The 55,217-nt window shown below is 64.4% G+C and carries 55 protein-coding genes (1 of these 55 running past the window's edge); 18 read left to right on the top strand and 37 right to left on the bottom strand.

The genetic code is table 11. From position 1 onward, the window contains the following. The 6 genes from DFR48_RS20915 to chvE all read right to left on the bottom strand — a co-directional run. On the bottom strand, positions 1–835 hold the 5' portion of the coding sequence (locus DFR48_RS20915; RefSeq protein ID WP_114365157.1) for a Gfo/Idh/MocA family protein. It extends 95 nt beyond the left edge of the window; only the first 835 of its 930 coding nucleotides appear in the window; its start codon is at positions 833–835; its stop codon lies off the left edge, out of view. Between the two features lie 10 nt (positions 836–845). Then, positions 846–2,591 (bottom strand): L-arabinonate dehydratase, encoded by a 1,746-nt coding sequence (gene araD / locus DFR48_RS20910; protein WP_114365156.1) that lies wholly within the window; start codon positions 2,589–2,591, stop codon positions 846–848. A gap of 54 nt (positions 2,592–2,645) precedes the next feature. Next, complete coding sequence (araD1, locus tag DFR48_RS20905; RefSeq protein WP_114365155.1) at positions 2,646–3,611, bottom strand: AraD1 family protein; 966 nt, start codon at positions 3,609–3,611, stop codon at positions 2,646–2,648. A 10-nt stretch (positions 3,612–3,621) separates the two neighbouring features. After that, positions 3,622–4,833: a multiple monosaccharide ABC transporter permease gene (mmsB, locus tag DFR48_RS20900; RefSeq protein ID WP_114365154.1), complete on the bottom strand. Its 1,212-nt coding sequence runs from the start codon at positions 4,831–4,833 to the stop codon at positions 3,622–3,624. Next, positions 4,834–6,369: a multiple monosaccharide ABC transporter ATP-binding protein gene (mmsA, locus tag DFR48_RS20895; RefSeq protein WP_114365153.1), complete on the bottom strand. Its 1,536-nt coding sequence runs from the start codon at positions 6,367–6,369 to the stop codon at positions 4,834–4,836. Positions 6,370–6,487: 118 nt separating this feature from the next. Beyond that, on the bottom strand, positions 6,488–7,558 hold the full coding sequence (gene chvE, locus DFR48_RS20890) for a multiple monosaccharide ABC transporter substrate-binding protein (protein ID WP_114365152.1): 1,071 nt from the start codon (positions 7,556–7,558) through the stop codon (positions 6,488–6,490). A 171-nt stretch (positions 7,559–7,729) separates the two neighbouring features. On the opposite strand from chvE, the gene DFR48_RS20885 reads away from it, so the two are divergent. Beyond that, positions 7,730–8,680, top strand: coding sequence for a LysR family transcriptional regulator (locus DFR48_RS20885; RefSeq protein ID WP_114365151.1), 951 nt, complete (start codon positions 7,730–7,732; stop codon positions 8,678–8,680). A gap of 8 nt (positions 8,681–8,688) precedes the next feature. On the opposite strand, the gene DFR48_RS20880 is transcribed toward DFR48_RS20885, so the two are convergent. Both DFR48_RS20880 and DFR48_RS20875 read right to left on the bottom strand, forming a co-directional pair. Further along, positions 8,689–9,864, bottom strand: coding sequence for an aminotransferase (locus DFR48_RS20880; protein ID WP_114365150.1), 1,176 nt, complete (start codon positions 9,862–9,864; stop codon positions 8,689–8,691). A 23-nt stretch (positions 9,865–9,887) separates the two neighbouring features. Beyond that, positions 9,888–10,928 (bottom strand): LysR substrate-binding domain-containing protein, encoded by a 1,041-nt coding sequence (locus DFR48_RS20875; protein ID WP_114365149.1) that lies wholly within the window; start codon positions 10,926–10,928, stop codon positions 9,888–9,890. A 180-nt stretch (positions 10,929–11,108) separates the two neighbouring features. Here DFR48_RS20875 and speB point away from each other — a divergent pair, with 180 nt between their 5' ends. The 5 genes from speB (at position 11,109) to DFR48_RS20850 (ending at position 16,300) form a co-directional block, all read left to right on the top strand. Then, on the top strand, positions 11,109–12,164 hold the full coding sequence (speB, locus tag DFR48_RS20870) for an agmatinase (protein WP_114365148.1): 1,056 nt from the start codon (positions 11,109–11,111) through the stop codon (positions 12,162–12,164). A 94-nt stretch (positions 12,165–12,258) separates the two neighbouring features. Further along, positions 12,259–13,347, top strand: a complete 1,089-nt coding sequence (locus DFR48_RS20865) for an ABC transporter substrate-binding protein (protein WP_114365147.1) — start codon at positions 12,259–12,261, stop codon at positions 13,345–13,347. A 273-nt stretch (positions 13,348–13,620) separates the two neighbouring features. After that, entirely contained in the window at positions 13,621–14,652 is a 1,032-nt protein-coding gene (locus DFR48_RS20860) for an ABC transporter ATP-binding protein (protein ID WP_112691165.1), read from the top strand. After that, positions 14,649–15,503: an ABC transporter permease gene (locus tag DFR48_RS20855; RefSeq protein ID WP_114365146.1), complete on the top strand. Its 855-nt coding sequence runs from the start codon at positions 14,649–14,651 to the stop codon at positions 15,501–15,503. The genes DFR48_RS20860 and DFR48_RS20855 overlap by 4 nt, the downstream gene beginning before the upstream one ends. Next, positions 15,500–16,300, top strand: coding sequence for an ABC transporter permease (locus DFR48_RS20850; RefSeq protein ID WP_114365145.1), 801 nt, complete (start codon positions 15,500–15,502; stop codon positions 16,298–16,300). The genes DFR48_RS20855 and DFR48_RS20850 overlap by 4 nt, the downstream gene beginning before the upstream one ends. A gap of 30 nt (positions 16,301–16,330) precedes the next feature. On the opposite strand, the gene mmsB (DFR48_RS20845) is transcribed toward DFR48_RS20850, so the two are convergent. The 7 genes from mmsB (DFR48_RS20845) to DFR48_RS20815 all read right to left on the bottom strand — a co-directional run bounded on the left by mmsB (DFR48_RS20845) (position 16,331) and on the right by DFR48_RS20815 (position 23,555). Further along, positions 16,331–17,221, bottom strand: coding sequence for a 3-hydroxyisobutyrate dehydrogenase (gene mmsB / locus DFR48_RS20845; RefSeq protein ID WP_280956443.1), 891 nt, complete (start codon positions 17,219–17,221; stop codon positions 16,331–16,333). Positions 17,222–17,234: 13 nt separating this feature from the next. Next, positions 17,235–18,830, bottom strand: a complete 1,596-nt coding sequence (locus DFR48_RS20840; protein WP_114365144.1) for a GMC family oxidoreductase — start codon at positions 18,828–18,830, stop codon at positions 17,235–17,237. A gap of 140 nt (positions 18,831–18,970) precedes the next feature. Next, positions 18,971–19,957, bottom strand: coding sequence for a branched-chain amino acid ABC transporter permease (locus tag DFR48_RS20835; protein ID WP_114365143.1), 987 nt, complete (start codon positions 19,955–19,957; stop codon positions 18,971–18,973). A 1-nt stretch (position 19,958) separates the two neighbouring features. Continuing rightward, complete coding sequence (locus DFR48_RS20830; protein WP_114365142.1) at positions 19,959–20,846, bottom strand: branched-chain amino acid ABC transporter permease; 888 nt, start codon at positions 20,844–20,846, stop codon at positions 19,959–19,961. Positions 20,847–20,849: 3 nt separating this feature from the next. Continuing rightward, positions 20,850–21,551 (bottom strand): ABC transporter ATP-binding protein, encoded by a 702-nt coding sequence (locus tag DFR48_RS20825; RefSeq protein WP_114365141.1) that lies wholly within the window; start codon positions 21,549–21,551, stop codon positions 20,850–20,852. 2 nt (positions 21,552–21,553) lie between these two features. After that, positions 21,554–22,336, bottom strand: a complete 783-nt coding sequence (locus DFR48_RS20820) for an ABC transporter ATP-binding protein (RefSeq protein ID WP_114365184.1) — start codon at positions 22,334–22,336, stop codon at positions 21,554–21,556. 16 nt (positions 22,337–22,352) lie between these two features. Further along, the gene (locus tag DFR48_RS20815; protein WP_114365140.1) at positions 22,353–23,555 is read right to left on the bottom strand and encodes an ABC transporter substrate-binding protein; all 1,203 of its coding nucleotides are present in this window, start codon (positions 23,553–23,555) and stop codon (positions 22,353–22,355) included. A gap of 176 nt (positions 23,556–23,731) precedes the next feature. Between DFR48_RS20815 and DFR48_RS20810 the strand changes: the two genes are divergently transcribed. After that, on the top strand, positions 23,732–24,691 hold the full coding sequence (locus DFR48_RS20810) for a LysR family transcriptional regulator (RefSeq protein ID WP_114365139.1): 960 nt from the start codon (positions 23,732–23,734) through the stop codon (positions 24,689–24,691). Here DFR48_RS20810 and scpA read toward each other — a convergent pair. Then, on the bottom strand, positions 24,677–26,815 hold the full coding sequence (gene scpA, locus DFR48_RS20805) for a methylmalonyl-CoA mutase (RefSeq protein WP_114365138.1): 2,139 nt from the start codon (positions 26,813–26,815) through the stop codon (positions 24,677–24,679). The genes DFR48_RS20810 and scpA overlap by 15 nt on opposite strands. Positions 26,816–26,948: 133 nt before the next feature. Here scpA and DFR48_RS20800 point away from each other — a divergent pair, with 133 nt between their 5' ends. Continuing rightward, complete coding sequence (locus tag DFR48_RS20800) at positions 26,949–27,218, top strand: ribbon-helix-helix domain-containing protein (RefSeq protein WP_114365137.1); 270 nt, start codon at positions 26,949–26,951, stop codon at positions 27,216–27,218. Further along, positions 27,208–27,558 (top strand): type II toxin-antitoxin system RelE/ParE family toxin, encoded by a 351-nt coding sequence (locus DFR48_RS20795; RefSeq protein WP_114365136.1) that lies wholly within the window; start codon positions 27,208–27,210, stop codon positions 27,556–27,558. Before DFR48_RS20800 ends, DFR48_RS20795 begins: the two co-directional genes overlap by 11 nt. Before the next feature lie 173 nt (positions 27,559–27,731). On the opposite strand, the gene DFR48_RS20790 is transcribed toward DFR48_RS20795, so the two are convergent. The 5 genes from DFR48_RS20790 to DFR48_RS20770 form a co-directional block, all read right to left on the bottom strand. Then, on the bottom strand, positions 27,732–29,738 hold the full coding sequence (locus DFR48_RS20790; RefSeq protein ID WP_114365135.1) for an acetyl-CoA carboxylase biotin carboxylase subunit: 2,007 nt from the start codon (positions 29,736–29,738) through the stop codon (positions 27,732–27,734). Further along, a complete protein-coding gene (locus DFR48_RS20785; RefSeq protein ID WP_114365134.1) occupies positions 29,735–30,298 on the bottom strand; it encodes an RNA 2'-phosphotransferase in 564 nt (187 codons plus the stop codon). The genes DFR48_RS20790 and DFR48_RS20785 overlap by 4 nt, the downstream gene beginning before the upstream one ends. A gap of 88 nt (positions 30,299–30,386) precedes the next feature. Next, entirely contained in the window at positions 30,387–30,800 is a 414-nt protein-coding gene (locus DFR48_RS20780; protein WP_114365133.1) for a hypothetical protein, read from the bottom strand. A gap of 4 nt (positions 30,801–30,804) precedes the next feature. Then, positions 30,805–31,182, bottom strand: a complete 378-nt coding sequence (locus tag DFR48_RS20775) for a hypothetical protein (RefSeq protein ID WP_114365132.1) — start codon at positions 31,180–31,182, stop codon at positions 30,805–30,807. Between the two features lie 13 nt (positions 31,183–31,195). Continuing rightward, entirely contained in the window at positions 31,196–32,728 is a 1,533-nt protein-coding gene (locus DFR48_RS20770; RefSeq protein ID WP_114365131.1) for an acyl-CoA carboxylase subunit beta, read from the bottom strand. A gap of 133 nt (positions 32,729–32,861) precedes the next feature. Between DFR48_RS20770 and DFR48_RS20765 the strand changes: the two genes are divergently transcribed. Continuing rightward, a complete protein-coding gene (locus DFR48_RS20765; protein ID WP_114365130.1) occupies positions 32,862–34,271 on the top strand; it encodes a helix-turn-helix domain-containing protein in 1,410 nt (469 codons plus the stop codon). 31 nt (positions 34,272–34,302) lie between these two features. Here DFR48_RS20765 and DFR48_RS20760 read toward each other — a convergent pair whose 3' ends face one another. Both DFR48_RS20760 and DFR48_RS20755 read right to left on the bottom strand, forming a co-directional pair. After that, the gene (locus DFR48_RS20760) at positions 34,303–35,376 is read right to left on the bottom strand and encodes an enoyl-CoA hydratase/isomerase family protein (RefSeq protein WP_114365129.1); all 1,074 of its coding nucleotides are present in this window, start codon (positions 35,374–35,376) and stop codon (positions 34,303–34,305) included. Positions 35,377–35,484: 108 nt separating this feature from the next. Further along, a complete protein-coding gene (locus tag DFR48_RS20755; protein WP_114365128.1) occupies positions 35,485–36,441 on the bottom strand; it encodes a D-2-hydroxyacid dehydrogenase in 957 nt (318 codons plus the stop codon). 249 nt (positions 36,442–36,690) lie between these two features. On the opposite strand from DFR48_RS20755, the gene DFR48_RS20750 reads away from it, so the two are divergent. Both DFR48_RS20750 and DFR48_RS20745 read left to right on the top strand, forming a co-directional pair. Next, positions 36,691–37,050: an ElaB/YgaM/YqjD family protein gene (locus DFR48_RS20750; protein ID WP_114365127.1), complete on the top strand. Its 360-nt coding sequence runs from the start codon at positions 36,691–36,693 to the stop codon at positions 37,048–37,050. Between the two features lie 4 nt (positions 37,051–37,054). Further along, positions 37,055–37,492, top strand: coding sequence for a hypothetical protein (locus DFR48_RS20745; protein ID WP_114365126.1), 438 nt, complete (start codon positions 37,055–37,057; stop codon positions 37,490–37,492). A 51-nt stretch (positions 37,493–37,543) separates the two neighbouring features. Here DFR48_RS20745 and DFR48_RS20740 read toward each other — a convergent pair whose 3' ends face one another. Beyond that, entirely contained in the window at positions 37,544–37,741 is a 198-nt protein-coding gene (locus tag DFR48_RS20740) for a NepR family anti-sigma factor (protein WP_114365125.1), read from the bottom strand. Positions 37,742–37,871: 130 nt separating this feature from the next. On the opposite strand from DFR48_RS20740, the gene DFR48_RS20735 reads away from it, so the two are divergent. Then, the gene (locus DFR48_RS20735; protein ID WP_114365124.1) at positions 37,872–38,210 is read left to right on the top strand and encodes a hypothetical protein; all 339 of its coding nucleotides are present in this window, start codon (positions 37,872–37,874) and stop codon (positions 38,208–38,210) included. Between the two features lie 100 nt (positions 38,211–38,310). Here DFR48_RS20735 and DFR48_RS20730 read toward each other — a convergent pair whose 3' ends face one another. Then, positions 38,311–38,475, bottom strand: a complete 165-nt coding sequence (locus tag DFR48_RS20730; protein ID WP_114365123.1) for a DUF1328 domain-containing protein — start codon at positions 38,473–38,475, stop codon at positions 38,311–38,313. Positions 38,476–38,707: 232 nt separating this feature from the next. Between DFR48_RS20730 and DFR48_RS20720 the strand changes: the two genes are divergently transcribed. Then, complete coding sequence (locus tag DFR48_RS20720; RefSeq protein ID WP_114365121.1) at positions 38,708–39,274, top strand: RNA polymerase sigma factor; 567 nt, start codon at positions 38,708–38,710, stop codon at positions 39,272–39,274. A gap of 112 nt (positions 39,275–39,386) precedes the next feature. On the opposite strand, the gene DFR48_RS20715 is transcribed toward DFR48_RS20720, so the two are convergent. After that, positions 39,387–39,551 carry a DUF1328 domain-containing protein gene (locus DFR48_RS20715; RefSeq protein ID WP_114365120.1) on the bottom strand — a complete coding sequence of 55 codons (165 nt, stop codon included), beginning with the start codon at positions 39,549–39,551 and terminating at the stop codon, positions 39,387–39,389. A gap of 283 nt (positions 39,552–39,834) precedes the next feature. Between DFR48_RS20715 and DFR48_RS20705 the strand changes: the two genes are divergently transcribed. Both DFR48_RS20705 and DFR48_RS20700 read left to right on the top strand, forming a co-directional pair. Then, entirely contained in the window at positions 39,835–41,409 is a 1,575-nt protein-coding gene (locus tag DFR48_RS20705; RefSeq protein ID WP_114365118.1) for a Re/Si-specific NAD(P)(+) transhydrogenase subunit alpha, read from the top strand. A gap of 15 nt (positions 41,410–41,424) precedes the next feature. After that, positions 41,425–42,858: an NAD(P)(+) transhydrogenase (Re/Si-specific) subunit beta gene (locus DFR48_RS20700; RefSeq protein ID WP_114365117.1), complete on the top strand. Its 1,434-nt coding sequence runs from the start codon at positions 41,425–41,427 to the stop codon at positions 42,856–42,858. An 84-nt stretch (positions 42,859–42,942) separates the two neighbouring features. Here DFR48_RS20700 and DFR48_RS20695 read toward each other — a convergent pair whose 3' ends face one another. From DFR48_RS20695 to uxaC, 10 genes are all read right to left on the bottom strand, one after another. Beyond that, positions 42,943–44,475 carry a UxaA family hydrolase gene (locus tag DFR48_RS20695; RefSeq protein ID WP_114365116.1) on the bottom strand — a complete coding sequence of 511 codons (1,533 nt, stop codon included), beginning with the start codon at positions 44,473–44,475 and terminating at the stop codon, positions 42,943–42,945. Further along, on the bottom strand, positions 44,468–45,664 hold the full coding sequence (uxuA, locus tag DFR48_RS20690) for a mannonate dehydratase (protein WP_114365115.1): 1,197 nt from the start codon (positions 45,662–45,664) through the stop codon (positions 44,468–44,470). Before uxuA ends, DFR48_RS20695 begins: the two co-directional genes overlap by 8 nt. Beyond that, positions 45,661–47,139 carry a mannitol dehydrogenase family protein gene (locus tag DFR48_RS20685; protein WP_114365114.1) on the bottom strand — a complete coding sequence of 493 codons (1,479 nt, stop codon included), beginning with the start codon at positions 47,137–47,139 and terminating at the stop codon, positions 45,661–45,663. The genes uxuA and DFR48_RS20685 overlap by 4 nt, the downstream gene beginning before the upstream one ends. Next, positions 47,096–47,845, bottom strand: a complete 750-nt coding sequence (gene kduD / locus DFR48_RS20680) for a 2-dehydro-3-deoxy-D-gluconate 5-dehydrogenase KduD (protein ID WP_114365113.1) — start codon at positions 47,843–47,845, stop codon at positions 47,096–47,098. Before kduD ends, DFR48_RS20685 begins: the two co-directional genes overlap by 44 nt. Then, positions 47,842–48,663 (bottom strand): 5-dehydro-4-deoxy-D-glucuronate isomerase, encoded by an 822-nt coding sequence (gene kduI / locus DFR48_RS20675; protein WP_114365112.1) that lies wholly within the window; start codon positions 48,661–48,663, stop codon positions 47,842–47,844. The genes kduD and kduI overlap by 4 nt, the downstream gene beginning before the upstream one ends. Before the next feature lie 23 nt (positions 48,664–48,686). Beyond that, the gene (locus DFR48_RS20670; protein WP_114365111.1) at positions 48,687–49,010 is read right to left on the bottom strand and encodes a cupin domain-containing protein; all 324 of its coding nucleotides are present in this window, start codon (positions 49,008–49,010) and stop codon (positions 48,687–48,689) included. 7 nt (positions 49,011–49,017) lie between these two features. Further along, positions 49,018–50,298 carry a TRAP transporter large permease gene (locus tag DFR48_RS20665; RefSeq protein WP_114365110.1) on the bottom strand — a complete coding sequence of 427 codons (1,281 nt, stop codon included), beginning with the start codon at positions 50,296–50,298 and terminating at the stop codon, positions 49,018–49,020. Positions 50,299–50,300: 2 nt separating this feature from the next. Further along, entirely contained in the window at positions 50,301–50,822 is a 522-nt protein-coding gene (locus tag DFR48_RS20660) for a TRAP transporter small permease (protein ID WP_170141954.1), read from the bottom strand. Between the two features lie 67 nt (positions 50,823–50,889). Next, positions 50,890–51,879 carry a TRAP transporter substrate-binding protein gene (locus tag DFR48_RS20655; RefSeq protein ID WP_114365108.1) on the bottom strand — a complete coding sequence of 330 codons (990 nt, stop codon included), beginning with the start codon at positions 51,877–51,879 and terminating at the stop codon, positions 50,890–50,892. A 31-nt stretch (positions 51,880–51,910) separates the two neighbouring features. Next, positions 51,911–53,311 (bottom strand): glucuronate isomerase, encoded by a 1,401-nt coding sequence (gene uxaC, locus DFR48_RS20650; RefSeq protein WP_114365107.1) that lies wholly within the window; start codon positions 53,309–53,311, stop codon positions 51,911–51,913. A gap of 104 nt (positions 53,312–53,415) precedes the next feature. Between uxaC and DFR48_RS20645 the strand changes: the two genes are divergently transcribed. Both DFR48_RS20645 and DFR48_RS20640 read left to right on the top strand, forming a co-directional pair. After that, positions 53,416–54,117: a GntR family transcriptional regulator gene (locus DFR48_RS20645; protein WP_114365106.1), complete on the top strand. Its 702-nt coding sequence runs from the start codon at positions 53,416–53,418 to the stop codon at positions 54,115–54,117. Further along, a complete protein-coding gene (locus DFR48_RS20640; RefSeq protein WP_114365105.1) occupies positions 54,114–55,028 on the top strand; it encodes a sugar kinase in 915 nt (304 codons plus the stop codon). The genes DFR48_RS20645 and DFR48_RS20640 overlap by 4 nt, the downstream gene beginning before the upstream one ends. Before the next feature lie 52 nt (positions 55,029–55,080). On the opposite strand, the gene DFR48_RS20635 is transcribed toward DFR48_RS20640, so the two are convergent. Then, positions 55,081–55,217 (bottom strand): fumarylacetoacetate hydrolase family protein (locus DFR48_RS20635; protein ID WP_147273562.1); only part of this gene is annotated, 137 nt, incomplete at its 5' end.

The raw sequence follows: 55,217 nt of genomic DNA, 5'->3' as shown, positions 1-55,217 counted from the left end.
CGCGGACGAGCGCCGCGAAACGATCATAGATGCCGGGATATTCACGGTCCGGGCCGGACGATGCCAGTGCTCCGTCTATATAGAGCTCGGCTCCGCCCTTTGAAAGGCGAAGTTCGCCGCCGTCCGTCTCGACCGTTATGTCCCAGGTCTGCGGGCCTTCCTGGCGCCAGTCGAACTCGACGCTGATCGGGGCGCCGGCCGCGCTCGCCATGGAGAGCGAAGCGGCGATCGGCTGCTGCCGGTTCGAGGGGAAGGAGAGGGCGGCCTGGTGCACGACGATCGCGCCGGGAATGATGGCGGTCAGAATCGAGAGCGCGTTGATGCCCGGGTCGAAGACGCCGAAGCCGCCGGCCTCCCAGATCCATGCCTGGCCGGGGTGCCAGCGACGCACGTCTTCCTTCCAGACGATCGAGGCGGAGCGGATCGTCTTGCCGGCGAGCCACTGCCGTGCCGGCTCGACGCCGAGCGCGAAGCGCGAATGCCAAGTGGCAAAGAGCGTGACACCGGCGGCAGACGCCATCGCGGCCAGCGCTTCCGCTTCGCCGAGCGTGGTCGCAGGTGGCTTTTCGAGGAGCACGTCGCGGCCCGCCTCGATCGCCTTGCGGGCCATGTCGAAGCGGACTTCCGGCGGCGTGCAGAGCGAGACCGCCTGTACATCCGGGCGGGCCTTCAGGAAGGCGTCGAAGTCCTCGAAGTTCTCGACACCGTCGATCTTGCCGTGACGGCTGACGGCCGCGGCGAGTTCGAAATCCTCGCCGCCGGCAATCGACGGAATGTGCTGGTCCCGGGCGATCTTGCCGATACCGACAAGCGCCAGCGAAATACGCTTGGACATGTCTTTCTCCTCAGTGCGAGTCGCGGCCGACGGGCGCGCCGCGGCAACCCTTCAGGAAATCGAAGTCGGCGCCGGTGTCCGCGCCTTCCACGTGGTCGTGGTAGAGGCGGGCATAACCGCTTGCGGGCGGCTCGACCGACGGACGCCAGTCGGCGAGACGGCGCTGCATTTCCTCGTCCGAGATGTCGAGGTGCACGCGGCGGGCCTCGACGTCGATCTCGATGAAGTCGCCGTTCCTGACAATCGCGAGCGGTCCGCCGCGGGCGGCCTCCGGAGAGGTATGCAGGAGCACCGTGCCGTAGGCGGTGCCGGACATGCGGGCGTCGGAGATGCGCACCATGTCGGTGATGCCCTTGCGCAGCACCTTCGGCGGCAGGCCCATGTTGCCGACCTCGGCCATGCCGGGATAGCCGCGTGGACCGCAGTTCTTCATGACCATGACGCAGGTTTCGTCGATGTCGAGGCTCTCGTCGTTGATCTTGGCCTTGTAGTCGTCGATGTCCTCGAAGACCACGGCGCGGCCGCGATGCTTCATGAGGTGCGGCGAGGCCGCCGACGGCTTCAGGACACAGCCCTTCGGTGCGAGGTTGCCGCGCAGAACGACGATGCCGCCCTGCTGGGTGAGCGCACGCTCGACCGGACGGATGACGTCGTCATTCCAGTTCCGGACGTCCTTCACCTCGTCCCAGATCGGGCCGCCCGAGACGGTCAGCGCGTCCTTGTGCAGCTTGCCCGCTTCGCCGAGCATCTTGATGACGACCGGCAGGCCGCCGGCGTAGAAGAACTCTTCCATCAGGTATTCGCCAGACGGCATCAGGTTGACGACGGTCGGGATGTCGCGGCCGAGGCGATCCCAATCGTCGAGCGAGAGGTCGACGCCGACGCGGCCGGCCATGGCCAGCAGGTGGACGACGGCGTTGGTGGAACCGCCGATCGCGCCGTTGACGCGGATGGCGTTCTCGAAGGCCTTCTTCGTCATGATGTCGGAGGGCTTCAGGTCGTCCTTCACCATTTGCACGATGCGGCGGCCGGAGAGCTGGGCCATGACCTTGCGGCGGCTGTCGACGGCCGGGATCGCGGCATTGCCCGAGAGTGCCATGCCGAGAGCCTCGACCATGGAGGCCATGGTGGACGCCGTACCCATGGTGTTGCAGGTGCCGGAGCTGCGCGACATCGAGGCTTCCGCTTCGAGGAACTCTTCCTGGGTCATCTCGCCGGCCTTCACGGCTTCCGAAAACTTCCAGAGATGCGTGCCGGAGCCGACGCGCTCGCCGCGGAAATAGCCGTTCAGCATCGGACCGCCGGTGACGACGATCGACGGCAGGTCGGTCGAGGCGGCGGCCATGACCAGCGAAGGCGTGGTCTTGTCGCAGCCGACGAGCAGTACGGCGCCGTCGATCGGCTGGCCGCGCATCGCTTCCTCGACCGCGAGTGCTGCGAGGTTGCGGAACATCATCGCGGTCGGACGGAAGGTGTTTTCCGAGGCCGAGAAGACCGGAATTTCGACTGGGAAGCCGCCGGCTTCCCAGACGCCCGCCTTCACCTTTTCCGCGAGTTCGCGCAGATGGCCGTTGCAGGGGGTCAGGTCCGACCAGGTGTTGAGGATGCCGATGACCGGGCGTCCGTCGAAGAGGTCATGCGGGTGTCCCTGGTTCTTCAGCCAGCCGCGGTGATAGATCGTATCGCGGCTGGTGCCGCCGAACCAGTGTTGGGATCGCAGTTTGCGGGGCCAGGCCGCCGGTTTGAAAGCACTCATGACGTTTTCTCTGTCTCTTTCTGGGGAGCCCGCCGCCCGATCGGCGGAAAACCCTCAGAGCATGTTGACGGTGACGGGTAGCTCCGCTGCACGAACGAGCCGGTTGCGCAGCGGCAGACCGAATTGCGGCGCTTCGATTTCGAAGATGTCGCCTTCCTTCGTCACGAAACCGTCGGCGCAGGAGAGCGTGGCGGTTCCGAACATATGCACGTGAAGGTCCCCCGGCTGGCGGAACAGCGCATACTTGAAATGGTGGTATTCGAGGTTCGCGATCGTGTGGGACATGTTGGCCTCCCCGGAGAGGAAGGGCTTTTCCCAGACGGTCTTGCCGTCGCGCAGGATGCGTGACGTGCCCTCGACATGATCGGGCAGGGCGCCGACCATCAGCTCCGGGCCAAAGGCCGCCGGCCGGAGCTTGGAATGGGCAAGATAAAGATAGTTGATCTTTTCGGTGACGTGATCGGAAAATTCGTTGGCGACCGAGAAACCGATGCGGAAGGGCGTCCCGTCCTCGCCGATGATGTAGTAGCCGGCAAGCTCCGGTTCTTCTCCGCCATCGAGTGCGAAGGAGGGAGAAACGAGGTCTTCGCCGGGCGCCACGGCTTCGACGCCGGTGCCCTTGTAGAACCATTCCGGCTGGACGCCGGTCTCACCCGGCTTCGGCTTGCCGCCTTCGATGCCCATGCGGAACATCTTCATGGAGTCGCTCATGCCCGCGGTATCGGTATGCATGCTGTCGCGCGCCGAGGCGGAGCCGGTGTGGGTGAGGCCCGTGCCGGTGAGATACATATGCGCCGGGTCCGGATGACGGACCGGGCAGTCGAGTTTGCCTTGGGCGGCGAGCGCGGCAAGATCGACCGCATCGCCCGCGCCCTGGCGTTCGATGATCGCAGCAAGCGGAGCCTTGGCGGCGATCGCGGCTTTGGCCAGCTCGTAGGTGTAGGCGAAGCCGGGAACGAGGCACGCGGCATCACCCTGGCGGCAAATCACGCCGCCAGTCTTCAATTGCGAGAGAAACATAAGCCTATCCTCAGACTGCTTTGTTTTTGTTGTAGACGTCGAAGTAGACAGCCGCGAGGAGCACAAGGCCCTTGATCAGCTGCTGGTAGTCGATGCCGATCCCCATGATCGACATGCCGTTGTTCATGACACCCATGATGAAGGCGCCGATGACCGCACCGGTGATCTTGCCCACGCCGCCGGATGCCGAGGCACCGCCGATGAAGCAGGCCGCGATGACATCGAGTTCGAAGCCGACGCCGGCCTTCGGGGTCGCCGAGTTCAGGCGGGCCGCGATGATCATGCCGGCAAGCGCGGCAAGAACGCCCATGTTGACGAAGGCATAGAAGGTCAGCCGCTCGGTATTGATGCCCGAGAGCTTCGCCGCCTTCTCGTTACCGCCGAGCGCATAGATGCGGCGACCGATGGTCGAGCGGTTGGTGACGAAGGAGTAGAGCGCGATCAGCACGCCCATGACGACCAGCACGTTCGGCAGGCCGCGGTAGGTCGCAAGCTGGAAGCCGAGGAAGAGCGCGACCGCACTGATGATCGCCATCTGCACGATGAAGAAGACGAAAGGTTCGTTCTCGGTGCCGTGCTGCTCGTTGAGACGACGGTTCTTCAGGCCGGAATAGATCGCGAGAGCAACAAGCGCGAAGACGACGAGCAGAGCCACGTAATTCTTGATCAGGCTTGTGCCCGGATCGGTGACCGACAGGAAGTCCGGAATGAAGCCGGTCGAAAGAAGCGTGAATTCCTTCGGGAACGGGCCAATCGGGCGCCCCCCGAGGGCCACATAGGTCAGGCCACGGAAGACCAGCATGCCGGCGAGCGTCACGATGAAGGACGGGATCTTCTGGTAGGCGACCCAGTAGCCCTGGGCCGCGCCCATAAGGCCGCCAAGCACCAGACACAGCGGCACCACCAGGGAGAAATGCCATCCCCACTTCACCAGCATGATTGCCGATATGCCGCCGATGAAGGCGACGATGGAGCCGACCGAGAGGTCGATGTGACCCGCCACGATGATCAGCAGCATGCCGAGCGCCATGATGACGATGAAGGAGTTCTGCAGCACCAGGTTGGTGATGTTGACGGGCTTGAACAGAACGCCACCGGTCAGGAACTGGAACAGCAGCATGATGACGACGAGCGCCAGCAGAAGGCCGTATTCACGGATGTTGTGACGCAGGTAGTCGCCCACGGAGACCTTGGGGGTTTCGGTTCTTGTTTCGGTGGTCATTTAGTTTTTCTCCCCAGAGCGCATGATGGCACGCATGATGGACTCTTGGCTTGCTTCTCCCTTCGGAAGTTCGGCGACGATGCGGCCCTCGTTCATGACGTAGACGCGGTCGCAGGTGCCGAGCAACTCGGGCATTTCCGACGAGATCATCAGGATGCCTTTGCCCTCGGCGGCAAGCTGGTTGATGATGGTGTAGATTTCGAATTTCGCCCCCACGTCGATGCCGCGGGTCGGCTCGTCGAGGATGAGGACTTCAGGGTTGGTGAACAGCCATTTCGACAGCACGACCTTCTGCTGGTTGCCGCCCGAAAGATTGACGGCTTCCTGGTAGATCGAGTGCGAGCGGATGCGCAGCTTGTTGCGGTAGCCCGAGGCGACCTGCGCTTCCTTGCGCTCGTCGATGACGCCGCTCTTGGAGACATCGCTGAGATTGGCGAGCGTCGTGTTCTTGACAATGTTGTTCTGCAGCACGAGGCCGAGCTGCTTGCGGTCTTCCGTCACGTAGGCGAGGCCGGCCTCGATCGCCCGCGGGATCGTGCTGACGTCGACCGGCTTGCCACGCATCAATACCTCGCCGGTGATCCTGTGGCCCCAGGAGCGGCCGAAGATACTCATGGCGGTCTCGGTGCGGCCGGCGCCCATGAGGCCGGCGATGCCCACGACTTCGCCCGCACGGACGGTCAGGTTGACGTCATGCAGGAACTGCCGGTCGCGGTGGTTCTGGTGGAAGACGTTCCAGTTTTTCACCTCAAGCAGCACGTCGCCGATCTTCGGCTCGCGTGGCGGGTAGCGGTCTTCCATGTCGCGGCCGACCATGCCCTTGATGATGCGGTCCTCACTGATCTCCTGCGTGTGACAGTCGAGGGTCTCGACGGTGGTGCCGTCGCGCAGGATGGTGATCTGGTCGGCGACCTTGCGGATCTCGTTCAGCTTGTGGGAAATGATGATCGAGGTCATGCCCTGCTTGCGGAATTCCATCAGCAGGGTGAGCAGGGCATCGGAGTCGTTTTCGTTGAGCGAGGCCGTCGGCTCGTCGAGGATGAGCAGGCGGACCTTCTTGGAGAGCGCCTTGGCGATCTCGACGAGCTGCTGCTTGCCGACGCCGATGTCGGTGATGCGCGTGCTCGGAGAATCCTTGAGGCCCACCTTCGCAAGAAGCTCTTTGGTCCTTGCAAAGGTCTGCGGCCAGTTGATCACGCCGTTGACGGCCATCTCGTTGCCGAGAAAGATGTTTTCAGCGATCGACAGCAGCGGCACGAGGGCCAGCTCCTGGTGGATGATGATGATGCCCAGTTCCTCGCTGTCGGAAATGGTGCTGAAGTGACGGACCTCGCCGTCGTAATGGATTTCGCCCTCATAGGTGCCGGCAGGATAGACACCGCTCAGGACCTTCATCAAGGTCGACTTGCCGGCGCCGTTTTCGCCGACCAGGGCGTGGATTTCGCCTTCGCGAACCTTGAGGTTGACGTTGTCCAGGGCTTTGACCCCGGGAAACGTCTTGGTGATGCCACGCATCTCGAGAATGATGTTGTCCATGTGCAGAATTCCAGCGCAGGCGGGCGACCAAGGCACAGCCGGCGGCGCAAGCTCCCTCAACGCGTATGATACAAAAACGGGTCCGCGAAAGGTCGCGGACCCGCCATGATCGCAAGGATTAGTTGTCGATCTGCTCGGCCGTGTAGTAGCCGGCACCGACGAGGACGTCCTTGGCATTGGCCTTGTCGAGTGCGACCGGCTTCAGCAGGTAGGACGGAACGACCTTGACACCGTTGTTGTAGGTCTTCTCGTCGTTGATCTCCGGGGTTTTGCCGCTCATGATGGCATCAACCATCGAAACGGCGACCTTGGCGAGTTCGCGCGTGTCCTTGAAGACGGTCGAATACTGCTCATCGGTGAGCATCGACTTGATCGAAGGCAGTTCTGCGTCCTGACCGGTTACGATCGGCATCTTCAGGTCGCCGGAGCCGTAGCCGACGCCCTTGAGAGCCGACAGGATGCCGATGGACAGGCCGTCGTAGGGCGACAGAGCGCCGTTCAGCTTGTCTTCGGTGTAGGTCGAGGAGAGCAGGTTTTCCATGCGAGCCTGGGCGACGGTGCCGTCCCAACGCAGGGTGCCGACCTGGTCCATGCCCATCTGGCCGGACTTGATGACGATGTCGCCGCTGTCGATCAGGGGCTGCAGAACCGACATTGCGCCGTCATAGAAGAAGAAGGCGTTGTTGTCGTCCGGAGAACCGCCGAAGAGTTCGACGTTCCACGGCTTGGTGTCCGGGAACTTCGCCTTGAGACCGTCAACGAGGCTGGTCGCCTGGAGAACGCCGACCTGGAAGTTGTCGAAGGTGGCGTAGTAGTCGACGTTGCCCGAGTCACGGATCAGACGGTCATACGCGATGACCTTCACGCCGGAATCGGCAGCCTTCTGCAGGATGTCGGAGAGCGTGGTGCCGTCGATCGCAGCAATGACCAGAACCTTGGCACCCTTGGTTACCATGTTCTCAATCTGGGCGAGCTGGTTCGGGATATCGTCGTCGGCAAACTGCAGGTCCGGGTTGTAGCCGGCTTCCTTGAACAGCTTCTCCATGGTTTCGCCGTCCGAGATCCAGCGGGTCGAGGTCTTGGTCGGCATCGAGATACCAACCATGCCCTTGTCTTCGGCAAAGACGTTGGACGTAAAGGATGCGATGCTGATTGCGACAGACGCAATCAGTGCGCCGAGTTTCTTCATGGTAACCTCCCTGGTCATACCGTACGGCGCCAAGCCCCTCCTGGCGCCGCTGAAACAAGAACGGGTGGCTGGCTTCGCAGCCCCCAGCTCCCGAGGCGAGTTTTATCGCCCTCGATATATCGATCAAATGATTATTTTGACTTTCTGCATATCATAGTTGATATACAGTTCATGTCCGAAATCCACTTTCAGCGCCTGCAACCGAAGCATTTCAGCCTGATCCGCGTGATCGCGGAGCGCGGGCAGCTCAGTCTCGCTGCCCAGGCGCTGTCGATCACGCAGCCCGCTGCCTCGCGGATGCTTGGGGACATCGAGCGGCTGATCGATGCGCCGGTGTTCGTTCGCACGCCGAAGGGCATGGAGCCGACGGCGGTGGGGCTCGCGCTCGCGCGGCGGGCGCGGACACTGCTGGAGGAGATGGACGAGGCGATCCGCGAGGTCGATGCGATCAAGCGCGGCCTGCGCGGCACCGTGCGTGCCGGTGCCGTCACCGGTGGGGCTGTGGGCTTCATCGTGCCCGCCATCCAGGCGCTCAAGGCGGAGGCGGCGGCAGCCGACATCCATGTCGACGTCGCCTCCAGCGACGCCCTGATCGGCGACCTCCTGTCGGGCCAGCTCGACTTCGCGCTCGGGCGTATTCCGGCAGGGATCGATGCGCGTCAGTTCGACATTCTCGACGCGCGCGTGGAGGAGGTGAACCTCCTCGTGCACGAGAGCCATCCGCTGGCCTACGCCAATGATCTGTCGCCGGCCGACATCGTGCATTTCGCATGGGTGATGCAGGCGCCGGGCGCGCCGGTGCGGCAGGCGGTGGAAGCGATGTTCATCGAATCCGGCGTGCAGATTCCCTCCAACATCGTCAACACGACCTCGCTGCTGGTGATGATCGCCATGCTTGCGTCCTCGAACGCCATCGCGCCCATGTCGCGGGAGGTGTCCGACCTCCTGTGCGGCAGCACCGGTACCGGCCTCTGCAAGCTCGACATCCGCGTGCCGATCGTGGTGGCGCCCTACCACCTCCTGACGGTCAAGCGGACGCAGATGACGCCGGTGGCGGCGCGGCTGCGCGATCTCGTCATGCAGGAGCTCCACGCCACCCCCCGGTGGTCCGGCAACCGATAGCGGCGGCGTCAGGTGGGAGTGAAGCCGCCGAGCCTGTTCGCTAGCGTCGCGATGGTTGGGGCGTTGGCATTGGCGAAGGCGAAACGCAGGTATGCCCCCTGACGCTCGCCGAAATAGGCGCCCGGCAGGCACAGCACACCGGCCTTCCTGGCGAGCATTTCCGCCACCTCGGCGGATGTCAGATCGCCGAAGGGGTGGCGGATGAAGGCGAAATAGGCGCCGAGCGAGTCCATCTTCCATGCGGGAAGGCCTGCCATGACGGCGCGGAGCGCGTCTGCGCGGGCGAGGATTTCTGCGCGGTTGGCGTCTCTCCATTGCTTCAGTGCCGGAATTGCTCTCGCGACGGCGACCTGCGGCGCGCGTGACGCGCAGATCTGCAAATTGTCCATGACCTTGGCGATCTCGGCGACCGTGCGTTCGCCGGCGGTGACGGCGCCGAGCCGGTGGCCGGGGATGCAGAACGACTTCGAGAAGGAATAGAGAAGGATGAGGTTTTCTTCCCATCCCGCCACCGACAGCAGGTCGTGCGGCCGTTCACCCGCCGGCAGGAAATCTCGATAGGTCTCGTCGAGAATGAGCCAGGCGCCGGCCGCACGGCAGAGTTCGAAGATGTCTTTTAGCAGTGGGCCGGGATAGACGGCGCCGGTCGGGTTGTTCGGGGTGACGAGGGCGATCGCCTTCACGCCCCGGGCGAGGACCTCGCGGACTCGTTCCAGGCGCGGCACGAAGCCGTCGGCGGCGTCGAGCGGCAGCAGTTCACAACCGATGCCGAGCATCGCCAGTGTCGTCTCCTGATTGAAATAGAAGGGGTCGGTCAGCGCCACCCGGTCGCCGGCGCCGGCGATTGCCATCACGGCCGCCATGAAGGCCTGGTTGCAGCCGGAGGTGATATGGATATTCGCGGCGGTGACGGGCGCGCCATAGATTTCAGCCATCTCCGCGGCATAGGCATCGCGCAGCGCATCCTCGCCCTCGATCGGCCCGTAGCCGGCGCAGGCCTTCGAGGCCGCAGCCTCGCCAAGCCAGGCGAGCATGTCGGGATGCGGCGGATAGCCGGGGACGGCCTGCGAGAGGTCGATCAGCGGTCCCGATGCACCGTCATAGGCGCGACCCCAGGCGAAGACCGAGGGAACCGGTGGTGGCGACAGCCGGAATACGAGCGGATTGAAGGAGGCAGAGGGCATGGTTCGTCGTCTTTCCAGTTTGCTTATCGCTTCTCGCTCTTGCGGCGGGGCTTGGTGGCAAGTGCGGCGCGCGGGTGGGACCGCGTTGAAAACGTGCCGAGCGGATCGGATTGCGCGGGCGCGGCACGCGGCGCGCGGCTGCGGATGAGGTGGCGGGCCGAGGTGCTCGGGCGGGAGAGCCGCTCGCTTTCGATGGTCGAGAACATCCAGTCGATGAAGACCTTGGCGATCGGGGCCGAACGCACCTCGTTGCGGCAGGTGACGTAGAAGGCGTCGGAGGCCGGAACCGAGAGGTCGAACGGGATAACGAGTTCGCCCGAGGCGATGAGACTGCTCGCAGTGATATTGTCGCCGAGCGCGATGCCCTGGCCATGACGGGCTGCTTCCGTGGAGAGCCTCGCGTCGCTCATGAAGTGTTCCCTGAGCCGCGGCATGTCGAGCTGATCGGCGGCGGCAAGCCAGGTGTTCCACTCACGTCCGTCGTCGCCGTGCAGCAGGACGTGGTCGCGCAGATCGCGGACTGAGCGCAGAGGCCGGCTGTTGAGAAGGGTCGGGCTCGCAACGGGGAAGAGTTCAAGGCTGCTCCACAGCCGCGCCCAGCAGTCACGCCAGCCGCCCGGCCCGTAGAGGATGGCGACGTCGATCTCCGGCGATTGCACGAGCGCGGCGTCGTTGCTGGAGGTGAGCGTCAGGCTGATCTCCGGATACTGCTCGCTGAATGAGCCCATGCGCGGGATCAGCCAGAGCGAGAGCAGGGCGGGGACGCACGAGACGCGCAGGTTGCCGCTGGTCGAGGGACGGTTGACCAGAGCGGTCGCGGCGGCAATGCCTTCGAAGGCGGAGGAGACGGCCGGCAGCAGCAGCGCGCCCTGCGGCGTCAGCTTGAGCCTGTTGCCGCCGCGTTCGAACAGGCTCGCCTTCAGGCTTTCCTCGAGCGTCCTGATCTGGTGGCTGACCGCGCCGTGGGTCACCTTCAGTTCGCGGGCGGCGGCGGAAATCGAGCCGAGCCTTGCGGCGGCCTCGAAGGCGCGGAGCGGATTGAGCGGTGGCAGGCGCGCGGTCATGGGCTCGATGCTTGTGAATTTTTCTCACATGGATTGCTATTACATCGTCAATTGCATTTCCATCCCTTTTGTAGGGATAATGCTCAACATTGAGGCAGGGCCGAAGAATGCCCTTTTGAAAGTCATATCGTGGCCAGGCCGCGGACCCGCTTTCGAAACGGCGAGGAAAGGAACGACGAGATGGCGTGGGATCCGGCGAAACTCGAGGCGCTCAGGGCGAAATACGGTGGCGACGGAGCCGGCGAGATTTTCGATCCGAAGTTCGCCAAAGTCGGCGCGAAGATCTTTTCGAACGGCACCCGCGCGGCTCCCTATGCCGGCGTGCCGACCTTCCTCAGCGCCCCGCATCGACAGGTCGACCCGCAGGCCCCGGATTTCGGCGACCTGCAGGTGGCGATCGTCGGCGTGCCGATGGATCTCGGCGTCACCAACCGGCCGGGATCGCGGTTCGGGCCCCGGGCCCTGCGCAGCATCGACCGCATCGGTCCCTACAACCACGTGCTCGATTGCGCGCCGGTCTTCGACCTCAAGGTGGCGGACATCGGCGACGTGCCGTTTTCCAGCCGCTACCGGCTGGAGCTCAGCCACGAGGACATCGAACGCTATCTCTCGAAGATCGTCGACGCCGGCGTGCTGCCGCTCTCGGTCGGCGGCGATCATTCGATCACCCAGTCGATCCTGAAGCCCATCGCCCGCAAGCACGGTCCGGTCGGGCTCGTGCACATCGACGCCCATTGCGATACCGGCGGGCCGTTCGACCAGTCGAAGTTCCATCACGGCGGCCCGTTCCGCAACGCGGTTCTCGACGGCACGCTCGATCCGACCCGCACGATCCAGATCGGCATCCGCGGCTCGGCGGAGTATCTCTGGGAGTTCTCCTACGAGTCCGGGATGACCGTGATCCATGCCGAAGAGATCACCGGCCTCGGCATGCCGGCGATCATCGAGAAGACCAGGAAGATCATCGGCGACGGCCCGACCTATCTCTCCTTCGACATCGACAGCCTCGATCCCTCGATCGCCCCGGGAACGGGCACGCCCGAGGTCGGCGGGCTCACCTCGCGCGAGGTGCTCGAACTCATTCGCGGGCTGAAGGGAATGAACCTCGTCGGCGGCGACGTGGTGGAAGTGGCGCCGCAATACGATGCGACCCACAACACCGCCCATGCCGGGGCGCAGGTTCTCTTCGAAATCCTGAGCCTGATGGTCTTCAGCCCGGCCGTCGTGAGGCGCTGAGCCGAAAGCAGGAAACCAGGCGGGCTTGCGCGAAAACGCATCCCGGCTTCAACTGAGTGATGACAACCAAGAGCCACATAAAGGGAACAAAGCCATGACGAAATTTCTGCAGACTTCGATCAGCCGCCGCGGCGTGCTGGCCGGCTCGATCGCCGGTGCGGGCATGCTTGCGATGCCCTCCATCCTCAAGGCCCAGGACAAGTCGCTGAAGGTCGGCGTCTACGGCGGCTACTTCAAGGACTCCTTCGACAAGAACATCTTCCCGGATTTCACCAAGGCGACCGGTATCGCAATCGAATCCGTCGCCGAGCCGACCGGGGAAGCCTGGCTCGTGCAGCTCGAGCAGGCCGCCAAGGCGGGCCAGGCGCCCGCCGACGTCTCGATGATGTCGCAGGTCGCGATGCTGAAAGGTCAGGCGACCGATCTCTGGGCGCCGCTTGATCTCGGCAAGATCAAGAACGTCTCGAACCTCGTCGACCACTTCGTCAACAAGTATCCGGACGGCCGGGTCGCTGGCCTCGGTGCCGTCGCCTGGTACATCACGCAGGTCACCAACACGGACGTCTACAAGGAGGCGCCGACCTCCTGGGCGGCCCTCTGGGATCCGGCGAACGAGGACAAGCTCGGCCTGCTCGCGCTCGTGTCCAACTCCTTCCTGCTGGAGGTGACGGCGAAAACCTATTTCGGCGGCACCAACGCGCTCGACACCGAGGAAGGCATCCTGAAGGTGTTCGACAAGCTCGCCGAGGTGAAGCCGAACGTCCGCCTGTGGTATCGTGACGAGGCGCAGTTCGAGCAGGCGCTGAAGTCGGGCGAGATCCCGATGGGGCAGTACTATCACGACGTGACGGGGCTTGCCGCTTCGGAAGGCCATCCGGTCCGCTCCACCTTCCCGAAGGAAGGCGGCATTCTCGATTCCGGCTGCTGGGCGCTGTCGCGGGCTTCCGAAAAGTCGGATGAGGCCCATGTCTTCATCGACTACATGTGCCAGCCCTCGATCCAGGCGACGCTGTCGCGCAAGGTCGGTACCGCGCCGACGGTCAAGCGCGACCTGCTCGACCTGACGGCGGAGGAATTCGCCGCGGTCTCCTCGGACATCGATCCGGTCATCCCGCGTTATGACCTCTACCAGACCAAGTCGGACTGGCTGAACCAGAAGTGGACCGAACTGATCGTCGGCTGACTTGGCGGGAGCTACGGCTGTCAACAAGACTGCCCCTCACCCTGACCCTCTCCCCGCAAGCGGGGCGAGGGGAGGCTGGAGTGCCGAGTGCCGCTCCTTTCCTTCTCCCCGCCTGCGGGGAGAAGGTGCCCGGCAGGGCGGATGAGGGGCTGTCGCCTCGATCAGAGTCTTCTGCTTGAGCGTGCCACCGGATTGCGACACAATTCGCCAGCGCAATGATATCCCGTGGCGGAAGGGCCATGTGCCCAGACCTTATTTGACTTCGGAGACATGATGTCCGGACTATCTCTCAACGGTGTCACCAAGCAATTCGGCCCCTTCACGGCCGTGGACGATGTGGCGCTCACCGTTCCGCACGGAACATTCGTCTGCATGCTCGGGCCATCCGGCTGCGGCAAGACGACCTTGCTCCGGATGATTGCCGGGCTCGACACGCCGACGAGCGGTGCGATCGTGCTCGACGGCGAGGACATCACTCGCGTTCCCACTCACAAGCGCAATCTTGGCATGGTGTTCCAGTCGCTGGCGCTCTTTCCGCACCTGACCGTCGGCGAGAACATCGCCTATCCGCTCAGGATCCGCGGCGTCGCCCGCGAGGCGCAGGCGAGGCGGGTCGAGGAACTCCTGTCGCTGATCCACCTGCCGGGCTATGCCGACAGGCCGGTGAACAAGCTTTCCGGCGGCCAGCGCCAGCGTGTGGCGATCGCCCGGGCGCTGGCGATCTCGCCAAAACTCTTCCTGCTCGACGAGCCGCTTTCGGCGCTCGATGCCAAGCTGCGCGAGGCGATGCAGGTCGAACTGCGCAAGCTGCAGCAACAGCTCGGCATCACCACCATCGTCGTCACCCACGACCAGCGCGAGGCGATGACCATGGCCGACACCGTGGTGGTGATGAACGGCGGCAAGATCCGCCAGGCCGCGAGCCCGATCGAGATCTACCGGAAGCCGGCGGACCGCTTCGTCGCCGATTTCATCGGCTCGACCAATCTCTTGCCGCTCACGGTCGACGGCGGTCGCACGCTCGTCCTCGGCCAGCCGGTCGAAGGCATTGCCGCGCCGGGCCAGACCGCCTGCAGCCTCTCCGTCCGTCCGGAGGACATCCATTTGTCGGCGCCGGGTGCTGGCCGGCTTTCCGGCCGCGTCACCTTTATCCGCGATCTCGGCGGCACCATCGAGACCTTCGTGGACGTCCGCGGCACCGAACTCATCGCCGTCTCGACGCCACGCGAGCGGCCGGCGGTCAGCGTCGGACAGGAGGTCGGCGTGATCATCGATCCGCAGACGGCCGTGGTGCTTGCCGCATGAGACGCGAACCGCCCCAGAAGGCGCTCGATTACGCGCCGCTCGTCTTTCCGGCGGGGATGCTGATCCTCTTCTTCGTCATCCCGTTCGGGACGATGATCGCGGTCAGCTTCTTCCAGCGCCAGCAGGGCGGCTTCTACGAGCCAGCCTTCGTCTTCGACAACTATGCGCGGTTCCTCTCCGCCTTCTTTGGCGGCGTGCTCGGCTTCTCGCTGCTGCTCGCGATCACGGTTGCCGTGGTCTGCGTCGTGCTCGGGCTGCCCTTCACCTACCTGCTCTCGCGCATGTCGCGGAAGGTGCAGGTGGTCTGGCTGGTGGCGCTCTTGTCGATCCTGTCGCTCTCCGAGGTCATCATCGGCTTCACCTGGTCGACGTTGCTCTCACGGACCGCGGGGATATCGAACCTTCTCGTCATGCTCGGGATCATGGCAAAGCCGATGGCGTTGATGCCGAATTTCGGGGCGGTGCTGACGGGCATGGTCTACCAGGCGCTGCCCTATACTGTGCTCGTTCTCTACCCGGCCCTGGTGCGTCTCGACCCGACGCTGACGGAAGCGGCGCGCACGCTCGGCGCCTCGCCGGTGAGGGCCTTCCTGACCGTTGTCGTGCCGGCGCTTCGCAACACCATCATCGCCACGCTGATCATGGTCTTCATCTTCGCGCTCGGCTGCTATCTGCTGCCGCAGATCCTCGGCCGCCCGCAGCACTGGACGCTTTCCGTGCTCATCACCGACCAGGCGATCTACCAGTCGAACATGCCGTTCGCTGCCGCCATGGCCGTCTTCCTGGTGCTGGTGACGCTTGGCATGGTGGCGCTGACGCTAATCGTCGGACGCAAGGGAGAGGCCGCATGAGCCGCAATCTGACACGTCTCTATTTCGTCCTCGTCGCGATCTTCCTCGCGATGCCGATCGCGGTGGTCGCCGGGGTGTCGGTGAACGAGAAGCAGAGCCTGACCTTCCCGCCGCAGGGATTTTCGCTTTCCTGGTATGGTGCGATCTTCACTGATCCGGGCTGGCGTGCGGCCCTGTTTTCCTCGGTTCTGCTGGCGCTCGCCTCGGCGGCGCTCGCGGTCGCCATCGCCCTGCCGCTCTCCTGGTTCCTGTGGCGACGGATCGCGCCGTGGGCGAATATCTTCCGGGTTCTCGGGATTGCCCCCTTCACGCTGCCGCCGGTGATCACCGCGCTCGGGCTCCTGACCTTCTGGGCGGGGACGGGCTTCTACGGCCAGCCGTGGACGGCGGTCATCGGGCACGCGATCTTCTTCGTGACCCTGCCGCTGGTGACGCTTTCTCTCGGATTTTCGGCGATCGACCGGTCGCTGGTCGAGGCGGCGGCGACCATGGGTGCCGACGACGGGACGGTTTTCCGGACCGTCGTCCTGCCGCTCATCCGGCCGTATCTGGTCTCCGGCTACGCCTTCGCCTTCGTGCTGTCGCTCAACGAGTACATCGTCGCCTACATGACGGTCGGCTTCACCATGGAGACGCTGCCGATCAAGATCTTCAACGCGCTGCGCTACGGTTATACGCCGGTGATGGCCTCCGTCACCGTGCTCTTCGTCGCCGCGGCGGCGCTGATCTTCGGGCTGGTGGCACGTTTCGGCGACCTGCCGAAGTTGCTCGGTGCCATGGCCGCCGACGAACGCTGAGCGTCGACGGCCCGTGTTGCGCCCTCGGTCTCAGGCCTGAAGGCCGCCGCGCAGCATTTCGATGATGGCGGAAAAGTCGCGCCCGCCCTGTCCCTGCTTTTCGAAGAGGCCGTAGATCTGCGCGGCTTCCGCCCCGAGCGGGGTTGCCGCACCGGTCGAAAGTGCGGCGTCCTGGGCGAGCTTCAGGTCTTTCAGCATCAGCGCCGCGGCAAAGCCCGGCCTGTAGTCGTTGTTGGCGGGCGAGGTCGGGACGGGGCCGGGGACCGGACAATAGGTGTTCAGCGACCAGCACTGGCCGGAGGACGTCGAGGCGACATCGAACAGCGCCTGGTGCGAGAGCCCCAGCGCCTCGCCGAGCACGAAGGCTTCGCAGACGCCGATCATGGAAATGCCGAGGATCATGTTGTTGCAGATTTTCGCTGCCTGCCCGGCGCCGTCGCCGCCGCAATGGACGATCTTGCGTCCCATGGCTTCGAGATAGGGCTTTGCGCGCTCGAACGCGTCTCCCGAGCCGCCGGCCATGAAGGTCAGTGTACCGGCGGCAGCACCACCCGTGCCGCCCGAGACGGGCGCGTCGAGCGAGGCGCAGCCCTTTCCGGCGGCAAGCTCATGGGCCTGGCGGGCGCTGCCGACGTCGATGGTCGAGCAGTCGATCAGGAGCGTCGAGGCCGGAACCGCCTTGACGAGCTCCCGCCAGACGGCGAGCACGTGCTCGCCCTTCGGCAGCATGGTAACGACGACGTCCGCACCTTCCGCAGCCTCCGCCAGCGAGGTGGCGGGGATGATGCCGTTTCCCGCCGCGGCCTTCAGGATCTCCGCGGAAAGGTCGAAGCCCCGGACCTCGTGCCCGGCCTTGACGAGGTTGGCGGCCATCGGGCCGCCCATGTTGCCCAGTCCGATGAATGCGATGGGTGCTGCCACGGGGTGTCTCCTTCTATCGGTTGTCGGCAAGGATCATTTCGGCGGCCTTCTCGGCGATCATGATCGTCGGCGAGTTGGTGTTGCCGGAAGTGATGGTCGGCATGATCGAGGCGTCGGCGATCCTGAGCCGTTTCAGCGCCCGCATCCGGAGCCGCGGATCGACGACGCTCTCGGTGTCGGCGCCCATGCGACAGGTGCCGACCGGATGGAAGATCGTCGTGCCGATGTCGCCGGCCGCACGGATCAAGTCCTCGTCCGTCTCGAAGGTGGGGCCGGGCTTGTATTCCTCGGGCTTATAGCGCGCGAAGGAGGGCTGGGCCGCGATCCGGCGGGTCAGGCGGATCGACCGGATCGCCGTCTCCCGGTCACTTGCTGTCGAGAGGTAGTGCGGACTGATCACCGGCTGGACGGCGAAGTCCGGGCTCTGCAAATGGATGGAGCCGCGGCTCTCGGGCCTCAGATTGCAGACGCTCGCCGTAATCGCCGGGAAGGGATGGACCGGATCGCCGAACTTGTCGAGCGAAACGGGCTGGACGTGGTATTCGAGATCGGCGGTGTCCTTGTCCGGGCTCGACCTGGTGAAGATGCCGAGCTGGCTCGGCGCCATCGCCATCGGGCCGGAACGTCGCAAGAGGTATTCGAGCCCGATCGCCGCCTTGCCGAAGAGGCTCGACGCCTTTTCGTTGAGCGTCGGCAGGCCGCTGACCTTATAGACGAGCCGGAGCTGCAGATGGTCCTGCAGGTTCTCGCCGACGCCCTTCACCTGCGTCACCACCTCGACGCCGGCCTTCTGCAGCACGTCGCCGCGCCCGACGCCGGAGAGTTCGAGGATGTGCGGGCTGCCGATGGCGCCGGCGGCGAGCACCGTCTCGCGACGGGCGCGGAAGGTCTTCGTCATGCCGTCGTGCCAGACCTCGACGCCGGCGACCGCGCCGTCCTCGATAATGAGCCGTTTCGCCTGCGCCCTCGTCAGCACGGTGAGGTTGCCGCGCTTGACGGCCGGCCGCAGGAAGGCCTTGGCGGTGTTCCAGCGGATGCCGGCCCGCTGGTTGACGTCGAAATAGCCGGAGCCCTCGTTGTCGCCGCGGTTGAAGTCGTCAGTCGTCGGAATGCCGGCTTCGAGTGCGGCCTTCTGGAAGGCTTCGAGGATCGCCCAGCGGACGCGCGCCTTTTCGACCCGCCATTCGCCGCCGGCGCCGTGCTTGTCGTCGGCGCCCTTGTAGAAATCCTCGGACTTGCGGAAGATCGGCAGTACATCCTCCCAGCCCCAGCCGGTGCAACCCATCTGCCGCCAGAGGTCGTAGTCGCGCGCCTGTCCGCGCATGTAGATCATGCCGTTGATCGACGAGCAGCCGCCGAGCACCTTGCCGCGCGGATAGAGGAGGGCACGGCCGTTCAGCCCCTCTTCCTTCGCGGTGGTGAAGCACCAGTCCGTCCGCGGATTGTTGATGCAGTAGAGATAGCCGACCGGGATGTGGATCCAGTGGTAATTGTCCCTGCCGCCCGCTTCCAGCAGCAGCACGCGCGTTGAGCGGTCTGCGGCGAGGCGGTTGGCCAGAACGCAGCCCGCGCTTCCGGCGCCGACGATGATGTAGTCGTAGTTTTCCATGTCGCTCCGCTAGTCCCTTCTCCCGGCGTGCGGGGATAGGGTGAGGTGAGGGCAGACGCCCTGCCATGCCATGATGCTCTGCCCCTCATCCGGCCTGCCGGCCACCTTCTCCCCGCAGGCGGGGAGAAGGAAACTTGTGGCTAATGTCGATGTTCGAAGCCGAGCATGCGTCCGAGGCGGGACGCATAGAACTCGCCGACGATCCCGCGCCGGAACAGCAGCACGCACACCATGAAGACGATGCCGGTGATGATGGTGACGGGGAATTCCGAGGTCGCGAGATAATTCCCGAGCGCCACCACGAGGCCGGCGCCGATCACCGGCCCGACGAGCGTGCCGATCCCGCCGAGCAGCGTCATCAGGATCACCTCGCCGGACATCTGCCAGGTGACGTCGGTGAGCGTCGCGAACTGGAAGACCAGTGCTTTCAGCCCGCCGGCGAGCCCCGCAAGCGCCGCCGACATCACGAAGGCGCCGAGCTTGTAGCGCGCCACCGAATAGCCGAGCGAGGTTGCACGAACCTCGTTTTCGCGGATCGACTTCAGGATCATGCCGAACGGTGAATTGATGAAGCGCCAGATCACCAGCATGCCGATGAGGAAAACCCCGAGCACGAAGAAGTACATGTTGAGCGGTGTACCGAGATCGATGAAGCCGAGGAGCTTTCCGCGCGGCACGGACTGGATACCGTCCTCGCCGTGGGTGAATTCCGCCTGGAGGCAGAAGAAGTAGAACATCTGCGCGAGCGCCAGCGTGATCATCGCGAAGTAAATGCCCTGCCGGCGGATCGCGAAGATGCCCATGACGAGGCCAAGAACGGCCGCGCCTGCAACCCCGACGAGGAGCCCGAGTTCCGGCGGGAAGCCCCATTCCTTGACCGCATGAGCCGTGAAATAGGCGGCTCCTCCGAAGAACGTCGCGTGCCCGAAGGAAAGAAGCCCGGTATAGCCGAGCAGCAGGTTGAAAGAGCCCGCAAACAAGGCGAAGCACAGGAGCTTCATCACGAAGATCGGGTAGAGGAAGAAGGGGGCGGCGGCGAGAAGGCCGATGCCGCCCGCAAGCAGGATCACCTGCACGAGGGCGGGGCGTCCGCCGCCGATGTCGGAAGTGGTCGTTACCTGTGCCATGTCATGCATCCCGGCCGAAGAGGCCTGCCGGCCTGATGAGAAGAATGATCGCCATGATGACGAAGATCACGATGTTGGATGCCTCCGGATAGAAGACCTTGGTCAGCCCTTCGGCGATCCCCAGCATGTAGCCGGTGACGATCGCCCCCATGATCGAACCCATGCCGCCGACGACCACCACCGCGAAGACGACGATGATGATATTGGACCCCATGAGCGGCGACACCTGGTAGACCGGGGCGGCGAGCACGCCGGCGAAGGCCGCGAGCGCCACGCCGAGACCATAGGTGAGGGTCAGGAGTACCGGCACGTTGACGCCGAAGACCTGCACGAGCGTCGAGTTTTCCGTCGCAGCGCGCAGGTAGGCGCCGAGCTTTGTCCTCTCGATCAAAAGCCAAGTGGCGAGGCAGACCACGAGCGACACCACGACCACCCATCCGCGATAGATGGGCAGGAACATGAAGCCGAGATTGGTGCCACCCGCAAGTGCCGCCGGCGTCGCATAGGGTTGTCCCGACGCGCCGTAGATGTAGCGGAACGTGCCTTCGATCGTCAGTGCTAGGCCGAAGGTGAAGAGGAGCCCGTAGAGCGGGTCGAGCTCGTAGAGACGCCGGAGGAAGAGCCGTTCGATCGCCGCGCCGAAGAGGCCGACGATCAGCGGCGCGAGGATCAGCGCCGGCCAGTAGCCGATGCCCCCGAAAGTCAGCAGCAGATAGGCGACGAAGGCGCCGAGCATGTACTGCGCGCCGTGGGCGAAGTTAATCATCCGCAGGAGGCCGAAGATGATCGCGAGGCCGAGGCTCAGCAGGGCATAGAAGGAGCCGTTGATGAGGCCGATCAGGAGCTGTCCGAGGAGTGCCTGGAGCGGAATGCCGAAGATTGTCGCCATGGTTCAGACCCCCAGGACCTTGTGGAGCATGTCCATGCGCTCTGGCAGCTCCTCCACCTTGAACTCGGAAACCATCTGGCCGTGCTCCATCAGGTAGAAGCGGTCGGCCACGCGGCTTGCGAAACGGAAGTTCTGCTCGACGAGCAACACGGTCATGCCGCGTTCCTTGAGCGTCTTCAGCACTTCGCCAATGCGCTGGACGATGACAGGGGCAAGCCCCTCCGTCGGTTCGTCGAGAATCAGCAGCTTGACGCCGGTCCGCAGGATGCGGGCGATCGCCAGCATCTGCTGCTCGCCGCCGGAAAGGCGGGTGCCGGGGCTGTTGCGCCGCTCCTGGAGGTTCGGGAAGAGCTCGAATATCTCGTCGAGCGACATGCCACCTTCCGCGACCTGCGGCGGCAGCATGAGGTTTTCCATGACCGAAAGGGTCGAGAAGATGCCGCGTTCTTCCGGCACGAAGCCTATGCCGCAGCGGGCGGTGCGGTGCAGGGGCACCTTCATCATGTCGGTGCCGTTGAAAACGATCTCACCCTTGCGGGCGCGCACGATCCCGACCAGCGTGCGCAGCGTCGTCGTCTTGCCGACGCCGTTGCGGCCGAGAATGGTGACCGTCTCGCCTTCGCGAACGGTCATGTCGACGCCGTGCAGGATATGGCTTTCGCCGTACCAGGCGTTGAGGCCGCGGACCTCGAGAAGTGCCGTCATCTTTACGCCTCCTCCGTGCCCATGTAGGCGACGCGCACGCGCGGGTCGCTGCTGACCGTCTCATAGTCGCCCTCGGCGAGGATCTCGCCGCGTTGCAGGACGGTGACGTGGTGGCAGATGTCGGCGACGACCGAGAGATTGTGCTCGACCATCAGCACGGCGCGGGTCTTTGCGACCTCGCGGATGAGGCTGGCGATCACACGCACATCCTCCTGGCCCATGCCGGCGAGCGGCTCGTCGAGGAGCAAGACCTTGGGATCGAGGGCGAGCGTCGTTGCGATCTCCAGCGCGCGCTTGCGGCCATAGGAAAGATCGGCGGCGATCGTGTTGCGCTCCCGGACGAGGCCGACGCTTTCGAGCAGGTTCTCGGCGCGTGGCGTCAGTGCGTCGAGCGCCGAAAGCGGACGCCAGAACTGGTGGGCGAGGCCGTTGGGGCGTTGGAGCGCCACGCGCACATTGTCGAGCACGCTCAGGTGCGGGAACACCGCGGAAATCTGGAAGGAACGCACGAGCCCCATCCGCGCGACCTTGTCGGCCGGTGTGCTGGTGATTTCCTCGCCGAGCAGCGTGATCGTGCCCGCCGTCGGCTGCAGGAATTTCGTGAGCAGGTTGAAGACGGTGGTCTTGCCCGCACCGTTCGGCCCGATCAGGGCGTGCACGCGTGCATGATGGACATCGAGATCGACGTCCCGGACGGCGGTGAAGCCGCCGAAATCGCGGCGGAGGCCGCGCGCGGACAAGACCACGCGCGGCTCCGTAGAAGTTCTTTCGGAAGGAAGGCTCATCATTTACGGCCGAGGCTTACTTCACGAGCTCGCAACCGCTCTTGGTCGGATCGATATAGGCTTCCTTGCCGGGAATGGTCGCGAGAACGTTGAAGTAGTCCCAGGGCTCCTTGCTGTCGCCGGGCTTCTTCACCTCGAGCAGGTACATGTCGTGGAACATGCGGCCATTGGGGCCGACCGTGCCGCCGCGGCCGAAGACGTCATCTACCGGCATTTCGTGCAGGGCCTTGGAGACGGCTTCCGTCTCGTCCGTTCCGGCCTTGTCGATCGCCTTCAGGTACTGCAGGACGGCGGAATAGGTGCCGGCATGGACCATGTTCGGCATCTTGCCGGTGCGCTCGAAAAAGCGCTTGCCGAACTTCTGGCTGTCTTCGTCGCGGTTCCAGTAGAAGCCTTCCGTGAGCGTCAGGCCCTGGGCCGCCTCGAGCCCGAGGCCATGGACTTCGGCGAGCGTGAAGAGGAGAGCTGCGAGACGCTGGCCGCCCTGGGTGATGCCGAACTCGGCCGCCTGCTTGATCGCGTTCTGCGTGTCGGCGCCGGCGTTGGCGAGGCCGACCACCTTGGCGCCCGAGGACTGTGCCTGCAGCAGGAAGGACGAGAAGTCGGTGGTCGCGAGCGGATGGCGCACCGCGCCGACGACGCTACCGCCGTTCGCCTTCACGAAGTCGCTGGTCTGCTGTTCGAGGGAGTAGCCGAAGGCATAGTCGGCGGTCAGGAAGAACCAGCTGTCGCCGCCCTGTTTCACGAGCGCGCCGCCGGTGCCGACTGCGAGCGCATGGGTATCATAGGCCCAGTGGAAACCGTAGGGGCTGCACTGTTTGCCGGTGAGTTCGGTGGTGGCAGCGCCGGTGACGATGTCGATCTTCTTCTTTTCCTTGCCGATCGCCTGGACGGCCAGCGCGACGGAAGAGGTCGTCAGTTCCATGATCGCGTCGACCTGCTCGGTGTCGTACCACTGGCGGGCGATGTTGGAGGCGATGTCCGGCTTGTTCTGGTGGTCGGCATCGACGATCTCGACGGGTACGCCGAGCACCTTGCCGCCGTAATCCTCGATCGCCATCTTGGCGGCTTCGACCGACGACTTGCCGCCGAAGTCGGCGTAGACGCCGGACTGGTCGTTCAGGATGCCGATCTTGACTTTGCCGTCCGATGCGTCGGCCAGAGCAGCGGTGCTGCTCGCCAGCACGATCGCCAGCGACGCGATGAGATTCTTGCGCATATGGTCTCCTCCCAGAGTCTTCCAGACTGCGAATCTGTTCAATTTTGACCAGCCGCGCTCCTCAACGCGGCCAATCGTGGGCGCATGATCCGGGAAAAGATCGATTGACGCAAGTTTTAGCGCCGACTAATTGCAAACAGGTTCTGTTCGTTTTTGAACAGATATCGGGAGCGACGATGCATTTTACCTGGGACGATCTACAGTATTTCCTGGCGGTGGCCCGCACGGGGCAGTTGTCGACCGCGGCAAGGCAGCTTCGGACCAGCCACGCGACCGTCTCGCGGCGGATCGACCGGCTGGAATTCGCCTTGAAGGTCAAGCTCTTCGAGCGCAACCCGCGCGGCTACGTGCTGACCGGCATGGGACAGCGCTTCGTCGAGACGGCCGAGAAGATGGAGCAGGAGACGGAGCGGCTGCAGGCCGATCTGGCCGGTGGCGGCAGCGCGCAGCGCGGCGTGGTCCGCCTCAGCGCGCCGGAAGGCTTTGCCAATTTCTTCTTCACGGGCACGCTTCAGACCTTCGCAGCAGCGTTGCCGAACATCTCGCTCGAGCTCGTGACGATCCAGCAGATCATGGCGCTCTCGCGCAAGGAGGCCGATCTCGCGGTCGTCCTCGATCCGCCGAAGGCGGGCCCGTATTTTTCCGAGAAGCTCTGCGACTACCGGCTGAAGATCTACGGCACGCGGGGGTACCTCGAGAGCCGGGGTGCTCCGCGGAGCCGCGACGACCTGCTGGACCACACCTTCATCGGCTATATCGAAGACATGATCTTCGCGCCCGGCCTCGACTATCTCGGCGACATCCATCCGCGGATAAAGCCGCGTTTCCAGAGTTCGAGCATCTTCGCGCAGCTGACGGCGACGCGGAACGGGCTGGGGCTCTGCGTGCTGCCGATCTTCATCGCGAAGCACTATCCGGAGCTGGAGGTCGTTCTCGAAGACGAGGTCGAACTGCTGCGCCACTACTGGATCACCTGCCACCGCGATCTGCGGCAGGTGGGGCGCGTTAGGAGCGTCATCGAGTTTCTCAGGGCGAGCGTGCGGGAAAGCATGGACGCCTTTCTGGGGACGGCAACGGTGAAACCCGGCGAGAGTAGTCCTGTGGGGGCGGCGGAAGCGCTCTCACGCGTTCCGTAACCGCCCTTCCGCGAGGTCGAGCACCGACTTTGCAGCGTCCATGACGTTGGTGCCGGGGCCGAAGACGGCGGCGACGCCGTGGTCCATGAGGTAGTCGTAGTCCTGGCGCGGGATGACCCCACCGACGACGACGATGACGTCTTCGGCACCCTTCGCCTTCAGCGCCTCGATGAGCTGCGGGGCGAGCGTCTTGTGGCCGGCGGCGAGCGAGGACATGCCGACGACCTGCACCTTCTCGGCGACGGCAAGATCGGCGGCCTCCTCCGGCGTCTGGAAGAGCGGCCCGGCGATCACCTCGAAACCGATATCGCCGAAGGCCGACGCGATTACCTTGGCGCCGCGGTCATGTCCGTCCTGGCCGAGCTTGGCGACGAGGATGCGCGGGGCCGCGCCCTTGACGTCGCGGTAGTGCTTCAGGCGGTCGGAAAGCGTCGCCAGCTCCGGATCGCCTTCATAGGCCTTGCCGTAGATGTTGCGGACGACCTTCGGGACGGCCGTATGGTCGCCGAAAACCTTGCGCATGGCGTCGGAGATTTCGCCGACGCTCGCCCGTGCGCGGGCTGCCTCGACGGCGGCTTCGAGCAGATTGCCTTCACCGCTTTCTGCAACGGCCGCAAGCCGGGCAAGGGCCGCCTCGACGGCCCTGGGGTCGCGCTGACGCCGGATCTGTTCGAGCCGCTTGATCTGGGCGGCCCGCACGGCCGAATTGTCGATCTCCAGGATGTCGATCGGCTGCTCGTCGTTCAAACGGAACTTGTTGACGCCGACGATCACCTCTTCGCCCTTGTCGACCGCCGCCTGACGGCGGGTCGCGGCTTCCTCGATCAGGCGCTTCGGCAGGCCTTCGTCGACGGCCCTGGTCATGCCGCCGAGGCGTTCCACTTCCTCGATCAGGGCCCAGGCCTTTTCCGCCAGTTCGTTGGTCAGGCTCTCGACATAGTAGGAGCCTGCGAGCGGATCGACGACCTTGGTGATGCCGGTCTCGTTCTGCAGGATGAGCTGGGTGTTGCGGGCGATGCGCGCGGAAAAGTCGGTCGGCAACGCGATCGCCTCGTCGAGCGCGTTGGTGTGCAGCGACTGGGTGCCGCCGAGCGCCGCCGACAGCGCCTCGTAGGCCGTGCGGATGACGTTGTTGTAGGGGTCCTGTTCCTGCAGCGACACGCCGGAGGTCTGGCAGTGGGTGCGCAGCATCAGCGAGGACGCCTTCTGGGGCTGGAACTCCTCCATGATGCGGGTCCAGAGCAGGCGGGCGGCGCGCAGCTTCGCCGCCTCCATGAAGAAGTTCATGCCGATCGCGAAGAAGAAGGAGAGGCGGCCGGCGAAATCATCGACGTTCAGGCCCTTCTTCAGGGCGGCACGGACATACTCGCGCCCGTCGGCGAGCGTGAAGGCGAGTTCCTGCACCAGCGTCGCCCCGGCTTCCTGCATGTGATAGCCGGAGATCGAGATCGAGTTGAACTTCGGCATCTCCTTCGCCGTGTATTCGATGATGTCGGCAATGATCCGCATGGAGGGTTCCGGCGGATAGATGTAGGTGTTGCGGACCATGAACTCCTTCAGGATATCGTTCTGGATGGTCCCGGAAAGCTGCGCCCGCGGCACGCCCTGTTCCTCGCCGGCGACGATGAAGTTCGCGAGGATCGGGATCACCGCACCGTTCATGGTCATCGAGACGGAGATCTTCTCGAGCGGGATGCCGTCGAAGAGGATCTTCATGTCCTCGACGCTGTCGATCGCCACACCCGCCTTGCCGACATCGCCGACGACGCGCGGATGGTCGCTGTCATAGCCGCGATGGGTCGCGAGGTCGAAGGCGACGGAGACGCCCTGCTGGCCGGCCGCAAGATTGCGGCGGTAGAAGGCGTTCGATTCCTCCGCGGTGGAAAAGCCCGCATACTGGCGGATCGTCCAGGGCCGCCCGGCATACATGGTGGCGCGCGGACCGCGGACGAAGGGCGCAAATCCCGGCAGGCTGTCGAGATGCTCGATGCCTTCGAGATCCTCGGCCGTGTAGAGCGGCTTGACGTCGATGCCTTCCGGCGTGTGCCAGGTGAGGCTCTCGGCCGGGCGCTTCAGTTCCTTCTCGGCCAGCGCTTCCCAGTCCTTGATGGTTTTCTTGGTCATTGCCGGATTCCCCCGAGGTGACGCTGACTTGAATGGTGTGCGGCGCCAGACGCGTGGTATGCATCGCAGCCGCTGAATTTGACCCGAATATCGCTCGGTAGTATCTTCCGACACTCAACCGGAGCGCCGTGCCATGTCCGTGAAAGCCTCTGTTTCCCTGTCTCCTCAGCAGGAAGAGTTTGTCCGCAAGTTGGTCGAGGAAGGCCATTATCCGAGCTTGAGCGCCGTTGTCGAGCGGGGGCTGGAACTCGTGCGCGAAGAGACCGAGATGAAGGAGGAGGAGCTTGCGGTTCTGAAGGCTCTGCTCGACCGACGGCGCCAAGGCGAATTCCTGTCTGAAGCCGAAAGTCGCAAGCGCATTGACGCGATGATCGCCGCGAAGAAGGCCCAATATGGCCTATGAAGTCAGGCGATCTGCGGAAAGCGACCGCGATCTGGACCTGATTTTCGATCACCTCGTCAACTCCTACCTCAGCTTCGGCGATTCCATAGTCGAGGCGTTTTCTCGGGCGACGGCTCGTGTCCGCAGGATCGAGGCGGACATGGATGCCCTGGCCGATGCGCCTTACCAGGGAACGCTCTGGCCCGAGGTTGCGACGGGATTGCGTCATGTGACGAAAAACCGGGCGATCTTCTATTTCGACGTCGATGACGAACGGCAGCTCGTACGGGTACTTGCCATCTTCTTCGGCGGTCAGGATCATCAGCGGCTCATGCTGGTACGCCTCGGCACCGGGCGCTGACGGTCCGGACACAAGCCTTCGGCTGGCCGATGTCGTGTTGTGCCATTGCCCCTCATCCCCCTGCCGGGACCTTCTCCCCGTCATGACGGGGAGAAGGCGGAGTGCCGCAACGTCTCCGTCCCCTCGCCCCGCTTGCGGGGCGAGGGTCAGGGTGAGGGGCAGGGGCGCCAACATCACTCGAACTCCATGATCAGTTCGTCCACGGCGAGGCTCTGGCCGGCGGCGGCCGCGACCCGCTTGACCACGCCTCGCTTCTCCGCCTTCAGCACATTTTCCATCTTCATCGCCTCGACGGTTGCGAGCGCCTGGCCGGCCTCGACCTGATCGCCCTCGCTGACGGCGATCGCGGTGATGACGCCCGGCATCGGGCAGAGCAGCATTTTCGAGGTATCCGGCGGCAGTTTTTCCGGCATCAGCTTCGCAAGCTCAGCGACGCGCGGCGAGCGCACGCGCGCGATCACGTCCATGCCGCGCCAGCGCAGCCGGATGCCGGCGCCCGCAAGGCCGATCTTGACGCCGATGGTCACGCCGTCGACATGGAAGCGGGCATGGGCCTGTCCCGGAACCCAGCCGCCGGTGATCGACGATACGGCACCGTCGGCAAAGCGGGCGAAGGTGCCGTCCGCCGAGGTTTCCACCGTCAGCGGATATTCGTGCCCGGCGAGCGTTACCACCCAGTCGCGGCCGACGATGCGGCGGTGATTGCCGATGGTTCCGGAAATCTGCACGGCGCGATCCTGCAGGATCTGGTTGATGAAGGCGGCGATGGCCGCGAGCTTGCGGGCCGAATCCGCGTCCGGTGCCACGCCGGAAAAGCCTTCCGGGAATTCTTCGGCGATGAAGGCGGTGGTGAGCCGACCTTCGCGGAAGCGCTCGTGTTCCATCACGGCGGAGAGGAAAGGCAGGTTGTGGCCGATGCCCTCGACCTCGAAATCGTCGAGTGCCGCGCTCATCGCGTCGACCGCCTCGAGGCGGCTCGGCGCCCAGGTGCAGAGCTTGGCGATCATCGGGTCGTAATACATCGAGATTTCGCCGCCTTCGTAGACGCCGGTATCGTTGCGGATCACCGTGCCGTCGTCCTGGCGGCCTTCGACCGGCGGACGGTAGCGGGTGAGCCGCCCGATCGACGGCAGGAAGTTGCGGTAGGGGTCCTCCGCATAGAGGCGGCTTTCGATCGCCCAGCCATTGAGCTTCACGTCTTCCTGGGCGAAGGCGAGCTTCTCGCCGGAGGCCACCCGGATCATCTGCTCGACGAGATCGAGGCCGGTGACGAGCTCGGTCACCGGATGTTCGACCTGCAGGCGGGTGTTCATCTCGAGGAAGTAGAACTTGTTCTCCTTGCCGTCGACGATAAATTCCACCGTGCCGGCGGAGTGGTAGCCCACGGCCTTTGCGAGCGCGACGGCCTGCTCGCCCATCGCCTTGCGGGTCGCTGCGTCGAGGAACGGCGAGGGGGCCTCCTCGATGACTTTCTGGTTGCGCCGCTGGATCGAGCATTCGCGCTCGCCGAGATAGAGCACGTTGCCGTGCTTGTCGCCGAGCACCTGGATTTCGATGTGGCGGGGCTCGGTGACAAACTTCTCGATGAAGATGCGGTCGTCGCCGAAGGAATTCTTCGCCTCGTTTTTCGACGACTGGAAGCCTTCGCGGGCTTCCTCGGCATTCCATGCGATGCGCATGCCCTTGCCGCCGCCGCCGGCGGACGCCTTGATCATCACCGGATAACCGATCTGGCCGGAAATCTTCACCGCCTCGTCGGCATCCTCGATCAGGCCCATATGGCCGGGAACGGTGGAGACGCCGGCTTCGGCGGCAAGCTTCTTCGAGGTGATCTTGTCGCCCATCGCCTGGATCGCCTCGACCGGCGGGCCGACGAAGGTGATGCCTTCATTGGCGAGCGCGTCGGCGAAGACGGCGTTTTCCGAGAGGAAGCCGTAGCCCGGATGGACGGCATCGGCGCCCGACTTGCGGATCGCCTCGAGGATCTTCTCGATGACGATGTAGGACTGGTTCGACGGTGCCGGGCCGATATGGATCGCCTCGTCGGCCATCTTCACATGCAGCGCATCGCGGTCGGCGTCGGAATAGACGGCAACGGTGGCGATGCCCATCTTCTTCGCCGTCTTGATCACACGGCAGGCGATCTCGCCACGGTTGGCGATGAGGATTTTCTGGATCATTGGCGATTGCCTCCCACGGCCGGGGTTTCGATGATGGTAAGAAAGATTGCCGGTACATGGTCGGTCAGCCACACGCCGTTTTCGGCCTGGAAGAAGGTGTGTCCACCTTCCACCATTCGGTTGGCATTCACGGAAAGCACGACGGGTTTGCCATAGCGGGCGCCAACCTGCGTTGCCGTCTCCTGATCCGCAGACAAATGGACGTGCTGTCGGCTTCCGGGGCGAAGGCCCTCGGCAAGTATCGCGTCCAGGAAGCGGGTCGCCGTGCCATGAAACAGTTGCGCGGGTGGCTGCGATGGAGCATGACCGAGATTGACCTTGATCGAATGCCCTTGAGCTGCCCGAATGCGAGTCCCGTCCTCGGACAGGGTGAAACGCTTCTTCTCGCTTTCGCGGACGGTGCGCAGCAGCATTTCCTGGTCGATGGCCTGTCCAGCCGCGTTCGCTTTTCTGACGAGGGTGTCAATGTCTGTCCAGCCTTCGCCGTCCAGATCGAGCCCGATACTCTCTGGCGCATGCCGCAGGACATAACTAAGGAATTTGCTGGTTTCGGCACTCATGGACGGGCCAATTCCACGGGCATCGATAGCCCGACTTGCATAACGATCATTCCTATGGCCTCCCCAGCCATCCGTTCATTGTCGCTCGCTATTCCCGCGCCTTCTTCTTCAGACCTTTAGCCACGCTCTGCTCGTCCTTCACCTCGCCGAAGGCTTCCGGGAAGTTCTTGCGGGCCAGCGGCTCGTTGATCTTCAGCTTGGCAAAGTATGATTGCGGATCAAACCCGCGCTCGGCGGCGATGACTTCCCGGCCAAAGAGGCGGCAGAGGCGTTCGCCGTCGAGGTTGCCCCGTTCGAAGGGTTCCGTGCCGAAATACTGCCAGAGCGCCTGCATGAAGCCGAGGTCGGCGAGTGCCACCGTCTGGTCCATGGTGCGGTGGCGCGGCCAGTTGGTGACGGGCGTCACCTTGGGGTTGGCGCGGCGGATCGTGTATTGCCACTGCGTTCCGGGCAGACCGAGCGGAAAGCCCTGGTGTTTCGGCATGAGCGGATCTTTTGCCATGGGTTTAGACCTCGAACACGTCTTCGAAGGATTCCGGGAAGCTCTTGCGGGCCACGCGCTCGTCGATGACAAGCATGGCCTCGTAGGAAAGCGGGTCGAAATCCTTGTCAGCCGCGACGACTTCACGGCCGAACAGCAGGTTGAGGCGAGCGGCGTCCAGGTTGCCGCGCTCGAAGGGCTCCGGCCCGAAATGATGCCAGAGGGCATGCAGGAAGGCCGCGTCGATGCGGTGCTCCTTGGTGCCTGGCCTCGCCTTGCGCGGCAGGGCCTTCAGCGGGGTCACGCCCTTGGGGTTGGCGCGGCGGATGGTGAACTGCACACCGGTTCCCGGCATACCGGACGGGAACCCCTTGTGCTTGGTCATGTCGGGAAGGTCGGCCATCAGCGTTCTCCCCTCACAACGGGATCGTGTCGTGTTTTCTCCAGCGGGTCTCCACCTGCTTGTTGCGAAGCGAGGCAAAGGCGCGGGCGATGCGGCGGCGGGAGGAGTGCGGCATGATCACTTCGTCGATGAAGCCGCGTTCGGCGGCGACGAAGGGATTGGCGAAGCGCTCCTCGTATTCCTTCGTGCGGGCGGCGATCTTGTCGGCGTCACCGAGTTCGGAGCGGTAGAGGATCTCGGTCGCGCCCTTGGCGCCCATGACGGCGATCTCGGCGGTCGGCCAGGCATAGTTGATGTCGGCGCCGATGTGCTTGGAGGCCATGACGTCGTAGGCGCCGCCATAGGCCTTGCGGGTGATGAGCGTCACCATCGGCACGGTCGCCTGGCTGTAGGCGAAGAGGAGCTTGGCGCCGTGCTTGATGACGCCGCCATATTCCTGCGCCGTGCCGGGCAGGAAGCCGGGCACGTCGACCAGCGTCAGGATCGGGATCGAGAAGGCATCGCAGAAGCGGACGAAGCGGGCGGCCTTGCGCGAACTGTCGATGTCGAGGCAGCCGGCGAGCACCATCGGCTGGTTGGCGACGACGCCGACCGTCTGGCCCTCCATGCGGATGAAGCCGGTGACGATGTTCCTGGCGAAGGCTTCCTGGATCTCGAAGAAATCGCCCTCGTCGGCCAGAGCGTAGATCAGCTCCTTCATGTCGTAGGGCTTGTTCGACGAATCCGGGATCAGCGTGTCGAGGCGCATTTCGAGGCGGGCGGGATCGTCGTGGAACGGCCGGACCGGCGGCTTTTCGCGGTTGTTCAAGGGCAGGAAGTCGAAGAGCAGGCGAACCTGTTCCAGGGCCTCGATGTCGTTTTCGTAGGCGCCGTCGGCAACCGAGGACTTCGTCGTGTGGGTGCGCGCGCCGCCGAGTTCCTCGGCGGTGACGATCTCGTTGGTGACGGTCTTCACGACGTCCGGGCCGGTGACGAACATGTAGGAACTATCCCGGACCATGAAGATGAAGTCGGTCATCGCCGGCGAATAGACCGCGCCGCCGGCGCAGGGGCCCATGATGACGGAAATCTGCGGGATGATGCCGGAGGCATCGACATTGCGCTTGAAGACGTCGGCATAGCCGGCGAGCGAGGCGACGCCTTCCTGGATGCGGGCGCCGCCCGAGTCGTTCAGGCCGATCACGGGTGCACCGTTCTTCACGGCCATGTCCATGATCTTGCAGATCTTCTGGGCGTGGGTCTCCGACAGCGAGCCGCCGAGGACAGTGAAGTCCTGTGAGAAGACATAGACCTGCCGGCCGTTGATCGTGCCCCAGCCGGTGACGACGCCGTCGCCGGCGATCTTTTGCTCCGGCATGCCGAAGTCGGTGCAGCGGTGGGTGACGTACATGTCGTATTCTTCGAAGGAGCCTTCATCGAGAAGGACCTCGATGCGTTCGCGCGCCGTCAGCTTGCCCTTGGCGTGCTGGGCGTCGATGCGCCGCTGTCCGCCGCCCATATGGGCTTCGGCGCGCCGGGCTTCGAGCTGGTCCAATATCAATCGCATGCTTCCTCCCGATGGTCTTCAAGGCCTGCAAGTCAAGTTGTGCCCTTAAACACAGTGCCCGGCAAAGAAAATGATTGAACAGGCGCAGTTGCGGATTTATAAATTTGCAAACAGCAAAATGCGAAATTGCAAAATGGCAATCGGAAAACTCTTCATCGGCCGCAAGGTGCGCGAACTGCGCCAGGCGAACCATGCCACCCAGGCCCAGTTTGCCGACAAGATCGGCATTTCGACAAGCTACCTCAACCAGATCGAGAACAACCAGCGGCCGATCTCCGCCGCTGTCCTGCTGGCGCTGGCGGAAAAGTTCGGCATCGACATTGCTGAGCTTTCGTCCGGGCAGAACGACCGCCTGCTCTCGGCGCTGACCGAGGCGCTGTCCGATCCGCTCTTCGAGCAGTATTCGCCGAGCCTGCAGGAGCTGAAGCTGGTGACGCAGAACGCACCCGGCCTCGCGCATGCGCTGATTGACTGCCATCAGGCCTACCGGCGCAACAGCGAGCAGCTCGCAAGCTATGACGACCGCTTCGGCGGTGCGGCGCCCAACGAAACAACCTCCTATGACGAGGTGCGCGACTTCTTCCATTTCGTCGACAACTATATCCACGAGCTCGACGTCGAGGCGGAGAACCTCGCAGCTGAACTCAAGCTCGGGGAGGGGGACAACCACGCCGCACTTTCCGCCTGTCTCGAGCGGCGATACGGCGTGCGTGTCGTGCGCGGCGAGGCCGGCGACGAGGCGATCCGGCGTTTCGACCCGGCAAGCCGCATCCTGACGATCAGCCGCTATGCGGCGGCCCCGACGCGCGACTTCCAGCTCGCGGTGCAGATCGCCCAGATGCATGCGGCACCGAAGATCGAGCAGGTGCTGAAACAGGCGGGATTCCGCACCGAGGAGGCGGTGGAAATCTGCCGCCTCGGGCTGGAAAACTACTTTGCCGGTGCGCTGGTCCTGCCCTACCGCACCTTCCACCAGGCGGCACGGGAGCTGCGGCACGACGTCGAGCTTCTGGCGGCCCGTTTTGGCGCCTCGCTCGAGCAGGTCTGCCATCGGTTGTCGACGCTGCAGCGTCCGGGGCTCAAGGGCGTGCCGATCTTCTTCGCCCGCATCGACCGGGCCGGCAACATCACCAAGCGGCACAGCGCCGCCCGGCTGCAGTTCGCCCGTTTCGGCGCAGCCTGTCCGCTCTGGAATGCGCATCAGGCCTTCGAAATGCCGGGCCGGATCATCCGGCAGCTCGCCGAGACCCCGGACGGGGTGCGCTATCTCTGCGTCGCCACGCAGGTGAACAAGGGATCGGTCGGCTTCCGTGCGTCACAGCCGAGCTACGCGCTGGCGCTCGGCTGCGAAATCTCCTACGCGGATCAATTCGTCTATGCCGACGGCCTCGACCTCAACAACCGCGCCGCCTACGATCCGATCGGCATCTCCTGCCGCATCTGCGAGCGGACGAAATGCACGAGCCGCGCCGTGCCGCCCCTGAAGCGCAAGCTCGTCGTCGACCATCGCCTCAGAAACGCGGTCCCTTACGAAATCGAGTGAACGGCTGGCCTGCGCCCAAAAGGCGCAGCGGTCAGCCGAACAGCGGCTCGGGATGCGGCCGGAAGAAGGCGTCGACGATCGCCGGGCCGACGGCGTCCAGTGTGGCCGGCGACCATTTCGGGTTGCGGTCCTTGTCGATGATCGCGGCGCGAATGCCTTCGTAGAAGTCGGGCGTGCGGAGGATCTGGTCGGTCGCGGCGAATTCGCGTTCGAGGCAGGTTTCGAGATCGGGCGACGACCGGCCCTTGCGCAGGAGCGCCAGCGTCACCTTGAGGCTCGTCGGCGAGCGCGTCAGCATCGTGGCGCGCGCCTTTGTCGCGAACTCGCTGGTCTCCAGGCTGAGAGCGTCGAGGATTTCTTCGATCGTGTCGAAGGCGAAGCAACGGTCGATCAGGTTGCGGTGTTCGGCGAAGGCGAGCGCCGTCGCCGGGTTCGCTGCCTCGGCGATGACGGCGGCGACGTCGTTGTGTCCGGCGGTGGCGGGAAGGGACGCGAGCGCCTCGGCGATCTCGGAAACCTGCGAGGTATCGACCAGCCAGTCGGCGAAGCCTGCGGCAATCGCATCGGTCGCGCCGACCGGCTCGCCGGTGAGCCCCATATAGGTGCCGAGTTCGCCGGGCGCCTGCGAGAGCAGCCAGGTTGCGCCGACATCGGGGAAGAAGCCGATGCCGGTCTCCGGCATGGCGAGGCGCGCCGTCTCGGTGGCGATCCGGTGGCTGGCATGGCCGGATAGCCCGACGCCGCCGCCCATGGTGATGCCTTCGATCAGGACCACGTAAGGTTTCGGATAGGAGCCGATCCGCGCGTTGAGCCGGTACTCCTCGCGCCAGAAGGTCGCGGGCTCCGGGCTGCCCGCCTTGCCGCCTTCGTAGAGCATCTTGATGTCGCCGCCGGCACAGAAGCCGCGCTCGCCTTCCCCCGTCACCATGACGGCGGCGATCGTCGGGTCCTTCTCGAAATCGTCGAGGGCAGCGTCGATGGCGCGGACCATGCCGAGCGACAGGCTGTTGATGATCCGCGGCCGATTGAGGCTGATCAGCCCGAGCGTGCCCGACCGGCCGGTCAGCACCTCTTCACCGGCTGTGGCGACATCAAAGAACTTCATCAATGCTCCTCCTCGTCCTGCCTCTTCCGCGCCGTTGCTCCACCCGCGGCGCTCCGCTCATAGCACATGGCCGGGGGCATGACCTCCCTGCCTTTGGTCGGGTTTCGTTCAGCCGACGACGTTGCGCGGCGTTCCCCGCTGGAAAAGCTCGATGTTTTCGACGAGCTGGTCGGCGAGCGCCTGCACGGCCTCCCGGCTCGCCCAGGCGACGTGCGGGGTCAGGATGACGTTGGGACGATCGGCGATCCGCATCATCGGACTGTCGGCGGCCGGCGGTTCGCCGTTGGTCACGTCGAAGCCGGCGCCGGCGATCTGTCCCGCATCGAGTGCGGCCATCAGCGCCTGTTCGTCGACGAGGCCGCCGCGGCCGGTGTTGATGAGGATCGGCCTGCGCTCCATCAGCGCGAACTCGCGCGTGGCGATGATCCCGCGGGTTTCTGTGTTCAGCGGGCAGTGCAGGGTGATGACGCCGCTTCGGCGCATCACCTCGTCGAAGGCGGTCCGGCCCGACGGCGGCATGCCGGCACCCTTGCGGTCGGCGACCAGCACCGTCATGCCGAAGGCCTCGGCGATGCGGGCGACGGAGCGGCCGAGCGCCCCGTAGCCGATGATCCCGAGCGTCGAGCCGGCGAGGTCGGAGATCGGATGATCGAAGAAGCAGAACTGCCGGGCTTCCTGCCAGCGGCCGTCGATCACCGACTGCCGATAGGAAACGATGCTGCGCCTCAGCGCCAGCATCAGGGCAAAGGTATGCTCGGGAACCGTGTTCGTCGCGTAGTTGCGGATGTTGCAGACGGTGATGCCGGCCTTACGGCAGGCGGCGAGATCGACGCAGTCCGTGCCCGTTGCGGCGACCGCGATCAGCTTCAGCCTCGGTGCGCCCGCGATCGCATCGGCGCGGATCGGCGCCTTGTTGGTGATGACGATGTCGGCGTCGGCGATCCGGCTCGCGACCTCGTCCGGGGCGCTGCGGCCGTAGAGCACCAGGTCGTGCGGGAAATCCGGCGCGCGAAGCGTCGTCTCCGGCGAGAGCGTGTCACGATCCAGAAACACGATGCTGGTCATCGGCAGTCAGTCCTCCGTCTCCTGACTTGCAGCATTAGAATGGCGAAGCGCGAGCGGGCAAGGTCGCGCCGCCTGAAAGCAGTCTTTCTCCACATGAGGGTCTCCTGCGACGATTGGCCGGGCGTTCCGCGCCTACCGCTGCGGCTTTGCAATTGCCTCCGTGGGAACCGAGGCGTACAACAATCGCAGCGGGAACCGCCCCGCATCTCGTGCGTTTGTCGACAGGACGATCGTTGAAGGAGAAGTGACATGGCTGCAGTCTCGATGACTGGCAAGGCAGGCGAAAAGGCGCAAGAAGAGGCCATCGGCAATGCCGATGCGAACCTCCAGGACGTTCAGGCCGAGCTCGACAACCTGCGCCGCGACATCGCCGCCCTGACGCAGGCGATCGCGTCTCTCGGCAACGCCAAGCTCCAGGAAGCGGGTGCGCGCGCCACCGAAATGGGCGCAGAGATGGCGGGCGCCTCGGCCGCGGCCTACCAGTCTGCCCGCGAAAGCCTTGCCTCGGCCGAGCAGGATCTCGAGACCCGCATCCGCAACAATCCGTTGCAGGCGGTCGGGATCGCCGCCGGCATCGGCTTCCTCGCCGCGCTGCTGACACGGCGTTGATCCCATGAACCTCATCGCGGAAGTCCTGGCCAGCCTCGCCTTGCGGCGTGTCCGCCCTGTTGTGGAAGGCGTCAAACGCAACACGGTCGCTGCAATCCTGCTGATCGTGCTCTTTGTTACCGCCTATGCCGCACTCGTCGTCGCGCTCGCGCTCTACGTCGCCGAGACGGCGGGACCGGTCACGGCGGCGCTCGTCGTGGCGTTGACGGCGATCGCCCTGGCCCTGGTGGTGATCGCGGTCGTGATGGTTCTCAACCACCAGGCCCGCAAGGAGGCGCTGATGCGCCAGCAAATGGCCGCGACGATGGGCGACCCGTTCACCACGGGATTGATCGCCGAGGTGCCTCTGATGATGCGTGAAAGTCCGATCGCCACCACCGCAATGATCGGGTGTCTGGTCTATGCGCTGGCGAAGGTTGGCGGGGTGGGAAGGAAGAGCTGACCGGCGACGGAGAAGCGCGGTTGCGAACGGCCTGGAAACGGGCCGGATGGATCACTTCTTGACGCCGCTGTGTTCCGCGTGATCGAGACGTTCCAGCAAGTCCAGGAGATGTTTCGGCGTGCCTTCCTCGACGATACTATCGTAGTATCCTCGCAGCTTTGAAGCGATCAGGGTGTTGGATAATTCTCTTTCCGTGTCTGATCGCTTTGTCTTCGCCTCGCGGGCCTTGATATTCTCCCGTGCCGCCATGAACCCCGTTCACCCCGTCGCAGTATAACGAACTCCCCAGAAACCGTACTAGCATAGAAAAGTTCCGCCGCGCAGGAACCTTTTCGCGCCTCACGCGTTCCTTTTGCTCAATGCAGGCGGGGAGGCGGGAATGAGCACACTTGCCGCGCTTATGGTTCTGGTCGCATGCCATCCGGACGAGGGACGCTGCATGAAGGAGCCCGTTGCCGTCTTCTCCTTTGACAGCCGCTCGGCGTGCATGGCTGCCCTCCCCGGGGAGCTGAGGAAAGCCCGTCGGCTCACTCCTGTCATCCATGCCGACTGCATACCCGTTCAGGCGGACCTGATCGCAGGTCGTACGCCCATTCTCCAGCGGATCGAGCCGAAGCGCCTGGCCGCACTCTTGGACGAAACCAACGCGCCCTCTGGCGTTCCCCTGCTTGCGCTCACCGCGCGGCAGCCGGTGCCGGTTCCCTCTGAGCGCTACTGAACGAGAGGTCCCCGGTTCTACTCTGCGTGTTTGCACTGCCGCGTGGGAAGTCGGCGGCGGCCGAGATGGTCGCCGTCAGAGGCCCCGGATGTCGCGGTCGTCACACGCTACGGAAGAAACGGCTCACGAGCGATATCAGGAAGAGGACGATAAAGACAAAGAAGAGGATCTTCGCGATACCGGCCGAAGCCCCGGCAATGCCGCCGAAGCCCAGTACGCCTGCGACCAATGCGACGACGAGAAAGAGAAGTGCGTAGTAAAGCATGGCTTTTCTCCTTACCTGCGTCCGTCAAGAACGTTCCGCCCTGCCAAATGTTCCGCGGTCTCGAAAAGAGCCGGTTGCGCTGTCATGTCTCCGGGTTATGCCAAAAAAAGCGCCAGTTCTACCAATCCGTGCAGAATGGAGGTATGCTGGACACGTTCCTCGAGCTTCAGGAGAGGCTCGACGCGGCGGAAAGGAACGCCGAGGGGCACCACGTCACTGGAGACAATGCGTGATGAACCAAGAGAGAATCGCGCCGGACACCGGTTTCAAGCGGGATATGCTCGCCGCTCTCCCGACCCTCCGGGCGTTCGCCGTTTCGCTGACAGGACGTCACCACCTCGCCGACGACCTCGTGCAGGATACGATCGTCAAGGCTTGGGCGAAACAGGACCATTTCGAGCCCGGAACCAACATGAAGGCGTGGCTCTTCACGATCCTCCGCAACGAGTTCTATGCGCAAATGCGCAAGCGTGGACGCGAGGTCGCCGATACCGACGGTGTCTTCACCGCGCAACTCGCCACGCACCCGCAGCAGTACGGGTCGCTCGACCTTCGGGACTTCCGAAAGGCCCTCGAGCAGCTGCCGGCGGACCAGCGCGAGGCGATCATTCTCGTCGGCGCCTCGGGGTTCGCCTACGAGGAGGCGGCCGAGATTTGTGGCTGCGCCGTTGGCACGATCAAGAGTCGTATCAGTCGCGCCCGCAACAAGCTGCAGGGCATTCTCGGCGTGTCGGGCGAGGCTGATTACGGCCCGGACCCCAACGATGCCGCCGTGACCAAGCGGGCCTTTGCGACCTAAGGCCGGTCGGCCTCGGACCACGACCGGAAAATCCCGACATCAGAATGGCGGCATCCCCAAGTTGCAGGGGGCGGGAACGCGGCCTGTTCGCCGTGCCGGTACCGTCCTGTCGTCAGGCGACGATGACGATGCCGGTGAACAAGGCGATGATCAGGATCACCAGAACGATGAAGATCAGGACCCGTGCGACGGTCGCGGATGCGCTGGCCACACCGCGAAACCCGAGAAGGCTTGCGACGGCAGCAATCAGCAGGAATATCAGAATCCATTTCAGCACGATGGGCCTCCTTCTTCGATTGCGGAATAAATGGTCCGTCGGCGAATTTGTTCCCGCGCAGGAACCGGCGCAAATTTCGCATCCGGTGGACGGATTGGCCGCTGAACGGCCTTTCGGGCAGGCCATTTCTTCGCTATGGCCGAAGATCGGTGCATTCCTGCAGGACGATGCGCCGACAGGGTTGGAAAAAAGGCTGCAATGATCTGGACAGAACGGTCCCATTCTGATCGTGTTTCATCACGAAATCAGGACGGGATTTCTGGGACGCGAAGGGGAGACTGGCTTGAAGATAGGTTCGCCAAGGGAAGTGTTCGAGGGGGAAGCGCGCGTGGCGATGACGCCGGACAGCGCGACGCAACTCCGCAAACTGGGTTATGACTGCATCATCGAAAGCGGCGCCGGCAAGGCGGCCGGCTTCTCCGACGACGCCTATCGTGCCGCCGGAGTCGACGTCGTCGACAGCGCCGAGGCGCTCTATGCGACCGCCGACGTGATTGCCAAGGTACGGCCGCCGGAAACGGCGGAGGCCGAGCGTCTCGGCGCCGGTAAAACGTTGATTTCATTTTTCTATCCGGCGCAGAACAAGGCGCTGCTCGATCTCTGCAAGGGCAAGGGTGCCAACGTCATCGCCATGGACATGGTGCCGCGCATCAGCCGCGCCCAGAAGATGGACGCTCTCTCCTCGATGGCCAACATCGCGGGCTACCGCGCGGTGATCGAGGCCGGCAACAATTTCGGGCGCTTCTTCACTGGCCAGGTGACGGCTGCCGGCAAGATCCCGCCGGCCAAGGTGCTGGTCATCGGCGCCGGCGTCGCCGGTCTTGCCGCCGTCGGCACCAGCGTCTCGCTCGGCGCGATCACCTATGCCTTCGACGTTCGCCCGGAAGTGGCCGAGCAGATCGAATCGATGGGCGCCGAGTTCGTCTTCCTGGACTTCACCGACCAGCAACAGGACGGTGCGGCGACCGGCGGCTATGCCGCCCCGTCGTCGCCGGAGTTCCGCGAAGCCCAGCTCAAGAAGTTCCGCGAGATCGCGCCTGAGATCGACATCGTCATCACGACGGCGCTGATTCCCGGCCGTGACGCGCCGAAGCTCTGGCTCGCCGACATGGTGGCGGCGATGAAGCCCGGTTCTGTCGTCGTCGACCTCGCCGCCGAGCGCGGCGGCAATTGCGATCTCACGGTCGCAGACCAGCGCATCGTGTCGGACAACGGCGTCATCGTCATCGGCTATACGGACTTCCCGAGCCGCATGGCGGCCCAGGCATCGACGCTCTACTCGACCAACGTCCGTCACATGATGACGGACCTGACGCCCGGCAAGGACGGCAAGCTCGTCCACAACATGGAAGACGACGTCATCCGCGGGGCGACGGTTACGTTCGAGGGCGAGATCACGTATCCGCCGCCGCCGCCGAAGATCCAGGCGATCGCGGCGCAGAAGCCGAAGGAAAAGCCCAAGGAACTGACGCCCGAAGAGAAGCGCGCGCAGGAGGTCGCCGCCTTCAAGGCCCAGACCCGCAACCAGGTGGCGATGCTCGCCGGTGGCGGTGCGCTGATCCTGCTTGCCGGCCTCTATGCTCCGGCGAGCTTCATGAGCCACTTCATCGTCTTCGTTCTTTCGTGCTTCGTCGGCTTCCAGGTCATCTGGAACGTGTCGCACTCGCTGCATACCCCGCTGATGGCGGTCACCAACGCGATCTCGTCTATCATCATCCTCGGGGCGCTGATGCAGATCGGCTCCGGCAATTTCCTCGTGATCGTGCTCGGTGCGCTCTCGGTGTTCATGGCCGGGATCAACATCTTCGGTGGCTTCATGGTCACCCGGCGCATGCTCGCCATGTTCCAGAAGTCGTAAGGCGGGAGAGGCACGATGGAATACGGATTTACCACTGCCGCCTACGTGGTCGCGGCTGTTCTCTTCATCCTTTCGCTCGGCGGGCTTTCGGGCCAGGAGAGCGCCAAGCGCGCCGTCTGGTACGGCATCGTCGGCATGGGGCTCGCCGTTGCGGCGACGCTCTACGGACCCGGCAAGGGCAACTGGCTCCTCTCTGCCATCATGATCGGCGCTGGTGGTGCGATCGGCTGGGTGGTCGCCAAGCGCGTCCAGATGACCGAGATGCCGCAGCTCGTCGCGGCCATGCACTCTCTGGTCGGCCTCGCGGCGGTCTTCATCGGCTTCAATGCCCATATTGAACTCGGCCGCGTGCTTGCGATGGACGAGGCGAGCCGGGCGTCGCTCGAAGGCTTCGCGGCGGTGCTCGCGCACAAGACGGCCGTCGAACAGGTCATCCTCAAGGTCGAGGTGTTCCTCGGCGTGTTCATCGGGGCGGTCACCTTCACCGGGTCCGTGGTCGCGTTCGGCAAGCTCGCCGGCCGCGTCGACGGCAAGGCGAAGAAACTGCCCGGCGGTCACGTGCTGAATGCCGGTGCGGCGTTGCTGTCGCTCGCTCTGCTCTTCATGTATGTCGGCGGCTCCGGCGCCTGGACGATCATCCTGATGACGCTGCTCGCCTTTTTCATCGGCTACCACCTGATCATGGGCATCGGCGGCGCCGACATGCCGGTGGTCGTGTCGATGCTGAACAGTTATTCGGGCTGGGCGGCCGCGGCGATCGGCTTCTCGCTGTCGAACGATCTTTTGATTGTCGTCGGCGCACTGGTCGGTTCGTCGGGTGCGATCCTCTCCTACATCATGTGCAAGGCGATGAACCGCTCCTTCATCTCGGTCATCCTGGGCGGCTTCGGCGGCACAACCGGTCCGCAGATGGAAGTGACCGGGGAACAGATCGCGATCGATGCCGAAGGGGTCGCAAACGCGCTCAACGACGCGGATTCGGTCATCATCGTGCCGGGCTACGGGATGGCGGTGGCGCAGGCGCAGCAGTCTGTCTCCGAACTCACCCGCAAGCTGCGCGCCGCCGGCAAGGAAGTGCGCTTCGCCATCCATCCGGTGGCGGGTCGCCTACCGGGCCACATGAACGTGCTGCTCGCGGAAGCGAAGGTGCCGTACGACATCGTGCTCGAGATGGACGAGATCAACGAGGACTTCCCGAACACGGACGTCGCGATTGTCATCGGCTCGAACGACATCGTCAATCCGGCTGCACAGGAAGACCCGAACTCTCCGATCGCCGGCATGCCGGTGCTGGAGGTCTGGAAGGCGAAGCAGGTCTTCGTTTCGAAACGCGGCCAGGGGACCGGCTATTCCGGCATCGAGAACCCGCTCTTCTACAAGGAGAACACGCGGATGTTCTATGGCGACGCCAAGAAGTCGCTCGACAGCCTGTTGCCGATGATCCGCTGACCGTCAGCGGCGACGCAATAAAGAACCGGAGCAGGGCGACCTGCTCCGGTTTTGCGTTTCAGGGGATGTGCGGCCGAAGCCGTCTCACATGACGGCGCCGACCTGCCAGGGCACGAACTCGTTGTCGCCGAGGCCGAGCAATTCGGATTTGGTCTTCTGCCCGGATGCGGTCGCCAGCACGTGGTCGAGAATCTCGCGGCCCTTGGCCTCGAGAGATACGCCCTCGGTGATGATGTCGCCGCAGTTGATGTCCATGTCGTCGTGCATCTCGTTGTAGAGCCTGCTGCTCGTCGAAAGCTTGATGGTCGGCGCCGGCTTCGAGCCGAAGGCCGAGCCGCGGCCGGTGGTGAAGCAGACGAGCTGGGCCCCGCCGGCGATCTGTCCCGTCGCCGCCACAGGGTCGTAGCCGGGTGTGTCCATGAAGACGAAGCCGGGGCCGGTGATCTTCTCGCCATAGAGGAGGACGTCCGTCATTGGCGTGCTACCGGCCTTGGCGGCCGCACCCAGCGACTTTTCGAGGATGGTCGTCAGGCCGCCGAGCTTGTTGCCCGGGCTCGGATTGTTGTCCATCGACCCGTCGTTGATCCGACAGTAGTTCTCCCACCAGGTGATGCGCTCGATCAGCTTGTCGGCGACCTCCTTCGAGGCGGCGCGGCGCAACAGGAGCTGTTCGGCGCCGTAGATTTCCGGCGTTTCGGAAAGCACGACCGTGCCGCCGAGGCCGACCAGCAGGTCGCTTGCGACGCCGAGCGCCGGATTGGCGGTGATGCCGGAAAAGCCGTCGGAGCCGCCGCATTGCAGCGCGAGCTTCAGTTCCGAGGCCGGGATCGGCTCACGTTTGGCCTCGTTGACGATCGGCAGGATCTCGTGGATGTGGTCGACGATGCGACGGACGGTCTGCGTCGTGCCACCGGTTTCCTGGATCGTAAGCGAGAAGAAGCGGCTGTCGTCGTGATCGCCGTAGAGCGCGCGCATGCGGGCGATCTGCATCGTCTCGCAGCCGAGCCCGACGAAGACGGCGGCGGCGACGTTCGGGTGGGTCGCGTAGCCCCAGAGTACGCGCTGGAGATTGTCGAAGCCCGGGCCGGTCACCGAGATCGCGCAGCCCGTGCCATGGGCGAAGGCGGCGACGCCGTCGACGTTCGGGTAGCGATCGAGGATGCCCGAGCGGTTGACCTCGTCGGCGGCTCGCCGGATCACGGTGGCGGAACAGTTCACCGTCGCGCAGATCGCGATGAAGTTGCGGGTGCCGGCCTGGCCGTTGGCACGCCGGTAGCCCATGAAGTGCGCCGGCTCGACGACCGGGATCGCCGCTTTCGCCTTTTCCAGGTCGGCGCCGATGCGATAGTCGCGGTCGTGCTCGCCGAAGGCGCAGTTGTGGGTGTGGATGTGCTCGCCGGCGGCGATTGGCTGGCTGGCGAAGCCGATGATCTGGCCGAACTTGTAGATATGCTGGCCTGCCGGGATGGCGACGCGCGCGATCTTGTGGCCGCGGGCGACCGGCGTCTTCAGCGGCTCGCCGAAGCCGAGCGGCCGGCTGCCTGCCACGGCGGGCTCGGTGAGGATCGCGACGTTGTCGTCAACATGCAGGAGAAGGGTGCCGGTCGATTCAGTCATAGGAAATACTCTCGTGCTGGAGGGCTTTTACAATGCCCCGAAGTTCTGCAAGTCCACGCATCCGGCCGATCAGCGGATAGCCGGGATGGGTGCCGCGGCCGAGATCGTCCAGCAATTCGTGGCCGTGGTCGGGGCGGTAAGGGATGGAGACGTCGGCACGCCCCTCCTGTCGCCGGCGCCGTTCTTCGGCGACCAGCGCGGCGATGAGCGCGACCATGTCGGTGTCGCCACCGAGATGGGCGGCTTCCTGGAACGAGCCGTCCGGCTCCTTGGCGACGTTGCGCAGGTGCGCGAAATGGATGCGCGGCGCGAAGCGGCGGGCGATCGCCGGCACGTCGTTGGCCGGATTGGCGCCGAGCGAGCCGGAACAGAGGGTGAGCCCGTTCGAGGGGCTGTCCTGACTGGCAAGAATCCACTCGATGTCGTCGCCGGTCGAGACGATGCGCGGCAGGCCGAGGATATTGCGCGGCGGGTCATCCGGATGGACGCAGAGGCGAATGCCGAACTCTTCGGCCGCGGGCACCACCTCGGCGAGGAAACGGGCGTAGTTCGCCCTCAGTTCATCGCGGCCGATACCTGTGTACTGCTTCAGCTTTTCCCTGAGACCCTCTATGTCGTAGCGGTCGAAGGCGCCCGGCAGGCCGGCCATGATCGAGTTCAGGAGGTTCTGGCGCAGGCCGGCGCTCGAGGCCTCGTACCACTCCCGCGCGGCCTCGCGGACTTCGTCGCTGTAATCGGCTTCCGCGCCTTCCCGTTCGAGCATGAAGATCTCGAAGGCGGCCATGTGCGGCTGCGAGAAACGCAAGGCGGTTCCGCCGCGCGGTGCCGGCGCGTCGAGTTGTGTGCGTGTCCAGTCGAGAAGCGGCATGAAGTTGTAACAGACGGTCGAGATGCCGCAGGCGGCGAGATTGCGCAGCGATTGTCGGTAGTTGGCAAAAAGGCGCTCGAGATCGCCTTCGCCGCGCTTGATATCCTCGTGGACGGGCAGGCTCTCCACGACGTTCCAGTAGAGACCGAGGTTGCGGTCCGCTGCAATCTCTTCCTGGCGGTCGCGGATTGTCTCTTCCGGCCAGACTTCGCCATAGGGGATTTCGTGAAGGGCGGTGACGATGCCGGTCGCGCCCGTCTGGGCGATTTCGGGCAGCGTGATCGCGTCAAACGGTCCGTACCAGCGCCAGCTCTCGATCATGCGCCGACCTCCTCCACCATGCGTGCGGCTCCCTTTTCAAGCAAACCCGCATAGGCTTTGGCAAGCGCCGCGTGAAAACCCTCATCTGCGGCAAGCGCCGGAGGGAAGATCTCCGTGACCCCGAGGAGTGCCGCGACTTTGCCGTCGGCGCCGTTTGCGGCGTCGCTCAGGCTCTTCAGGCGCGCGGCGAGCGGGTCGCGCACGTCGATCGGGTTGCCTTTCTCGTCGATGCCGCCGACATAGCGCATCCAGGCGGCGACCGCGAGCGCCAGTCCGGCGAAAGGCCGTCCGGCCTTCAGGTTCTCGGCGATGGTCGAGAGGATGCGCTGTGGCAGCTTCTGCGATCCGTCCATGGCGATCTGCCAGGTCCGATGGCGGATCGCCGGGTTCGAATAGCGCTCGAAGAGCGCGTCGGTATAGGCGGAGAGGTCGACCCCTTCCGGTGCTTTGAGGCCGGGCACGATTTCCTCGCGCCAGAGCCGCTTGCAGAACTTTGCGAAGGAGGGATCGGCGACCGTGTCGCTGATCGTCTCGTGTCCGGCGAGATAGCCGAGATAGGCGAGGGAGGAGTGGGTGCCGTTGAGGCAGCGCAGCTTCATGTGCTCGAAAGGCGTCACATCGTCCACCAGTTGCACGCCGACCGCGCCGAGATCGGGACGGGAACCGTCGACGAAGCGATCTTCGACCACCCACTGCCGGAAGGGCTCGTGCATGACCGGCGAGAGGTCGAGAACACCGGTCATCGCCGCCAGCCGTTCGATATCCTCCGGCTTGGTCGCCGGCACGATCCGGTCCACCATCGTCGACGGGAAGGCGCCTTCGGTGGAAATCCAGTCGGCAAGCGCGGGATCGATGAGCCCGGCAAGCTCGATGACGACGCCCTTCACCACCTTGCCGTTTTCGGGAAGGTTGTCGCAGCAGAGTACGGTGAAGGGACGCTGTCCGGCGTTTCGCCGGCGCTCCAGCGCCCGCACGAGATAGCCGACCGCCGACAGCGGTGTGTCCGGATGCGCCAAGTCATGGACGATGTCGGGGTGCTGGCGATTGAGCCGGCCGGTCGAGGGTTCGTGACAGTATCCCTTTTCCGTGACCGTCAGCGTGACGATGCGGATTGCCGGATCGCTCATCGCGGCGAGTACCGTCTGCGGATCTTCGCGGGCGACCAGCACGCGGTCGACAGCGGTGATGACGCGCGGCGTCTCGCCTTCGGGCCCGAGTTCGAGCGCCGTGTAGGCATAGTCCTGGGGCGCCAGCAGGTCGCGTTGGTCGGGCCGCACCAGGCTGACGCCGACGATGCCCCAGTCGCCGCCGGATTTCTCCATGGCCTCGGAGATGTAGACCGCACCATGGGCGCGGAAGAAGGCGCCGAGGCCGAGATGGACGATGCCGGGCCGCGGACGCTTGCCGTCGGGCCGGTGGAGACGGGGAAGATCAGCGGGCAAGCCAGCCTCCGTCGACGTTGAGGATTGCACCATGGATGTATTTTGCCGCCGGCGAGGCGAGGAAGACGGCAGCGCCGCCGATGTCCTCCGGGTCGCCCCAGCGGCCGGCCGGAATGCGGTCGAGGATCGCCTTGCTGCGGTCCGGATCGGCCCGCAGCGCCTCGGTGTTGTTGGTCGCGATGTAGCCCGGCGCGATCGCGTTGACGTTGATCCCCTTCGCCGCCCATTCATTGGCGAGCAGCTTGGTCAGCCCCGCCACGCCGCTTTTCGAGGCGGTGTAGGAGGCAACGCGGATGCCCCCCTGGAAGGAGAGCATGGAGGCGATGTTGATGATCCGCCCCGTGGCGCCACGGGCGAGGACCTGGCGCGCGAAGGCCTGGCTCAGGAAGAAGACGGCCTTCAGGTTCACGTCCATCACTTCGTCCCAGTCGGCTTCAGTGAAATCGACAGCATCGGCGCGTCGGATGATGCCGGCATTGTTGACGAGAATGTCGACGGGCACCGCCAGCGTTTCCAATGCTTTGGCTGCGGCAATCGGGTCGGCGAGGTCGAGCGCGAGGCCTTCGGCCTTGCCGCCGGCCCCGGTGATGAGGTCTATCGTCTCGGCGACGGAGGAACGGCCGGCACAGACGACATCGGCGCCGGCTTCCGCGAGCGAGCAGGCGATCGCCTGACCGATGCCGGTATTGGCGCCGGTGACGAGTGCGCGCTTTCCGGCAAGGGAAAACAGGGCGCTCATCGTAGCGTCTCCATCGAGACCATCTCGACGTCCCTGTAGTCGACGTTGTCGCCAGCCATCGCCCAGATGAAGGTGTAGGCGCCGGTTCCCGCGCCGCTATGGATCGACCACGGCGGGGAGATCGCGCCTTCCTCGTTTTTCAGGACGAGATGGCGCGTTTCGTCCGGCTCGCCCATCATGTGGAAGACACGCTGGTTTTCGGCGAGATCGAAATAGAGATAAGCCTCCATGCGACGGTCGTGGACATGGGCCGGCATCGTATTCCAGATGGAGCCCTTGGCAAGCTTGGTCATGCCGACGACGAGCTGGCAGGACTTCATCACGTCCGGATGCACGAACTGGTAGATGGTGCGTTCGTTGGAGGTCTCCTGCGCGCCGAGCGACATGTTCGTCGCCTCGTCGATACGGATGAGGCGCGACGGATAGGCGTGATGGGCGGGTGCCGAAAGGATGTAGAAGCGGCCGTCGCCGGAGAAGGTGACGGGGCCTGCTCCCATGCCGAGATAGAGCATGTCGCCCTTCGCCATCACATATTCGCCGTCGGCGAGGACGGTGCCTTCGCCGCCGATATTGACGATCACCATTTCGCGGCGGTCGAGGATGGAGGCGGTGCCGCAGGGCTTCACCTCGTCGAGGACGAGGCTCGCGCCGGCAGGGACCGCACCACCGACGATCATGCGGTCGTAGTGGGTGTAGATGAGCCTGATTTCGCCCGGCATGAAGATGTCGCCGACATGGAAATTCTTCCGTAACGCCGTGGTGTCGAAGGTTCTGGCGGTCTGCGGATCGATGGCGTGGCGGATTTCAACGTTGAGCATGGCTCACTCCTTCTTCGTATCGGTCATAGAAAATCGTCGCGGCGTGGTGTGAACGTGTCGATCAGGACGCCGGCCGCCAGCGCCCTGCAGCCATGGACGGCGTTCGAGGGGATGACGAAGCTGTCGCCCGGCCCGATCTCGAAGGTCTCCTCACCGACCGTGAAGGCGAACCGGCCGGATTTCACATAGGTCGACTGGACGTGCGGGTGGTGGTGCAGCGCGCCGGCACCCCCTTCCGGAAAGCGGAATTCGACGACCATCAGTTCCGGGCTGTCGGCGAGAACACGGCGCTCGACGCCGTTGCCGGCGTCGACCTCTGGAAACACTCTCAGGCGGCTTGAGGACATGGAAATCCTATCGGAAGACGGAGGGAAGCCACAGCGACAGGGTCGGAATGTAGCTGACGAGCACCAGCGTTCCGAAGGCTGCGCCGTAGAAGGGCCAGATCGTCTTCATCGCCTGCGATATCGGAATTCGGCCGACCGCGCAGCCGACGAAGAGCACGGCGCCCACCGGTGGCGTGCAAAGTCCGATGCCGAGGTTGAGGACGAGGATGACGCCGAAATGAACCGGATCGATGCCGAAGGCTGTGGCCACCGGCAGGAAGATCGGCGTCGTGATGACGATCAGCGGCGACATGTCCATGAACGTGCCGAGGATCAGCAGCACGACGTTCAGCAACAGCAGGATCACGATCGGATTGTCGGAAAAGCCCTGCAGCAGTGCGACCATGGAGGCCGGAACCCGCAGGTATGCGAGCAGCCAGCCGAAGGATGCCGCGCAGCCGATGACCATCAGCACCATGGCCGTGGTACGCACCGCGGCGAAGGTCGCTTCGAGGAAGTCGTTCCAGCTCAGCGTTCGATAGACGAGGAGCGTGACCAGAAGGGCGTAGACGACGGCGATGTTGGAGGATTCCGATGCGGTGAAGATGCCGGAACGGACGCCGCCGAAGATGATCGCCACGAGGATGAGCCCGGGCACCGCCGAGGCGAGCAGACCGCCGAGGGCGCGGAAGCCCGGGAAGGGTTCGGTCGGATAGCCGCGGCGTCTGGCGACGAACCAGGCGGCGACCATCAGCGATATTGCAAGCAGCAGGCCGGGGATGATGCCGGCGGTGAAGAGGTCGGCGATCGAGATGCGCCCGCCTGCCGAGATCGAATAGATGATCATGTTGTGCGACGGCGGGATCATCAGGGCGATGATCGAGCCGACCACCGTTACGTTGACGGCATAGTCGACGTCATAGCCGCGCGCCTTCATCTGCGGGACCATCAGGCCGCCGACAGCGGACGCGTCCGCCGCGGCCGAGCCGGACACGCCGCCGAACATGACCGAGGCCAGCACGTTGACCTGTCCGAGGCCGCCGCGCAGGTGGCCGACGAGCCCGCCGGCAAGCGCGACGAGGCGGCGGGCGATGTCGCCGCGCACCATCAGGTCGCCGGCATAGATGAAGAACGGGATTGCCATCAACGCGAAGACGGAGACGCCGGAATTGAGACGCTGGAAGACGACCACCGGCGGCAGTCCGAGATAGAGCACGGTCGCAAAGCTCGAAATTCCGAGGCAGAAGGCGACGGGCGTGCCGATCAGCAGGAGAAAGACGAAGGTGCCGAAAAGGACCCAGAGTTCCATGATTATTCCTCCAGCGGCGCGTCGCCGAAGCGCGCGGTCGGCAGCCCCGCGATCCGCCGCAGCACCCGTTCAGCCGAGAAAAGGACGACAAGGACGCCGCCGCCGACGATCGGGATGAAGTCGAACGCTCCCGAAATCCCGAGGCTCGGCACCATGTTGCCGGCGGTCTTGTAGGCGAGCGAGGACCCGAACCAGATCATGCCACCGCCGAAGGCCGCGACCGCGAAGTCGGAAAGCGTGTGCAGCCAGCTCTTGACGCGATCCGGCAGAACGTAGAGCAGGATGTCGAACGAGAGATGATAGCCCTCGCGGATGCCGACGGCGGCCCCGAGGAAGATGAACCAGCCCATGATCATCACGGAGGCCGGTTCGCTCCAGGTCAGGCTGTCGTTCAAAATATACCGCCAGAACACCTGTGCGGCGATGAAGATCGTCATCAGCACCAGACCGGTTCCGGCGACCCAGAGTGCGGCACGCGCGAGCAAACCGGTAAATCGCGCCAAGCCTTTCATACTGTCTTGCACGCCATGCCTCCACGGTAAGCGCCAGGATGGCCGGCGGACACTCCGCAGGCCATCCTGCCTGTCCTGGTTATTCCGTCGCCTGAATACGGGCGACCATGTCCTTCAGCTTCGCGGACGTGACATGCTTCTCATAGACCGGCTTCATCGCTTCGATGAACGGGGTCTTGTCGATGTCGGCGACGATTTCCACTCCGGCGGCGCGAATCTTCTCTTCCGACTTCTTCTCCTGGGCGGTCCAGAGTTCGCGCATATGCGGAACAGAGTCCTTTGCGGCCTGGCGAACGATCGCCTGGTTTTCGGGAGAGAGCTTCTCCCAGGTCTTCTTCGACATGACCAGGACTTCCGGAACGATCAGGTGCTGATCGAGCGTATAGTATTTCGCGACCTCGAAGTGCCCCGAACTGTCATAGGACGGCCAGTTGTTTTCCGCACCGTCGATGACGCCGGTCTGGATGGCCGAGTAGACCTCGCCGTAGGGCATCGGCGTGGCGTTGGCGCCGAGCGCGCCGACCATGTCGACGAACATGTCGGACTGCATGACGCGGAACTTCATGCCCTTCAGGTCGTCGACCGACTTGATCGGCTTTTCGGAGTTGTAGAAGCTGCGCGAGCCACCGTCGTAGAAGGCGAGGCCGATCAGGTCGTGGGCTTCGAAGGCGGCGAGAATTTCATCGCCGATCGGGCCGTCCATCACCTTGTGCATGTGGTCGACCGAGCGGAAGATGTAGGGCAGCGAAACGACCTGCGTTTCCTCGATGATGTTGTTGAACGGCCCGAGCGAGACGCGGTTGAGGTCGATGACGCCGAACTGGGTCTGCTCGATCGTATCCTTCTCTTCGCCGAGCTGGGCGGAATGGAACACTTCGACGCCGATGCGACCCTTGGTGCGCTCCTCGACCAGCTTGCCCATGTACTTGACGGCTTCGACGGTCGGGTAGCCGTCCGGATGCGTATCGGAAGACCGCAGCACAAGCTCGGCGGCCTGGCCCGACACGGCCGAGGCGACGATTGCGGCGGAAGCCAGGACGGCCAGGCCGAATTTCCTCAGGATGCTCATTTCTCTTCTCCTCCTCTTGTTGCAGCTGTCCTCACAGCCGGTAAGCGGTTTTTGCAAGCTTGTAGGCGAGGTCGTGGGCGACCTCGAACGCCTCGTCCTCGTCGAGGCGACCGGTCGCGACAAGCGTTGCCAGATAGGCGCAGTCGACCCTGCGGGCCACGTCGTGGCGGGCGGGGATCGAACAGAATGCGCGGGTGTCGTCGTTGAAGCCGACCGTATTGTAGAAGCCCGCGGTCTCGGTCGTCAGTTCACGAAAGCGGCGCATGCCCTCGGCGCTGTCGAAGAACCACCAGGCGGGTCCGAGCTTCAGTGCCGGGTAGGCGCCGGCAAGCGGCGCCAGTTCGCGAGAATAGCTCGTCTCGTCGAGCGTGAACAGGATGACGGTGAGTTCCGGCCGCATGCCGACGGCGTCGAGCAGCGGCTTCAGGGCGCGGACGTAATCGGTACGCGTCGGAATGTCGAAACCCTTGTCACGCCCGTGCATTGCCATGACCCCGGCGGAATGGTTGCGCCACGAACCGGGGTGGATCTGCAAGATGAGCCCGTCTTCGAGGCTCATGCGCGCCATCTCGGTCAGCATGTGGCCGCGGAAGGCATCGGCTTCCTGCGGCGTGCAGCGGCCGGCGAGCGCCTTCTCAAAAAGGGCGGCTGCGTCTGCCTGCGGCAGGTCCTCGGTGCGGGCGGTCGCGTGGCCATGGTCGGAACTCGTCGCGCCATAGGATTTGAAGAAGGCGCGGCGGATGCGATGCGCCTCCAGATAGCCCTTCCAGGTGGTGGCGTCGGTTCCGGCGAGTTCGCCGAAGCGCTCGATATTGCTGCGGAAGCCTTCGAACTCGGGGTCGACGACAGGGTCGGGCCGATAGGCGGTGACGACGCGGCCCGTCCAGCCGGACCGCCGGATCATCTCATGCCACTTGAGGTCGTCGAGCGGGCTCTCGGTCGTCGCGATCACCTCGATGCCGAAGCGCTCGAACAGCGCCCGCGGCCGGAACTCCGGACGCGCGAGACAATCCTGAATGTGGTCATAGAACTCGTCGGCTGTTTCCGCCGAGAAGCGCTTTGTGAGCCCGAAGACATCGGCGAAGGACTGCTCGACCCAAAGCCGGCTCGGTGTCCCACGGAAGAGGTGGAAGTTCTCCGCAAAGAGCCGCCAGATCTTCCGGCCGTCGGTTTCCGTCGGACCACCGTCGACACGCGGCACGCCGAGCGCGGTCAGCGGGATGCCCTGCGAGCAGAGCATGCGGAAGACGTAGTGGTCGGGAACGACGAAGAGCTGGGCGGGATCGGGGAAGGGTGCGTTTTCCGCGAACCAGCGCGGATCGGTGTGGCCGTGCGGGCTGACAATCGGCAAGCTCCGGACGGTTTCGTAGAGGCTGCGGGCGATGCCGCGGGCCGTCGATTCAATCGGGAAAAGCCTGTTCTCCTGCAGCAAATCCGTGGCCTCCTCGCCGACTGCTCACTAAGGTTCGGAAACGCGATTTGCATTTCCGGAGTAAACTAATATGTTAGTATGCAATATGAGTCAACGGAGGCTTCATGGCTGATCAGCTTCAGCTTCGCGCGGTGGACAGCCTGCGCGTGCCATCGGTTACGGAACTGGTATTCGAGCAGCTCTACCATCAGGTGGTCGAGCTCGACCTGCCGCCGGGCACCAAGCTGTCGGAAGTGGAGGTCGCAAAGCAAATGGGTGTCTCGCGGCAGCCTGTGCGCGACGCCTTCTACCGGCTGTCGCAGCTCGGTTTCCTGCTCATCCGCCCGCAGCGCGCGACGGTCGTCACCCATATCTCGGAGAAGGGCGTCCTGCAGGCGCGGTTCATCCGTACGGCGCTCGAGATGGAAACGGTCCGGGCCGCTGCTGCGGTGCTCTCCGACCAGCAGATGGACGAGCTGGAAGAGTTGATCGCGAGACAGCGCAAAGCGATGGAGACGGATGACAAGGTTCTGTTTCATGCGCTCGATGATGACTTTCACAAGCGAATCTGCGACATGTCCGGTCACGACTTTGCCTGGGCGCTGATCCGCGACAGCAAGGCGCATATGGATCGGGTCCGGTATCTTAGCCTTTCCTTCGGAGCGCAGAGCGCGTTTGCGGATCACATCGAGATCCTGAAGGCGCTGAAGGCACATGACGGGGATGCTGCTGCGGCCTGCATGCGCGTCCATCTTTCGCGGATCAAGGGAATCATCGGTCGCATCCGGGAAAGCCACGGGCAGTATTTCGCGGCGGACGAGAAATGAACGAAAGACATCACCGGGTTCTTGCGATCGGCGAATGCATGGTCGAGATGGCGCCACGCGCCGACGGGGCGTATACGCGCAATTTCGCGGGCGATACCTTCAACACGGCCTGGTATATGCGCCGCCTGCTGCCGGAGGCCTGGTCGGTCGATTACTGCTCGGCCGTCGGCGAAGACCGGATTTCCGATCACATGCTCGGCTTCATGCAGAAGGCGGGCATCGGTACGGACAGCGTCCTGCGCATTTCCGGTCGCACCGTCGGCCTCTACATGATCGAACTCGACAACGGCGAGCGCAGCTTCTCCTACTGGCGCGGCCAGTCCGCGGCAAAGCTGCTCGCGCGCGATCGCGAGGTGCTTTCGGCGGCGCTCGCCGGGACGGACATCGTGCTTTTTTCCGGCATCACGCTTGCAATCCTGTCCGAGGAGGACCGCCGCAACCTTCTCTACGCCCTTGCCGAGGCGCGTCGGCGGGGAACGCGTGTCGCCTTCGATCCGAACATGCGGCTGAGGCTTTGGCCCAATGTCGCGGTGATGTGCGCGGCGGTGGCGGCGGCCGCCGAAGTCGCGGATATCGTGCTGCCCTCCTTTGACGAGGACGGGCAATATTACGGCGAGACGTCGCCGCTTGAAACGATCGCCCGCTACCGGAACGCCGGGGCCTCGACGATCGTCGTGAAGAACGGCGTCGGCCGCATCCATGCGGAGGGGCGCGAGGAGGGTGTCGTCACCTTCGATCCGCAGCCTGTCGCCCAGGTTGTCGACACCACCGCCGCCGGCGACAGCTTCAATGCCGGCTTCCTTTCGGCGCGGCTTTCGGGGGCGTCACTGGGGGATGCGATCGGCCGTGGCGCGCAGGTCGCCGCGCAGGTGATCGGCAAGCGCGGGGCACTCGTCGACATCGATGTGTGAAGCCTCGAAGGCAATGGGCGAGCGGGAAACCCGCTCGCCTCGCGTCGTCTGATCAATCGGCTCTGAAGGTCTGTTTTTGTGTGCCGAGGCCTTCGATACCGAGTTCGACGATGTCGCCGTCCCTGAGGTAGCGGGGCGGCTTCATGCCCATTCCGACGCCGGGGGGCGTACCGGTGGAGATGACGTCGC

The organism is Ciceribacter lividus (assembly GCF_003337715.1).
GTDB lineage: Bacteria > Pseudomonadota > Alphaproteobacteria > Rhizobiales > Rhizobiaceae > Allorhizobium > Allorhizobium lividum.
The sequence above is the reverse complement of the archived record's forward strand: the minus strand, read 5'-3'. Positions and strand labels throughout refer to the sequence as shown.

Excerpts from the sequence above, each read along its gene's own strand:
- scpA (WP_114365138.1), bottom strand. The coding sequence starts at position 26,815 with ATGACCAAGAAAACCATCAAGGACTGGGAAGCGCTGGCCGAGAAGGAA.
- DFR48_RS20645 (WP_114365106.1), top strand. The coding sequence starts at position 53,416 with ATGGCTGATCAGCTTCAGCTTCGCGCGGTGGACAGCCTGCGCGTGCCA.
- DFR48_RS20835 (WP_114365143.1), bottom strand. The coding sequence starts at position 19,957 with ATGGCACAGGTAACGACCACTTCCGACATCGGCGGCGGACGCCCCGCC.
- DFR48_RS20720 (WP_114365121.1), top strand. The coding sequence starts at position 38,708 with ATGAACCAAGAGAGAATCGCGCCGGACACCGGTTTCAAGCGGGATATG.
- araD (WP_114365156.1), bottom strand. The coding sequence starts at position 2,591 with ATGAGTGCTTTCAAACCGGCGGCCTGGCCCCGCAAACTGCGATCCCAA.
- DFR48_RS20695 (WP_114365116.1), bottom strand. The coding sequence starts at position 44,475 with ATGACTGAATCGACCGGCACCCTTCTCCTGCATGTTGACGACAACGTC.
- DFR48_RS20745 (WP_114365126.1), top strand. The coding sequence starts at position 37,055 with ATGAACCTCATCGCGGAAGTCCTGGCCAGCCTCGCCTTGCGGCGTGTC.
- DFR48_RS20785 (WP_114365134.1), bottom strand. The coding sequence starts at position 30,298 with ATGAGTGCCGAAACCAGCAAATTCCTTAGTTATGTCCTGCGGCATGCG.
- DFR48_RS20800 (WP_114365137.1), top strand. The coding sequence starts at position 26,949 with ATGTCCGTGAAAGCCTCTGTTTCCCTGTCTCCTCAGCAGGAAGAGTTT.
- DFR48_RS20780 (WP_114365133.1), bottom strand. The coding sequence starts at position 30,800 with ATGGCAAAAGATCCGCTCATGCCGAAACACCAGGGCTTTCCGCTCGGT.
- DFR48_RS20775 (WP_114365132.1), bottom strand. The coding sequence starts at position 31,182 with ATGGCCGACCTTCCCGACATGACCAAGCACAAGGGGTTCCCGTCCGGT.
- DFR48_RS20855 (WP_114365146.1), top strand. The coding sequence starts at position 14,649 with ATGAGACGCGAACCGCCCCAGAAGGCGCTCGATTACGCGCCGCTCGTC.
- DFR48_RS20700 (WP_114365117.1), top strand. The coding sequence starts at position 41,425 with ATGGAATACGGATTTACCACTGCCGCCTACGTGGTCGCGGCTGTTCTC.
- DFR48_RS20810 (WP_114365139.1), top strand. The coding sequence starts at position 23,732 with ATGCATTTTACCTGGGACGATCTACAGTATTTCCTGGCGGTGGCCCGC.
- DFR48_RS20685 (WP_114365114.1), bottom strand. The coding sequence starts at position 47,139 with ATGGTGCAATCCTCAACGTCGACGGAGGCTGGCTTGCCCGCTGATCTT.
- DFR48_RS20885 (WP_114365151.1), top strand. The coding sequence starts at position 7,730 with ATGTCCGAAATCCACTTTCAGCGCCTGCAACCGAAGCATTTCAGCCTG.
- DFR48_RS20760 (WP_114365129.1), bottom strand. The coding sequence starts at position 35,376 with ATGAAGTTCTTTGATGTCGCCACAGCCGGTGAAGAGGTGCTGACCGGC.
- chvE (WP_114365152.1), bottom strand. The coding sequence starts at position 7,558 with ATGAAGAAACTCGGCGCACTGATTGCGTCTGTCGCAATCAGCATCGCA.
- DFR48_RS20740 (WP_114365125.1), bottom strand. The coding sequence starts at position 37,741 with ATGGCGGCACGGGAGAATATCAAGGCCCGCGAGGCGAAGACAAAGCGA.
- DFR48_RS20850 (WP_114365145.1), top strand. The coding sequence starts at position 15,500 with ATGAGCCGCAATCTGACACGTCTCTATTTCGTCCTCGTCGCGATCTTC.
- DFR48_RS20640 (WP_114365105.1), top strand. The coding sequence starts at position 54,114 with ATGAACGAAAGACATCACCGGGTTCTTGCGATCGGCGAATGCATGGTC.
- DFR48_RS20655 (WP_114365108.1), bottom strand. The coding sequence starts at position 51,879 with ATGAGCATCCTGAGGAAATTCGGCCTGGCCGTCCTGGCTTCCGCCGCA.
- DFR48_RS20765 (WP_114365130.1), top strand. The coding sequence starts at position 32,862 with ATGGCAATCGGAAAACTCTTCATCGGCCGCAAGGTGCGCGAACTGCGC.
- DFR48_RS20820 (WP_114365184.1), bottom strand. The coding sequence starts at position 22,336 with ATGAGCCTTCCTTCCGAAAGAACTTCTACGGAGCCGCGCGTGGTCTTG.
- DFR48_RS20665 (WP_114365110.1), bottom strand. The coding sequence starts at position 50,298 with ATGGAACTCTGGGTCCTTTTCGGCACCTTCGTCTTTCTCCTGCTGATC.
- araD1 (WP_114365155.1), bottom strand. The coding sequence starts at position 3,611 with ATGTTTCTCTCGCAATTGAAGACTGGCGGCGTGATTTGCCGCCAGGGT.
- DFR48_RS20840 (WP_114365144.1), bottom strand. The coding sequence starts at position 18,830 with ATGGAAAACTACGACTACATCATCGTCGGCGCCGGAAGCGCGGGCTGC.
- mmsB (WP_114365154.1), bottom strand. The coding sequence starts at position 4,833 with ATGACCACCGAAACAAGAACCGAAACCCCCAAGGTCTCCGTGGGCGAC.
- mmsA (WP_114365153.1), bottom strand. The coding sequence starts at position 6,369 with ATGGACAACATCATTCTCGAGATGCGTGGCATCACCAAGACGTTTCCC.
- DFR48_RS20730 (WP_114365123.1), bottom strand. The coding sequence starts at position 38,475 with ATGCTTTACTACGCACTTCTCTTTCTCGTCGTCGCATTGGTCGCAGGC.
- DFR48_RS20735 (WP_114365124.1), top strand. The coding sequence starts at position 37,872 with ATGAGCACACTTGCCGCGCTTATGGTTCTGGTCGCATGCCATCCGGAC.
- DFR48_RS20815 (WP_114365140.1), bottom strand. The coding sequence starts at position 23,555 with ATGCGCAAGAATCTCATCGCGTCGCTGGCGATCGTGCTGGCGAGCAGC.
- DFR48_RS20830 (WP_114365142.1), bottom strand. The coding sequence starts at position 20,846 with ATGGCGACAATCTTCGGCATTCCGCTCCAGGCACTCCTCGGACAGCTC.
- speB (WP_114365148.1), top strand. The coding sequence starts at position 11,109 with ATGGCGTGGGATCCGGCGAAACTCGAGGCGCTCAGGGCGAAATACGGT.
- DFR48_RS20795 (WP_114365136.1), top strand. The coding sequence starts at position 27,208 with ATGGCCTATGAAGTCAGGCGATCTGCGGAAAGCGACCGCGATCTGGAC.
- DFR48_RS20790 (WP_114365135.1), bottom strand. The coding sequence starts at position 29,738 with ATGATCCAGAAAATCCTCATCGCCAACCGTGGCGAGATCGCCTGCCGT.
- uxuA (WP_114365115.1), bottom strand. The coding sequence starts at position 45,664 with ATGATCGAGAGCTGGCGCTGGTACGGACCGTTTGACGCGATCACGCTG.
- DFR48_RS20670 (WP_114365111.1), bottom strand. The coding sequence starts at position 49,010 with ATGTCCTCAAGCCGCCTGAGAGTGTTTCCAGAGGTCGACGCCGGCAAC.
- DFR48_RS20825 (WP_114365141.1), bottom strand. The coding sequence starts at position 21,551 with ATGACGGCACTTCTCGAGGTCCGCGGCCTCAACGCCTGGTACGGCGAA.
- DFR48_RS20865 (WP_114365147.1), top strand. The coding sequence starts at position 12,259 with ATGACGAAATTTCTGCAGACTTCGATCAGCCGCCGCGGCGTGCTGGCC.
- DFR48_RS20750 (WP_114365127.1), top strand. The coding sequence starts at position 36,691 with ATGGCTGCAGTCTCGATGACTGGCAAGGCAGGCGAAAAGGCGCAAGAA.
- DFR48_RS20770 (WP_114365131.1), bottom strand. The coding sequence starts at position 32,728 with ATGCGATTGATATTGGACCAGCTCGAAGCCCGGCGCGCCGAAGCCCAT.
- DFR48_RS20755 (WP_114365128.1), bottom strand. The coding sequence starts at position 36,441 with ATGACCAGCATCGTGTTTCTGGATCGTGACACGCTCTCGCCGGAGACG.
- DFR48_RS20875 (WP_114365149.1), bottom strand. The coding sequence starts at position 10,928 with ATGACCGCGCGCCTGCCACCGCTCAATCCGCTCCGCGCCTTCGAGGCC.
- kduI (WP_114365112.1), bottom strand. The coding sequence starts at position 48,663 with ATGCTCAACGTTGAAATCCGCCACGCCATCGATCCGCAGACCGCCAGA.
- DFR48_RS20860 (WP_112691165.1), top strand. The coding sequence starts at position 13,621 with ATGTCCGGACTATCTCTCAACGGTGTCACCAAGCAATTCGGCCCCTTC.
- kduD (WP_114365113.1), bottom strand. The coding sequence starts at position 47,845 with ATGAGCGCCCTGTTTTCCCTTGCCGGAAAGCGCGCACTCGTCACCGGC.
- DFR48_RS20880 (WP_114365150.1), bottom strand. The coding sequence starts at position 9,864 with ATGCCCTCTGCCTCCTTCAATCCGCTCGTATTCCGGCTGTCGCCACCA.